The sequence below is a fragment of the Brucella pseudogrignonensis genome (genome assembly GCF_002252525.1).
In the GTDB taxonomy this organism is placed as follows: Bacteria; Pseudomonadota; Alphaproteobacteria; order Rhizobiales; family Rhizobiaceae; genus Brucella; species Brucella pseudogrignonensis.
In genome coordinates, this window is sequence record NZ_NNRM01000017.1 from 516,636 (window position 1) to 574,306 (window position 57,671).

The following is a 57,671-nucleotide window of genomic DNA, read 5'->3' on the forward strand; positions in this document are numbered from 1 at the left end:
GCGGTGCAGTTGGTAACTAAGCGCGGGCTCTTTCATATATTCACTAGCAAATGCGCTGTTGTCATATTTGAGGGCGCGCTGTAGGACTGCGACAAAATCTGGTTGTTGGCAGGGAGACCCTCATGCAGATCATCCATACGATTGAAGACTTGCGCTTTGCGCTTGGCGCAGCCCGCAAGAGCGGTAAATCTATCGGCCTCGTGCCAACGATGGGCTATCTGCACAAAGGGCATCTCGAACTTGTTCGCCGCTCGCGTGAGGACAATGACGTCACCGTCGTTTCGATCTTCGTCAATCCGCTGCAATTTGGTGCCAACGAAGACCTCGACAAATATCCGCGTGATCTGGAACGCGATGCAAATCTACTCCGCAATGCGGATGTCGATTTCCTCTTCGCGCCTGCCGTATCGGATATGTATCCGCGCCCGATGCAGACTTTGGTTGATGTGCCAGCACTTGGTAACCAGATGGAAGGCGAGGCGCGTCCCGGCCATTTTGCGGGTGTCGCGACCGTTGTAAGCAAGCTTTTCAACATCGTTGGGTCTGACGCCGCTTACTTCGGGGAGAAGGATTTTCAGCAGCTCGTTATCATCCGCCGCATGGTGGACGATATGGCAATCCCGGTACGGGTCGTTGGTGTTGAGACGGTGCGTGAGGACGATGGGCTCGCTTGTTCATCGCGCAATGTTTATCTGACAGCTGAGCAGCGCGCCGCGGCAATCATCGTGCCAAAAGCGCTGGATGAAGCCGAGCGACTTTACGGTTCGGGCGTAGATGATCCTGAAGCATTGGAAGTAGCTATTCGAGCATTTATTGCGTCAGAACCGTTGGCGACGGTGGAAGTGTTGGCGCTTCGCGATCCGCAGACGCTAGAGCGCCTTGAGACTGTTCAGGGGAGGCCGCTTCTCGTCGCTCTATTTGTACGTTTTGGAAACACAAAGCTGCTCGATAATCGCGTGATTGCACTTGCCGCACAGGAAAAGGCAGCCTGATATGAGTGTCACCGTTAAAAAGAAGCGCCTTTCGCCGAAGGCAGTTCAAGCAATGAAGGGCGTGCGCCCGATTGTCAGCCTTACGGCCTATACGACGCCGATTGCCCGGCTGCTCGATCCGCATTGCGATCTTCTTTTGGTGGGCGATTCCGTTGGCATGGTCCTCTACGGCATGGATTCGACGCTTGCCGTTACGCTCGATATGATGATTGCGCACGGAAAAGCAGTGATGCGTGGTGTTGAACATGCCTGTGTAACAGTCGACCTGCCATTTGGCACCTATCAGGAATCCAAAGAGCAGGCCTTCCGCAATGCGGCCCGCATCATGCAGGAAACCGGCTGTGACGGCGTGAAGCTTGAGGGCGGCGAGGAAATGGCTGAGACGGTTGAATTCCTCGTCAAGCGTGGCATTCCGGTCTTCGGTCATGTCGGGCTGATGCCGCAGCAGGTCAACACGGTTGGTGGTTTCCGCTCACTCGGTCGCGATGATGAAGAGGCCAACCGCATCCGCCGTGATGCGCAGGCCATTGCAGAAGCTGGTGCGTTCGCGCTGGTCATTGAAGGCACGGTTGAGCCATTGGCGCGCGAAATCACGCAGACCCTGTTAATTCCGACGATTGGCATCGGTGCATCGCCTGCCTGTGACGGTCAGATTCTTGTTTCAGATGACATGCTCGGGCTGTTTCAGGATTTTACGCCGCGTTTCGTCAAACGCTTCACGGAGCTTGCACCGCAGGTGTCGGATGCTGCCAAAGCCTATGCGGAAGAAGTGCGCACCCGGTCATTTCCGGGACCGGAGCATGTGTTTGGTGTCAAGAAGTGACTAAGCTTACGATCTGACTGCTTTTAAAAATAGATCCTGAACGCCGCGAACCATTTCATCGCGCTCTGTGATGTTTGAGCGGATGATAAAATCATCAACAGCGCCATGCAGCGCATGAAACAGCAGCGTTGCCAGCAAGCGTGTGTTTTCAATTGACCAAGCACCCGCTATCTTGCCTTCGCTCAACAGCTGATCAAGCCGGATGATTGCCGGGTTTTCCTGCATCACATGGCGCATAGGCGGGTGAAAGTCATGAAAAACCAGATCATGCAGTCGATAGTTGTCCAGATAGCTCGCAATGCCTGTGCTGGCCCATACTGTGAGACGAGTGGTCCAGTCATTGGCTGGAACACTGTTCATTTCGCTATCAAGCCGCTCGCAATAAAAGGCAATGAAGCGCTCGCGTAATGCCACAAGGATATCGTCCTTGCTGCGAAAATGCAGGTAGAATGTACCCTTGGCGACATCGGCCTTGCGCACAATCTCGTCGACGCTGGTAGCTACGAACCCCTTTTCCAGAAAGATCGTTTCAGCAGCCGACATAAGCTCGCTGCGGCGAATTTCCGCCGGTTTGGTGCGGGACTTGGTCTTGGCTGCTGGCAAATCCTTCACTCCGGTTTTCAGGCTGCTTCCAGTTTTGCGCGGATTGCAGCTTTGTCAAAAGCAAGCTGGTTGGGTCGAACAACCCGTTCATCAAGCCAGTGCAAGGCGGCATCGATATTTGAGAATGTACCGGCTGGCACGCGGAACAGCTTTTCCGCATCCATGCGGCTTGCTTCCTCATACACGGATTCAGGCACAATGCTAATCATGCCCATGACCTGATGGCGGATGCGTTCGGCATTCTGTTGAAACCATTGCTTGATTTCACGCGCTGCACCGTCTGGATGCTGAAGTGCTTCCGTGTCGAGAAACCGCCGGATCGCAATGAAGGGCTTTCCTTCATCCAGCCATGCGTTCCAGCTATCGAAGAATGCGCGCAGCTCTTCAATGGATGATGGGCCTTTGGCGAGCGTGACGATATAGGGCCACTGTTCGGTATCGTGAAACATAGGATCTCGCTTTTGCTGCGGCCTTCGAGTGTCGGTTTAAGCGGCATCCAGAAATCTGCGTTGCACGTCTGGAGGCAGCTGAAACCAGCCGCAAGCACTCATGTCTCGTGGTTATTGGGGCTGACAACCTGAAAGACCTGCACGCACACATTAGCCCGTCTCTCAGGTCGCCAATTTCACTGACTGATAGTCAGTCATTTAAAACCTACATGAAAATATGAATAAAGCAATCATGTTTCTTAAAAGAAGCTGATGCGACCAGCTGGCAGAGAAGGCGGCCACGTAAAATCCAAATGAAAGGCCCGCCCGCAACTCGCAGGCAGGCCTCCCGTGTTTTAGATCACTGGTCGCAAACGTTACTCTGCCAATAGCGATAAAGCGCTTCCACATCGCCATTTGTCAGCGTCTGCATCGCGCCTTTCAGTTGATGGTCAGTCCAGTCCCACCATTGCATTTCCAGAAGCATACTGACGCTGTTCTCATCGAAACGCGAGCGGATGGTGCGGGCAGGGTTGCCGCCAACAATCGCATAGGGTTCAACATCACGCGTCACAAGGGCACGGGTGCCAATAATTGCGCCATGGCCGATTTTCACGCCCGGCATGATGATCGCTTCAGAGCCAATCCAGACATCATTGCCGATGACCGTATCGCCCGATGGGGCATAACCATTCGCGCTGCCTGCGAATATGTCCACTTCTGACATGAAGAAGAATGGGAAGGTGCTGATCCAGTCGTGTCGGTGGCCCTGATTGCCCGCCATGATGAAGGCTGCACCTGATCCGATTGAGCAGAAGCTGCCAATGATCAGCTTGTCGGCACCTTCATCGGGCAGGAGAAAGCGGGCGCAGTCGTCGAAGCTATGGCCATGGTAATAGCCGGAATAATAGCTATAGCGCCCGATAATGATGTTTGGATTTGTGACCTGTTTGTCGAGAGTGATGCCCTTGAATGGGCTTTCAAAGTAATTTTTCATGAGAATACTCACTGCATGAGTGCCGGTCTCAAGCGCATCCCGAAAAATGGGAACCGGTTTTCGGAATAGGATGCGCGTGAAACGAAAGGCTCGGCATTTATCCGCCTGCAAATATGCAAACGAAAACCCCGCAAGAAACCAGAGGTTTGCTTGCGTTCATGCTCCTGGTGATTGATTGCTCAAATCACGGGAGCGCGATGCAGGGGGTACTCGAACATTTTATCATGGTGACAAGCATAGCGCCCATCACGGCGAAAGCCAAGCAGGCAACGAATTAGTTCCGCTTCTCCAGATTCTTTTCAAAGAATGTTGCGATTTCAGCATTCATGCGCTGGTGCAGTGCGGTTCTCACAATACCGGGATTATCAATGCAGAACCCGGCAACGAGTTTTGTAAGTTCTTCCGAGCATGGCGCGAGGAAGGTGAAGTGCCCTGCCTTTTCAATGACTTGCAACTGTGCCTTTGGCAGTTCAGGCGCAAGCGCCATGGCATTTTCTTGCGGCGATAATTCTCCATCCTGATCACCCACATAGATGAGTGTCGGTGCTGTGACTGACTTGAGAGTCTCGGCCCCGAAGATAACGCTCAGTGGTGCCATCAGGACATAAGCGCTGATGCGCGGGTCGGCTTGTGGGGCGAGGTCAGGGCGGTCATTTCTGATCTTACCCTCTGCCTCGCAGACGCTATGATCATCTGGTCGTTTTGCGCAGTAAGCTTCAAATCGTGACAGGTCCGGCTTAGCACCTGCAAGGATGAGGCCGGTTGTGCCGCCTGCCGAAAAGCCGGCGAAACCGATGCGGTCCTTGTCGATATGGGGGGCGAGTGCAGCTTCGTCTAAAGCTGCCGTCAATGCTGCTGAAATCTGCATCGGGCGGCCATAGGTCGAACTGACGGTACCCAATCGGCTTGGGTCTTTAAAGTTGTCGCCGGGATGAGTCACACTCACAACGATGTAGCCATTGCGGGCAAGCGATGCGCCCAGATCGTGATGCCCCCACATGCTGCCCATATTGCCATGCGACAGCAGGATCAGAGGAAAGCGGCCTTCTGCCATCGGTGCAGTGGGTGACGCCTGAACCTGATAAGGCCCAATTTTCGTAGCTTCCGTCTTTGCTGCACTGGGATAGAAGACGACTGCTTCCATGGGACGGCTATCGACCGGATCGACTACGGCAAGTTTCTTGAGACCGCTGCCATTGAAACTCTCGGCATTCGCCACGGATACGAGGCATAAAATCGCGGTGACGAGGGCGAATAATCTCAGAAGCATTTCAAAGCACTCCCAATGGCAAATGACGCGTAGTCTGTAAATTCGAATTATAAATAACAAAAAGGGAGGCATGAGCCTCCCTTTCTATCTTTATGCGGCGCGTTTTACTTTTCCACGAAAGCTTTTTCGATCACGAAATGACCGGCTTCGCTCTGGCTGCCTTCTTCAAGGCCGAGACCTTCCAGAATGACGCGCATATCCGCCAGCATTTCCGGGCTGCCACAAAGCATCATGCGGTCGTCTTGCTCGGAGAATTTCGGAAGGCCGAGATCTTCAAAAATCTTCCCGGAGCTGATGAGGTCAGTGAGGCGACCCTTGTTGCGGAATTCTTCACGCGTCACGGTTGGGTAATAGATCAGCTTTTCACGCACCATTTCGCCGAGGAATTCGTCTTCCGGCAATTCCTTGGTGATCAGATCAGCATAGGCCAGTTCGTTCACTTCGCGCACGCCGTGCACGAGGATGATTTTCTTATAGCGCTCATAGGCTTCGAGATCGCGGATGATCGACAGGAATGGCGCAAGGCCTGTACCCGTCGAAAGCAGCCACAGATTGTCACCTGGAATGAGATTGTCGTAAAGCAGAGTGCCGACCGGCTTTTTGCCGACGATCAGCTTGTCGCCTTCTTTAAGATGCTGCAGGCGCGAGGTCAGTGGACCATCCTGCACCTTGATCGAGAAAAATTCGAGCTGTTCATCATAGACGCTGGAAGCAATCGAATAGGCGCGCAGCAACGGTTTGCCGTTCACTTCAAGGCCGATCATGATGAACTGGCCGCTCTGGAAGCGGAGGCCTTGATCGCGCGTGGTGCGGAATGAAAACAGCCTGTCGGTCCAGTGGTGAACGTCAAGAACGGTTTCCTGATAAAAATTGCTGCTCATTGTCGGAACTGTCTCTGTTTCGCTTTTCACGGTATTCGCTTCAAATGAAGCAAACGTCTTTCATCGCAATCAAGGGGATCGCGTCTGGCTGCCTTCAGGGTGGCTTCCGCGGAGGTCGTGATTTGCCGGTATGCTGCACCATGCCCGGCCGACGATTACGGAAATCGGAATAATGCTTCTATGTCCCGACATCAAGAGTTAATCAGGTTGAATGCGTCGCGCAATTAAATCGAATCCAAACGCAGTCTCAAGGAATGGTGTTCCAATCGTGAATACTTCCGAAGCATGGTATGCTCCGGAAGCGGCATTTTCGGTTTCAGCGCATGTCTCGGAAAAGTGGGAACCTGTTTTCCGATAACGACATGCGTGAAAAGGAGAAGATAGAGCGAGCATAAAGGGCTCAATTAATAGCGACCCGCTCTATTTTGAACTGCGAACCAGTGCTATCGCTGCAAAGAGCGCAATGCTCGACATGGCTGCAAAACCGATAAACAGCCAGAGGGCGGCATTCGATATACCTGCAAAGCCACCGGGGTTACTGAGCCCCGCCAGATTGGCAATCATCCCTGCAAGCGCTGCACCCATAGCTGTGGTGAAAAGCTGTACCGTAGTCAGGGATGCCGAAGCCAGATTCTGGTCCGCTGCTTCCGCACGTTTGAAAACGCGGGTGAGCAGGTGCGGCCATGTCATGCCGACGCCAAAGCCTATGATTGCCATGGCAAGGCAGATTGGCAGCAGGCTGGTCCAATGTCCCTCGCTGCCCGGCGGAACCAGAATTGCAAGTGTTACCATACCTGCAATTCCCATGATGGGCGCTGCAAGGATAACCCGGTTAACGCTTTTGCCCGTTACGCCGGATGAGCCGATAGAGCCAAGTGTCCAGCTGCCGCCCATGAGTGCTGCAAGATAACCGGCAACCAGCGGCGACTGATTGTGCAGAACCTGGAAAAACAGCGGCACGAAGACTTCCGAACTCGTGACTGATCCCCCGAGAAAACCCATTGTGAGGTAAAGCGCGCCAAGGCGGCTCAGGCTGAATGTGCCTTTAGGCAGAATCCGCTTTGTCGACTTGTGCTCGACCATAACAAGCAGCATAAGCACGGCAAATGCGATGGCTACACCTGCAATATTCCAGACGGCACTTGGTGAAATGCTTGCGGCCGAAATGATCAGAACAGCTGTCGTCAACAAGATCAGCTGCGGCCATGCAAGCCTATCTTTGTTTTCACTATCGCCCGCACGTTTTGGCAGGATGAGTGTCGCCATGAGGGCAAAAATGCCAATCACCGGCACAAGCGACCAGAAGGCGGCACGCCAGACACCGAGTTCTGCAAAGATGCCACCAATTGCCGGGCCAACCAGTGTTGCCACACCCCACATGCCGGAAACCAGCGCAATGGCGCGTGGCCAGAGCGGTTCGTCAAAGACGATTCGGATCATGGCATAGGAGAGCGCCAGCATCATTCCGCCGCCAAGGCCCTGCACGACACGGCCTGCAAGCATGGCTGGCATAGAAGGCGCAAGGCCGCAGGCCAAGGTTCCTGCCGCAAAAATCACCGCTGCAACCAGGTAGGCATTGCGTGGGCCTGCCTGAGACAGAAGTTTCGGGACAAGCGCTGAGCCAAGAATAGACGCTGTAACGAACAGCGCAGTGTTCCAGGCATAATAATCCATGCCGCCAATATCGGCGACCACGGTTGGCAATATGGTTGTGGCAATGAAAACATTGATGGCGTGAAGCGCTACGCCACCGACGAGCGTTAGCGAACGGATCGCATTCTTGCCCGCGAACAATTCTCCCCAGCCTGCGGTAGCCCCTGCTGTTACAGTGGCGGCTGGATTTTCGGTCTGCATTTCTTTCCCTGGTCCTATCCCGCATTTCAGAGGCGGGTTAATGCCCGCTGTCCGCACGCGTTGGCGACCTTATAAAATGCTTTTTCAAACTTCGGAATGGGGAGTGAAGTAAAACAACGCCAATAAAAATCAAAAGGGGTTCAATTTAAGATGAAAAGCCCTATATGAAGCACAGAATTCAAAATCCGCCGCTGCGTTGGAGAAATTTTTCTCAAAACGTCTGTGGCGGATTTGTGTTTCTGTCACAAGGTTCCTATAAGCCTCTCCAAAGCGGCTTTTATAGTGCATCCCGAAAAGTGTGAAACGGTTTTCGGATAAGATGCGCGCCAGAGCAAATAACGTGCCCGCCAGCCAGCTGGACAGGCCATCTCCCCTAACTGACGACCCGGAACGACCATGATCCAGACGCCTTATTATCTGATCGACAAGACCAAGTTGAAGCGCAACATGGAAAAAGTTGCCTATGTGCGCGAGAAGTCCGGCGCGAAAGCCCTGCTGGCGCTCAAGTGCTTTGCTACATGGTCGGTGTTTGATCTGATGAGCGAATATATGGATGGTACGACGTCATCCTCGCTCAATGAGGTGCGTCTTGGCCATGAGCGATTTGGCGGCGAAACCCATGCCTATAGCGTGGCCTATGCCGATCATGAGATCGACGAAGTCATTAGCCATGCTGACAAGATCATCTTCAATTCGATTGGCCAGCTCGAACGCTTCGCTGATAAGGCTGCGCATATCAAGCGCGGCCTGCGTCTTAATCCCGGCATTTCGTCTTCAAGCTTTGACCTCGCCGATCCGGCGCGTCCCTTCAGCCGTCTTGGCGAATGGGATGTGGCGAAGGTCGAAAAGGTCATGGACCGCGTCACCGGCTTCATGATCCATAACAATTGCGAAAACTCCGATTTCGGTCTTTTCGACAAGATGCTGACCGACATCGAAGAAAAGTTTGGCTCGCTTCTCGATCGCGTTGAATGGGTTAGCCTTGGCGGCGGTATCCACTTCACCGGCGACGATTATCCGGTCGATGAATTCTGCGCACGCCTGGAGGCGTTCTCGGAAAAGTTCGGCGTACAGGTTTATCTGGAGCCGGGCGAAGCCTCGATCACCAAGACCACGACGCTGGAAGTGACGGTTCTCGATACGCTTTATAACGGCAAGAACCTCGCAATCGTAGATAGCTCGATTGAAGCGCATATGCTCGATCTGCTCATTTATCGTGAAAAGGCGAAAATGGCGCCAAATAACGGCGAGCACAGCTACATGATCTGTGGCAAGTCCTGCCTTGCTGGCGATATTTTCGGCGAGTTCACTTTCGATAAGCCGATTGCCATTGGCGACCGCCTCTCATTTGAAGATGCGGCCGGTTATACCATGGTCAAAAAGAACTGGTTTAATGGCGTGAAAATGCCAGCCATTGCCGTGCGCGAACTTGATGGCACGGTCAAATTAGTCCGCGAATTTGATTATGCGGATTTTGAAGGGTCGCTTTCTTAAAGATCCTTTTGCGGTCCTCAGACTGCGAAAAACTCATGTGTTCCGGGTGAGAAGGCAATCGGGACGGTTAACAGATGGCGGGTAACCGCTGGAAGAGGAAGCATCGACAGAAAATGAAGAAGAACGTTCTCATTATCGGCGCCGGGGGCGTGGCACAGGTTGTTGCACATAAATGTGCTCAAAACTCTGACATATTGGGCGATATCCATATTGCGTCCCGCACGGTTGAGAAATGCCGCAAGATTATCGATAGCGTGCATGAAAAGAAGAGCCTCAAGACTGAGGTGAAACTGGAAGCGCATGCTTTGGACGCGCTGGATATTGAAGCCACCAAGGCTCTGATCCAGAAGACAGGCGTTCAGATCGTCATCAATGTTGGCTCGGCCTTCCTCAATATGTCGGTCCTTCGCGCCTGTATCGATACGGGCGTGGCTTACATGGATACCGCGATCCATGAAGATCCGAAGAAGATCTGCGAGACCCCACCGTGGTATGGCAACTACGAATGGAAGAATTTGCAGGAATGCGAAGAGAAAGGCATCACCGCAATTCTCGGCATCGGCTTTGATCCAGGCGTGGTCAATGCCTATGCACGTCTGGCTGCTGACGATTATCTCGATGAAGTCAAATCCATCGACATCGTTGACATCAATGCCGGTTCGCATGGCCGCTGGTTCTCGACCAACTTCGACCCTGAAATCAACTTCCGCGAATTCACCGGCACAGTCTATTCATGGCAAGGCGGTCAGTGGCAGTCGAACAAGATGTTCGAAGTCGGCCAGACTTTCGATCTGCCTGTCGTCGGCCCAAGCAAGGCCTATATGACCGGCCATGATGAAGTGCACTCGCTGTCCAAGAACTACCCGAACGCCGATGTGCGTTTCTGGATGGGCTTTGGCGATCACTATATCAACGTCTTCACGGTGCTCAACAATCTCGGCCTTCTGTCCGAACAGCCGGTCAAGACCGCTGAAGGTCTGGAAGTCGTGCCGCTCAAGGTGGTCAAGGCCGTTCTGCCTGATCCATCGTCGCTTGCACCGGATTACACCGGCAAGACCTGCATTGGCGATTTCGTCAAGGGCACCAAGGACGGCAAAGAGAAGGAAGTCTTCATCTATAACGTTGCCGACCATAAGGAAGCCTATAACGAAGTGGGTAGCCAAGGCATTTCCTACACTGCTGGTGTTCCGCCGGTCGCAGCCGCAATCCTGATCGCTTCGGGCGAATGGGACGTGAAGAAGATGGTCAATGTCGAAGAGCTTAATCCAAAGCCTTTCCTCCACATCCTGAACCAGATCGGCCTGCCATCGCGCATTAAGGATGAAGACGGCGACCGCGCTCTCGACTTTGCGTAAGTCTGAATACAATGAAAAAAGAAAACCCCGCTTTAGCGGGGTTTTTTGTTTGTTGGACAAGTGGTGCAAGGTGATTGAGGTTTTCGTCTTGTCAGCGCGTAAATATCAGTCGTCTCGGGGCCATGTATCGGAAAGTCGATAACCGCCCGGAAAAGGATCACTCGGATCAAGCATAAGTTGCGAAGTCCCCGTCACCCATGCGCGACCGGAAATGATCGGGCTGATGGCGGGCTTGCCCGCAAGGTCTACAGCCTTATCAAGTCGACAATGAAACTCCGTTCCAAGTACAGATTTGCCGATAAATCTTTCACCGACTTTCATCTGGCCCTTAGCGTGTAGTATGGCCATGCGCGCTGAACAGCCAGTGCCAGTTGGCGAACGGTCGAGCTTGGCCGGGCGGATCGCCACGGTGTTGACGCCGGTGAGTACGTCGCCATCGCGTGTCACTGGTTCAGTGATCTGGCAGAATGAAATGTGGTTCCAGTCTTTCTCAGGATGGCGGAAACCAAGTTGTTCATTGGCGGCTTTGGTGATCTTCACGCCGATCTCGGCCAGTTCACGCGCCTGACCCGGCTCAATCTTCATGCCGATATGCGTCGCATCGACAATGACGAAACTGTCACCGCCATAAGCAGTATCGACGGTAATTGTGCCAAGTCCTTCAACTTCCAATGAAGCATCCAGACGATCTGCAAAGGACGGCACGTTGCGGACACTGATGCGCTCGGCCTTGCCGTTGCGACATTCCGCCTCCACTTCAATGATTCCGCCGGGCGCTTCCAGCACCATGCGGGTTATCGGTTCCTGCATCGGGATGATGCCGCTATCCAGCAGAACAGTGGAGACGCAGATCGAGTTGGAACCCGACATTGGCGGGGTATCAGCGGGTTCCATGATGATGAACCCCATCTGCGCGCGCGGATCTTTGGGTGGGACCAGCAGATTGATATGGCGAAACACGCCGCCACGCGGCTCGTTCAACACGAAGTTGCGCAAGGTCTCGTCGCTGGCAATGAAACGCGACTGCTCCCACACGGTATCGCCAGGAGGAGGAGCCACGCCACCGACAATAACATCACCGACTTCACCTTCTGCATGACAACCAACAATGTGGATGACTTTGGTACTACGCATGGCTTTCCTCGCAAATTCGCATCGCCACTATTGGTAAATCACGCGGCGTCGCGGTCAACTGAAATACGGACGGAAAAATGCCGTTTTGCGACATGTTGGAAATCGATTTCCACGCATGTCAGCAGTTGAGAATTTACTTCCCAAGGTGTGTTGCTTCTTTGTGCAAGTCTGATATCCATTGTGCTCCAATTTTGTGCAAATCGATGCGCAGCCCGCTTGGCTCCGGATCAGTTTCTGGAACATACACAACGTTCCCAATAGAAATTGAACAATCCGAAAAGTTGGGGCGAAGTCGCTTTTAGCGATGAACGCTCTTAGCCGGCATGGGGCGATCGATATTCGTATCACGATGCTAAATTCCTCAGATTGACATGGTCTCTGACGTCATGGCGCGTGTTCTGGCTATGGATTGTCTGGCGGATTGACGGCCCCGGACAGTTCGGGGAGTAACTTGTGACCAATACAGTTGATGCGGGCTTTCGCGAGCCACAATTGAACAGCGTGCAGCGCTGGACCCGGGAAATGTCGACAGCCCTTAAACTGGGCTGGCCGCTGATTCTAACCAATCTTTCGCAAGCGGCATTGACGGCAACTGATGTGATTTTCATCGGGCGATTGGGCAAGGATACGCTTGCCTCGGCGCTGCTTGCGACCAGTTTCTACCATACGCTGATGATCTTCTCGATGGGGCTTGTCTCGGCTGTAATGCCGATGATCGCCATCGCGCTCGGCAAGAATCGGCATTCGGTGCGCGATGTTCGCCGTACCGTGCGTCAGGGCATGTGGTCAGCGATCATCATCTCTGTCCCAATCTGGATTGTGCTCTGGCATTGCGAGGAGATTTTCCTCTTCCTAGGTCAGCAGCCGGATATTGCGGCACGCTCAACGGATTTCATGCACACGCTGCAATGGGCGCTGCTGCCATATCTCTTCTACATCGTGCTGCGCTCGTTCTTTGCGGCGATGGAAAAGCCGATGTGGACGCTGCTGGTTGCCGCTGCTGCCATCGGGTTCAACGCGCTGGCGGGCTGGACATTGATTTTCGGCCATTTTGGCTTCCCGCGTATGGAACTGCATGGTGCGGGTATCGCCACCACGCTGTCGAGCATCATGATGTTCCTTGGCATGGCCATTATCACCGTGCGCCATCACCGTTTTCGTCGCTATCGCCTGTTCGGTCGCTTCTGGCGTCCGGACTGGCCACGCCTGATTGAGCTATGGCGCATCGGTTTCCCAATGGCGCTGACCTTCGTATTTGAAACCTCGATCTTTTATGCAGCCGTCGTCATGATGGGCTATATCGGGCCGACAGCCATGGCAGCCCATGCGGTTGCCATTCAGGTGGCATCGCTCAGCTTCATGGTGCCACTTGGATTTGGTCAGGTAGCAACCGTGCGTGTTGGTCGTGCTTATGGTCGTGGTGATCCGCAGGCCGTGGCCTATGCAGGTTGGAGCGCCTATGCGCTTGGCGTCGGCTTTATGGCGATCATGGGCCTGCTGATGATTCTCATCCCGCGCCTGTTTATCGGCGTATTTCTCAACCTTAAGGACCCGGAAAACTTCGCCGTTATCGAACTCGCGGTCACGTTCCTGGCGCTTGCTGCACTGTTTCAGATTGTCGATGGCGCGCAGGCGGTTGCAGCGGGCATGTTGCGTGGTCTGCGTGACACGCGTGTTCCGATGTATCTGGCGCTGGTCGGATATTGGGGTGTGGGCCTACCGTTGGGCGCGCTGCTGGCATTCCAGTTCAAGCTTGGCGGTGCGGGTGTCTGGCTTGGTCTGGCAGCAGGGCTTGCTATTGTTTCGGTGCTGATGACCATGCGCTGGCGTCGATCGCTCAAGCGCATAGGTGCGGTTTAAGGACTGAACCCGAGCCTATTATATTATTCCTTAAACTTGAATCAGTTTGGGGTAAAATTATGCTGTAAATATAACGTGTTAGAGCACCGTGCGCCCAAAAGGACACACTGTGCCCTATTGCGCATCAAGGGTGCGCAAAAAAAGCCGTACGGTGGAAGCCGTACGGCGTGATCTTTGATGCTGCGGATATCGTTATGTATCCGCTAAAATCAAATGCCCCCTATTATTTCGTAAGTGCAATAATACGGTCGAGCGCTGCACCATAGCCTTTCAATGAAATTTTGAAAGCGACAGCCTGGCTTGGGCTGAGTGCAGTCGCGCTGACGTTCAAATTTGTGCCAGCCTTGAGCGAGGCGACCTGCTTGGCATCAAAACTAACTGGCGCCAGACAGCCCTGCGGCAAGCACGTTGAAAAAGTCAAATGCGGGCCATCAACTTCGTCGATCTTGAGAGTGGAACCTTTTGCGAGATCAAGGCCAAATGGCATCAGAATGACACCTTCGACTTTGCCGCCGTTCACATTGCGCAACTCGACCGTCAGGACGCGCTGACCGGTCTGTGTGCTGCTTTGATCCTGGCGGACTGCGCAAACTGTGTTGTCTTTTGCAGACTGGCAGGAAACTGTCCAATCCTCATAGGTTTCCTGCAAAGTGCTGGCCCCACCAGGGAGAGGTGCAGCAATAGCGGGAAGGCTCGAGATTACGGCAAAGCCTATTGTGAGACCGATTTGGCGATAGATTTTCATAAATAGATTCTCTGTTAATGGGCATTTTTTAAAAGGTTTTAACTCGAAATCAAACCTTTCCGATGCCAGTGTACATGACGTTAATTCTTTTACAATAGAAATATATTTGCAGAATAATAAATATAAGTAAATTATGAAATATGAATTATCTAAAAACATTAATTAATATATACTGGTGAATACTTAATTCATCGGGAGTGATGGCTTTTTATGAATACGGTGTGAGCATCAATGTAATTGGTGAATCTCAATATTTTAAAATCAATGCCATTAATTTATAGGCAACAAGTCGTATGTAGCAACATATAGGGTGTGCTATTTTTGATAAAAATTGCTATATTTCAATGTAATTCTAAATAGTGTTTAAATTAACACACAATATTCGATAATTTTGAAATTGTAAAAGTTGCAATTGAGATTGTTGAGTTTTCTATTCTATCAGTCATTTGCATTAATTAACTTAAATTTGCTGGAGGCATTTTCAAAATGACTATTAAGGGACTTCTTCTCGGGTCAGTGGCAACTATCGCGGTGGGAACTGCTGCTGCGAATGCAGCTGATGCCGTTGTGGCTCCCGAGCCAGAACACGTAGAATATGTACGCGTATGCGATGCTTATGGAGCAGGCTACTTCTACATCCCGGGAACTGAGACTTGCCTGCGCGTATCTGGTTATGTCCGCTATGATCTGACCGGCGGTGATGATGTTTACGGTCGCGGATTTACAGATCGTGACGGTGCTGCGATTGGTGGCAAAGACTACGAGCGTAAGACCTGGGATAATAAAGCCCGCTTCACGCTGCGCCTTTCGACTGCTTCTGAAACCGAGCTGGGAACTCTCAAGACCTATGCTGAAACGCGATATGATTGGGGTAATGGCACGCCCGGTACGTCCGGTGAACTGCGTTACGGCTATATCGAGCTTGGAGGTCTCCGCGTAGGTCTCGACGAATCTGCATTCGTTACCTTTCCGGGTTATCTCGGCAATGTCATCAACGACGACGTCATCCTTGCAGGTGGCTATCGCACAGGTTTGATCAGCTACACATTCAATGCTGGTAACGGCTTCTCGGCAATTCTGTCGCTTGAACAGGGCAACAACGTCGATACCGATGGCAAGTATGGTTATAACGGCGCCATCAAGGATTATACGCCTCATGTCGTTGGCGGCCTGAAGTATGAGCAGGGTTGGGGTAAGATTGCTGCAGTCGCAGCTTATGACGCCCGCAATGAAGAATGGGCTGGCAAGGCTCGCGCTGATTTAAACATCACCGATCAGTTCTCGATCTGGGCTATGGGCGGATATAAGTCCAACAAGGACCAATACATGAACGTAACAGATGGTTCGGGCAATGTTCTCGGACAGGTTCGTGCGATCAGCAGCTTCTACGGTACTTGGGGTGGTGATTGGGCCGTTTGGGGCGGTGCATCCTTCAAGGCAACCGAACAGGCAACCCTCAATGCGCAGGCTGCATATGATGGCAGCAGCACATTTGCAGCAACCGCAAATGTTGCCTACGAGCTGGTTCCTGGCTTTACTGTTACACCAGAAGTTTCCTACACCAAGTGGCAGGATGACAAGTCTTACCTGAAAGGCAAGGATGCTTGGCAGGGTATGGTTCGCTTCCAGCGCTCGTTCTAATACAAAGCATGGCCGCCACATATTGTGGCGGCCATACTTATTTTTGAATTAATACATTAATACTTATCCGTTTTCATATATCTATGAAAAAATACATGTAATTTTGAATTTAATATTCGATCAACTACATCACGAGATGCCATTGGATAGCGTAGAAGGACTGCGCTGTTTTAAATTCTGATCTCCAGTCGGAAAATGGCTGCGGCGGGCTTAACTATAATGTTAGGCCCGCCGCTTTTATTTGCGCTGTTATCGCGACAGCTTCATATGACGATTGACGTCCTTGTAAAGCAGATAGCGGAATTTGCCTGGCCCGCCAGCATAGCAAGCCTGCGGGCAGAAGGCGCGCAGCCACATGAAATCGCCCGCTTCTACTTCCACCCAATCTTGATTGAGGCGATAGACGGCTTTGCCTTCCAGCACATAAAGCCCGTGTTCCATGACATGGGTTTCGGCAAAGGGAATGACGCCGCCCGGCTCGAATGTCACGACTGTCACATGCATGTCGTGGCGCAGATCGTTTGGATCGACAAAGCGCGTTGTCGCCCATGCTCCATTGGTGTCAGGCATCGGCGTTGGTGCAATGGTCTTCTCGTTGAGGAAAAGCGGCTCCGGCACGTCAAGGCCCTCGACCTTTTCATAAGCCTTGCGCACCCAATGGAAGCGCGCGACGGCGCTTGAATTGTTGCGAAGCGTCCAGCCGCTCTTTGGCGGCAGATAGGCATAGCCGCCTTCTGTCAGCACATGATCCTGGCTGTCAAGCGTGACGGTGATTTCGCCTTCGACAACGAACAACACACCCTGTGCGCCGTCATCAAGCTCTGTGCGGTCACTGCCACCGCCGGGCTGCACCTCCATAATATACTGCGAGAAGGTCTCGGCAAAACCCGATAGTGGGCGGGCGATGATCCATAGCCGTGTCTTGTCCCAGAAGGGCAGGAAGCTTGTGACGATATCGCTGAATGTGCCTTTTGGAATAACCGCATAGGCTTCGGTGAACATCGCGCGATCAGTCAGAATTTGCGTCTGTGGCGGCAGGCCACCGGTCGGTGCGTAATAATTACGGCTCATTGTTGCCTCTGATCAATACAGTGTTTCGGGAAGAATATCTTTGAGCCGCAGCAGCGCGATGCGCTCGACCTGTTCGGACGCCGTTTCCAGCTCCGCCTGCTTGCTGTTTTCGACGCGCCGTTTGAAAGCATCGAGAATCTCATGGCGGTTGCGGCCCTTGACAGCGATGATGAACGGAAAGCCGAATTTCTGCGTATAGGTGTCGTTGAGTTCGGTGAATGTCTTGCGCTCATCATCTGTCAAAGCATCAAGACCGGCAGATGCCTGCTCAGATGTGGATTCCGGTGTCAGACGCTTCGCCGCCGCAAGCTTTCCCGCAAGATCGGGGTGGGCACGCAGCACACCGAGCTTTTCATCGTCTGATGCAGCGCGGAATGCGCGGACCAGAACCGTATGAAGACCGGATGCAGAATCGGCCAGTTCCGTCAGGCCGGTGTCGTAGGCTCGTTCGGCAATCCATGGCGAGTGCTCGAAAATCCCGCCATAGCGTGCAACAAAATCCGCCTTGCTGGCCTTGGATGGCACAACATCGATTTGTTTCGGTTTGTGATGTTCGTGCCAGTGACGCGCAATATCGACGCGCTTGGCAACCCACACCTTGTCATGGCTCTGTACGTAATCAAGGAAGCGTTCAAGTGCTGCCACACGACCTGGACGCCCGACCAGACGGCAATGCAGGCCAATCGACATCATCTTTGGCGCGCCTTCTGCACCCTCGCGATAAAGCACGTCGAATGTGTCTTTGAGGTAGGTGTAGAACTGATCGCCGGAGTTAAAGCCCTGTGGCGTGGCAAAGCGCATGTCATTGGTGTCGAGCGTATAAGGCACGATCAGATGCGGACCCTTTGGCCCCTTAACCCAATAAGGCAGTTCATCGGCATAGGAATCGGCTGAATAGAGGAAGCCGCCTTCCTCCATCACCAGCTTCAGCGTGTTATCCGAAGGCTTGCCCTGATAGATGCCGAGTGGGCGCGAGCCGGTAATCTCCGTGTGCAGACGTACCGCTTCGCGAATATGTTCGCGTTCTATCTCTTCGGGTACATCCTTATATTCCCACCAGCGCAGGCCGTGGCTGGCAATTTCCCAGTCGGCTTCCTTCATGGCGCTGATGGCCTCGGGATTGCGCTCCATGGCAAGGGTCACGCCATAGACAGTCACTGGCATGTTGCGTCGCGTAAACGCGCGCCACAAACGCCAGAAGCCTGAGCGGGCGCCATATTCGTAAATGGACTCCATATTGAGGTTGCGCTGGCCGTTCCATGCCTGCGCGCCGACGATTTCCGAAAGCAGGCATTCGGACGCCGGATCGCCATCGAGGATGCAGCTTTCGCCGCCTTCCTCATAATTGACGACAAACTGCACCGCTATATTGGCCCCACCCGGCCATTGTGGGTCTGGAGTGTTGCGGCCATAGCCAACCAGATTGCGCGGATAACTCATATGGAATTCCCTCGGTTTTTGTCTGTTTTGCCTATGATAATAAAGATTTACGCGGACCATTCCCCCTCAAAATTTTGAAAGACATCCAACGATTATCATCTTTCCCAAGACAGGACTTAGGTAAATACTCACAATCGGGAACAAGTGTGGTTCGCAATGGCTTGAATGTCGCGCGAAATAAACCACATAAAAACAAGTGCTTGCAATGGTTCTAACGGTGATGCCGGAAGAATCGTGCAGGCGGCAGGAGTACAAATGGGAAGCCAAGCAAGCGGTCAGGGCCGGTTAACGACGCATGTCCTTGATACGGTCAGTGGTAAACCAGCCGCAAATCTGCGCATCGAATTACGCCGCATCGAGAATCAGCAGGCAGAGATTCTGCGCGAAATCCGCACCAATGCTGATGGTCGCTGTGATGCGCCGCTGCTTGCGGGCGATGCGCTACATTCTGGTTCATATGAGCTGCTTTTCCATGTCGGCGAATATTTCGGCAAAAGCGATGATGCGATCCCGTTTCTGGATGTGGTGCCGCTACGCTTTGGTGTTTCCGACGAAAAGGCGCATTATCATGTGCCGCTTCTGGTTTCGCCATTTTCCTATTCAACCTATCGCGGGAGCTGAGCGATATGGGTCAAGCAGTCAGACATAATATCCGCTTTCTGCTGAACGGCGAGACAGTTGAGCTCGACCGCGTTTCGCCGACAGAAACCTTGCTCGATTATCTGCGTCTTTCCTGCAAACTGCGCGGCAGCAAGGAAGGCTGCGGCGAGGGCGATTGTGGTGCTTGCACGGTGCTGGTCGGCAAGATCGTTGGTGACGAACTCGTCTATGAAAGCGTGAATGCCTGCATCCGCTTCGTGGGCTCGCTGGACAGTTGTCATGTCGTCACCATCGAGCATTTGCGCGGCTGCGACGGTGGTTTGCATCCGGTGCAGAAGGCGATGATCGATTTTCACGGCTCGCAATGCGGCTTCTGTACGCCGGGCTTCGTCATGTCGCTTTATGGTCTGTGGATGCGCAATCCAAAGCCTGCAGATGCTCAGATTGAAAAGGCGCTGCAAGGCAATCTTTGCCGCTGCACCGGCTACGAAGCGATCATGCGTGCAGCGCGTGTGATTTCTGACTACGGTACTTTGATGGACGATCCGCTTGCTGTTGAGCGTGCGCATGTCATCAGCCAGTTGACGGAATTGCGTGATGGCGCGCGGGTTGAAGTGGGTAGTGGTAAGGATCGTCTGGTCGTGCCTGCCGATCTTGATGATTTTGCCACTGTTTATGCAGCCGAAGCCAAGGCAACAATCGTTGCCGGTTCAACCGATGTCGGCCTTTGGGTTACCAAGATGATGCGCGATATTTCGCCGGTGATCTTTATTGGGCATCTCAATGAACTGCGCACAATGAGCGAAGAAGATGGCGTCATCACCATTGGTGCAGGCGTCACCTATACGGAAGCCTTTTCGTTTTTGGCAAAGCGTATTCCAACGCTGGGAAGCCTCATCAACCGCATTGGTGGTGAACAGGTACGCAATATGGGCACTATCGGCGGCAACATCGCCAATGGTTCGCCGATTGGCGACACGCCGCCGCCATTGATCGCGCTTGATGCAAAGCTGACGCTTCGCAAGGGAACAGAACGCCGCACCATTCCTCTGCAAGAGTTCTTCATCGCCTATGGCAAGCAGGATCGTCAGCACGGCGAGTTTGTGGAAGCCGTGCATGTGCCGGTGCCGCTTGAAGGCAGTCAGTTTGCCATTCACAAGATTTCCAAACGGTTTGAAGAGGATATCACGGCCACGCTCGGTGCCTTCCATCTGACGCTCGATACACAAGGCAAAGTCGCATCTATCCGCATTGCCTATGGCGGTATGGCCGCAACGCCCAAGCGGGCATCCAATGTGGAAGCAGCGCTGATGGGTAAACCTTGGAATGAGGAGAGCGTTGAAGCCGCACTCGAAGCCTATGGTCTCGACTATCAGCCTCTAAGCGATATGCGCGCTACAGCCGATTATCGTTTGCTGGTTGCGAAGAATTTGCTCCGCCGCTTCTATGCTGAAACGCAAGGCGAAAGCGAACCTTTGCGTAAGCCAAACGTTGAAGCTGCATAAGGAGGGTGACATGAACAAGCATCCTGCAAACGCAATCAAAGCAGCCCGTATTAAGGGCGGTGTTGCGACCGATCAGCGCCATGATTCAGCCCACAAGCATGTCACAGGCGAAGCGGTCTATATCGACGATATTCCGGAACCTGAAGGCACGCTGCATATCGGCGTCGGCTTCTCGACGGTCGCCCATGCCAAGATCATTGCTACGGACCTGTCTGCCGTGCGCGCTGCTCCCGGTGTGGTCGACGTGCTGACCTATAAGGATGTGCCGGGCGAAAACGATGTTTCGCCATCTGGTATGCATGACGATCCGATCTTCGCGGTTGATAATGTTCAGTTCCACGGTCAGCCGATTTTTGCGGTTGTTGCCCGCACGCGTGATCAGGCGCGCCGCGCAGCCCGTCTTGCCAAGGTCGAATATGAAGAAATGCCGGGCCTGTTCTCGATTTCCGGTCTCGATGGTTACAAGGACAAGCTGGTTTTTACCCCGCTGACGCTCAATCGTGGTGATGCTCGCAAAGCCATTGATGACGCACCGCGCAAGGTCAAAGCGCGTATGAAAGTCGGTGGGCAGGATCACTTCTACCTTGAAGGGCAGGCCTCGCTCGCAATCCCCGGCGAAGATGACGATGTGACCATCTATTGCTCCACACAAGGCCCAAGTGAAACGCAGCATCTGGTCGCCCATGCGCTGGGTGTGCCGAGCCATTCGGTGACGGTTGAAGTGCGCCGTATGGGCGGCGGCTTCGGTGGCAAGGAAACACAGGCCAATCAATGGGCAGCCATTGCTGCAATCGCAGCCAAGAAGCACAAGCGCGCCGTTAAAGTTCGTCTTGATCGTGATGAGGATATGACCTCGACCGGCAAGCGGCATGATTTCATGATCGATTATGAAGTCGGTTTCGACGATGAGGGCAATATCCTCGGTGTCGATTATATGTTCGCACTGAATGCGGGTTTCTCTGCCGACCTATCCGGTCCGGTCGGCGATCGCGCGCTGTTTCATTGCGACAATGCCTATTTCTTCCCTGCCGTTCATGCGCAGTCCGCACCGCTTTATACCAATACCGTTTCCAACACGGCATTCCGTGGTTTCGGTGGTCCGCAAGGCATGGTGGGGGCCGAGCGCGTGATCGAGGAAGTGGCTTTTGCTGTCGGCAAAGACCCGCTCGAAATCCGCAAGCTCAATTTCTACGATGCCATGGGCACCGAAGGTGGCACGCGCAATGTGACGCCCTATCACCAGAAGGTGGAAGACTGCATCATCCAGCGTATCGTTTCCGAGCTTGAGGAAAGTGCGGACTACGCGAAGCGCCGCGAGGCAATCCGCGAATTCAACGCCAAAAGCCGCTACGTCAAACGCGGCATGTCACTGACGCCAGTGAAATTCGGCATCTCCTTCACCAAGACGGAATCCAATCAGGCTGGCGCGCTGGTGCATGTCTATAATGACGGCTCGGTGCATATGAACCATGGCGGCACGGAGATGGGGCAGGGGCTTCATCTGAAAGTGGCGCAGGTTGTAGCCGAAGAGTTTCAGATCGATCTTGATCGCGTGAAGATCACCGCGACAACGACCGCGAAAGTTCCAAACACAGCGCCTACGGCGGCATCGTCCGGTGCTGACTTGAACGGTATGGCCGCACAGGATGCGGCGCGTCAGATCAAGAAGCGCCTTCTTCATTTTGCAGCCCAGCAATATCAGGTGCCGGAAGATCAAGTCGTGTTTCTCCCGAACCGTATTCGGGTGGGCAATCAGGAGATCAGCTTCAACGATCTGGTGAAGCAGGCCTATATCGGGCGCGTGCAACTTTCAGCATCGGGTCATTACAAGACACCGAAAATCCACTGGGATCGCGCCAAAGGTAAAGGCCACGCTTTTTACTATTACGCCTATGGCGCGGCTTGCTCGGAAGTTTCCGTTGATACGCTCACCGGCGAATATGTGGTGGAACGCACTGATATTCTTCATGATACCGGGCGATCTCTCAATCGCGTCATCGATCTCGGCCAGATTGAAGGCGGTTTCGTGCAGGGCATGGGCTGGCTGACTACGGAAGAGCTTGTCTGGGACGACAAAGGCCGACTGCGTACACATGCACCGTCAACCTACAAGATCCCGCTGGCATCAGATCGTCCGAAGATTTTCAATGTGGCGCTGACCGACTGGTCGGAGGCTTACGAGCCAACGATCCACCGCTCCAAGGCCGTGGGTGAACCGCCGCTGCCGCATGGCATGTCTGTGCTTTATGCGCTGTCGGACGCGGTTGCCAGCGTTGCAGACCACAAAATCAGTCCGCGCCTTGATGCGCCAGCAACGCCCGAGCGCGTGCTGATGGCTATCGAGCGTTTACGAAGTCAGAAAGGCTGATGCGATGCTGGGCAGGCGGGACGACATAAGGGCGTTTCTCAATAAACGGCCCGACAGTGTTCTGATCGAAGTCACTGATGTGAAAGGTTCTGCGCCGCGTGATGCAGGTGCCTGGATGCTTGTCGCCCGAGACATGATTTTCCGCACTATCGGCGGTGGCCAGCTCGAATATATGGCGATTGACCACGCCCGCAAAATCCTGGCTGGCGGTAGAGATTCCCCGATGGATGTACCTCTTGGCCCCGAAATTGGCCAATGCTGCGGTGGCCGTGTAGGCCTGAGCTTCCGGCGGGTTAACCGAGGACTGGCTGAGGATCTTGTTGCCAAAGTTGATGCCGAAATCGCCACCCGCCCGCATATCTATGTCTTTGGTGCGGGCCATGTGGGCGATGCTTTGGCCTATTCGCTATCGCTGACACCTGTACGGGTTATTCTGGTGGATACGCGTGAAGCGGAGCTTATGGCAGTGGATGCTCCCGGCGTCGAAACCTGTCTTGCGGCTATGCCTGAACAGGTCGTGCGATCGGCACCGCCCGGCAGCGCCTTCATCGTGCTGACCCATGACCATGCGCTTGATTTCTTGATCGTGGCGGAAGCCTTGCAGCGCGACGATGCTCTTTATGTTGGCATGATTGGCTCGAAGTCCAAAAAAGCCACTTTCAAAAACTGGTTGAAACGTGAAATCGGTAGCGATGATTTATTTGAAAATCTCGTCTGTCCGGTTGGCGGCTCAGTCGTGAAAGACAAGCGCCCGGAAGTCATTGCCGCATTGGCTGCGGCAGAAGTTTTAACCGCTGTGCTCGTTTCCAGTAAAGTTTTACAGCCCGCCTAATTCAATTGATCAGGCGGGCGTTATTTACAGTATTTCCAGCAAAAGTGCGAAGCGGTTGTGTGTTGGATAATGCGATAAAAGCAAAGAGTAGAGCGACCTTTGTGCGCCCAAAAGGGCGCACGGCGCTTTAAGCCAGTGCTTCGCGGATCAAGCGCTGGCAGCGTTCCGTCATGAAATCGATGATCAGACGGACCTTCGGGTCCTGAAACCGCTTGTGCGGATAGATCGCAGCAAGCTGAATCGACGCTGGCGGCGTGCTCTCAAGAATTGGCACAAGCCTCCCATCGCGGATATATTCCTTCACCTCAAACAGCGGTTTGTTGATGATTCCGCGTCCACCAAGCGCCCATTGCGTCAATACGTCGCCATCATCGGAGTCATAAGGACCAGTGACTTCGAACTTACGCAGACCTTCCGGCGTTTGCAGCGACCAGTAAAACTCTTTGGAGCCGGGAAACCGCAGCAGAAGGCAATCATATTTGTCGCCCAAAAGCTCTTCCGGCGACTGTGGCGTGCCATGCTTTTCCAGATATTCAGGTGCAGCACAGATCACACGTTCGCAGTTAAGAATACCGCGCATCCGCAAGTTGGAATTTTCCAGAACGCCTAATTTGAAAGCAACATCAACGCTTTCGCTCATGATATCGATCTCATGGTCAGATAGTCGCAGGCGCACTTCGATGTCCGGATATTTGTCGTGAAACTCCGGAATTCCCGATGCGATAAGCCTCCGACCCAGTCCCAGAGGTGCTGTAATGCGAATCGAACCTTTGGGATTCTTGGCAAGTTCGGCGACGGCTGCTTCGGCTTCATCCACTGCTTCGAGGATCTTTAAAGCACCATCATAAAATATGCGGCCATGCTCGGTTGGCGTCAGTTTGCGTGTCGTTCTGTTGAAGAGACGCACACCAAGATGCTTCTCCAACTCCTTGATTCGATTACTTGCAACAGCTGGCGAAGCACGCTGGTCACGGCCTGCTGCTGATAAATTCCCCAATTCGACAACGCGCACAAAAACGCGCAGATTATCAAGATAAGACATGCGTCCCCTCCACGATTGTCTAGATTTTTTTGAAAGTGATGGTCGTGTTGTGACGTTCCCATTGGTGCAAAGCTTTGGCACATAATAAAGTAACGAACAATGGGGCCGCCGCATTGGGCCAAAAATCAATAATGGATTTTTGGAAAACATGATGCGGCAACAAAACAAGACAGAGTGTCCTTTATGCGTCCTTCTGGACGCGACGCGCTCTGAGAATGGGAGTACCGGATGTATGATCTTGCCGTGGCCTGGGACTGGCTGGGCTTCGCAGTGCGGTGGCTACACGTCATCACCGCGATTGCGTGGATCGGCTCGTCTTTCTATTTCATCGCGCTGGACTTAGGACTTCGTCAGCGTCCGGGCTTGCCCGTCGGCGCTTATGGCGAAGAATGGCAGGTCCATGGTGGTGGCTTCTATCATATCCAGAAATATCTGGTTGCCCCCGCCGAGATGCCAGAGCATCTGACATGGTTCAAATGGGAATCCTACGCCACATGGCTGTCGGGCTTCACTTTGCTCTGCATCGTCTATTATGCGGGCGCCGATCTCTATCTGGTCGATCCGAATGTGCTCGATGTATCGGCACCGACGGCAATCGCCATTTCGATCGCTTCGCTGGCGTTTGGCTGGATCGCCTATAACACCATCTGCAAGCTGATGCTCGGCAAGAGCGATACGCTTCTGATGGTCATTCTCTACTGCATTCTGGTGGTGATGGCCTGGGGCTATACGCATCTGTTTACGGGTCGTGCAGCTTTCCTGCATCTGGGAGCTTTTACCGCGACAATCATGTCTGCCAACGTGTTCATGGTCATCATTCCGAACCAGAAAATCGTGGTGGCCGATCTGATTGCCGGTCGCAAGCCAGATCCGAAATACGGCAAGATCGCCAAGCAGCGCTCAACGCATAACAACTATCTGACGCTGCCGGTTCTGTTCTTGATGCTGTCGAACCACTATCCGCTGGCCTTCGGAACCGAATTCAACTGGATCATCGCATCGCTGGTGTTCCTGATGGGTGTCACGATCCGCCACTGGTTCAACACCCAGCACGCTCGCAAGGGTAGCCCGACTTGGACATGGCTGGTGACGGTTATCCTGTTCATCATCATCATGTGGCTGTCGACCGTGCCGAAAATTCTGACCGGAGAGCCGGAAGAACAAAAGGTTTCATCGCTACAGCAGACTTTCATCTCAGACCCGCACTTTGAAAAAGTGCGGGATACTGTTCTGGGACGTTGTGCGATGTGCCACGCCAAAGAGCCAGGTTGGGAAGGCATCATCGTGCCGCCAAAAGGTGTGGTTCTTGAAACAGATAAAGATATCGCGGCCCATGCGCGCGAAATCTATTTGCAGGCCGGTCGTTCCCATGCCATGCCGCCTGCCAACGTCACCGGGGTAAGTAATGAGGAGCGCAAGCTGCTCGCTTCCTGGTATGAATCCGCGACTTCTGGAGCAAAATAACAATGACCAAACTTCTCATCCGTGGCCGCGTGCTGACTTTTCGTGACGAACCGCAGAGTCTGGATGATGCTCAATCCTATCAATATATCGAAGACGGTGCCGTGCTTGTCGAAAATGGCCGCATTGCGCGCCTGGGCGACTATGCTGATGTGAGCGCTGAAGCAGGCCATGACGTGCAAGTTGCCGACCATCGCCCGCATCTTATTCTGCCGGGTTTCATCGATACACACATCCATTATCCGCAGACACAGGTTGTCGCGTCCTATGCGGCCAATCTCCTTGAATGGCTCAACACCTATACATTCGTGGCAGAGCAGAAATTCGCCGATGAGCAGCACGCGGAATTTATCGCTGAGCGCTTTCTGGACGAATTGATCCGCCATGGAACCACCACGGCTGTCGCTTATTGCTCGGTACACCCGCAGAGCGTTGATGCCTATTTCCGCGCGTCGCAGCATCGCAATATGCGTATGCTTGGCGGTAAGGTGATGATGGATCGCAATGCGCCGCCAGCACTCTGTGATACAGCTCAATCGGGATATGATGACAGCAAGCATCTGATCGCCCGCTGGCATGGCAAAGATCGCCTTGATTATGTGATCACGCCGCGTTTTGCGATTACCTCGACGCCTGAACAGCTGGAAGCCAGTCAGGTTCTGGCACGCGAGCATCCTGAATGCTTCATCCAGACACATCTTTCGGAAAATCACGAAGAGATTGAGTTCACAAAATCGCTTTACCCGGATGCGTCTGATTATCTTGGCATCTATGAGCATTATGGTTTGCTGGGCAGCAAGACCTTGTTGGGCCATTCCATCCATCTAGAAGAGCGCGAAGTGAAGGTGATGGCAGAGACCGGCTCGATTGCCGTTTTCTGCCCGACGTCGAACCTGTTTCTGGGTTCCGGGCTTTTCGATCGCGACCGCCTGAAAGCATCGGGCGTGCGTATGTCAGTTGCCACTGATGTCGGCGGCGGCACAAGCTTCTCGATGCTGCGCACGATGGACGAGGGCTACAAGGTACTGCAATTGCGTGGAAGCCGCCTCAACCCGTTCCAGTCATTCTACATGATGACGCTCGGCAACGCCCGCGCACTATCGATGGAAGACAAGATCGGCACGCTCGACGAGGGCACGGAAGCCGATATTGTGGTGCTGGATTCAGCTGCCACCTCGCCGATGCGCCTGCGCATGGCAGCAGGGGCCACGCTTGAGCAGGAATTGTTCCTGCTGCAAACGGTTGGCGATGATCGCGCGATTGTCGAGACCTATGTTGCAGGCAAGCCGTTGAAATCGGAACTCGGCTAAAAAATCTCTGGAGGAGGGAGGGGGAGGGCCCGCGGCGGAGAAATCTGCTGCGGGTTCTTCTGCTTTTACAACTCTTCCGGTCGCTTGCCACCCATGGTGCGGGTCAGCTCATCGGCTGTCGAGCGGATCAGTGGACCGAGTTCGTCAAGCTTTTGTCGGGGCAGGCGCACCGCAGGTCCGGAGACAGAGATGCCAGCAATCGCTTCGCCATATTCGTTGAAAATGGGCGCCGCGATGCAGCACATGCCGAGCGTATGTTCTTCGTCGTCAATCGACCAGCCGCGCGTGCGGGTTGCCTGAATATCTTTCAGCAATGCGTGTAAGGTGTTGAGCGTGCGCTGCGTGAAATGTTCAAGCGTTCTTCCAGAGAGCGTGCGCGCTATTTCCGTATCCGACCATGTGGACAGAACTGCCTTGCCGATACCCGAGGCGTGGATTGGACCGCGACGACCTGGGCGGAAGAAGGCGCGCATCGGCGCATGGCTTTCGATCTGCGAAATGAACACGACGTCACCGCCGTCCTCAATGCCGATATTTGCGGTTTCGCCGCTCGTTTCCATCAATGATTTAAGATAGGGCCGCGCCAGCGTGCCGAGCTTGCGGAAGCGGCGAAAAGCGTTGCCAATCTCGAAAGCCTTGACGCCAATGGTCCAGTCGCCGGTTTCTACATCATGCGAAACCATGCCGTGATTGGCGAGCGATGAGAGAAGCCGATGAACGGTCGAAGGAGCCATGCCACTGGCGTCGGCGAGGTCGGTTAATGTCGAGCCGTCATTCTCGGCAATGAGCGCCAGAAGCCTGAGACTGCGATCTAAAACCTGAACGGATGAGGGCGCGGCATTCTCCGCTGCCTTGCGGCCGCGCTTTGCTTTTGCCTGTTCCATGTGCCGCCTCCGATTCCCTGTTCTTTCATCACTACCCCATGATCGTAATCTCGGGAAGTGTGCGGTGATTATCTCCATTCCGTTGAAAATCTTTATTTCCATATAATGGTATGCATTTCCATTTTTTGGATATAGCTTTTAATTATGGATTAGCTTTCCGCTGGAGGAGATTAACATGGCCAAAATGCGTGCAGTCGATGCAGCCGTACTTGTGCTGGAAAAAGAAGGGATCAATTGCGCATTCGGTGTGCCGGGCGCTGCGATCAACCCATTTTATTCTGCCATGAAGGCACGGGGTTCTATCCGTCACATTCTGGCGCGTCATGTTGAAGGCGCTTCGCACATGGCGGAAGGCTACACCCGCGCAAAGCATGGCAATATTGGCCTGTGCATCGGTACGTCCGGCCCGGCTGGTACAGACATGATTACCGGCCTTTATTCGGCCTCTGCCGATTCAATTCCAATCCTCTGCGTTACAGGCCAAGCCCCCCGCGCGCGCCTCGACAAAGAGGACTTTCAGGCAGTCGATATTGCCAAGATCGCGGCCCCCGTTACCAAATGGGCGGTCACGGTTATGGAGCCAGCACTGGTGCCTTTTGTTTTCCAGAAGGCTTTTCATATCATGAAGTCGGGTCGTCCCGGCCCGGTGTTGATCGATCTGCCGATCGATGTCCAGCTCGCCGAAATCGAGTTTGACATCGATACTTATCAGCCGATGGAAGCATATAAGCCCTCAGCCACCCGCGCCCAGGCCGAAAAGGCCATCGCGATGTTGAACGACGCGGAACATCCGTTAATCGTTGCAGGTGGCGGTATCATCAACGCCGATGCTTCCGATCTTCTGGTTGAATTTGCTGAAATCACCGGCATTCCGGTTATCCCGACCCTGATGGGCTGGGGCGTCATCCCTGATGATCACCGCCTGATGGCGGGCATGTGCGGTCTTCAAACCTCGCATCGCTACGGCAATGCAACGCTACTGGCCTCCGACATGGTGATCGGCATCGGAAACCGCTGGGCAAACCGTCATACCGGCAATGTCGATACCTATAAAAAAGATCGCAAATTTATCCATGTCGACATTGAACCAACCCAGATCGGCCGCGTTTTCGCACCGGATTTCGGGATTGTTTCGGATGCTGGCAAAGCCCTGAAACTGCTGCTGGATGTCGCCACCGAATGGAAAACCGCAGGCAAACTGCGCGACTGGTCTGGCTGGGCGCAGGAATGTGCTGAGCGCAAGAAAACCATGCTACGCAAAACGCATTTCGATCAGACACCATTGAAGCCGCAGCGTGTTTATGAGGAAATGAACAAGGCATTTGGCCGTGACACTTGCTATGTTACGACCATTGGTTTGAGCCAGATTGCCGGCGCGCAGTTCCTGCATGTTTATCGCCCGCGCAACTGGATCAATTGCGGTCAGGCAGGCCCATTGGGCTGGACATTGCCAGCTGCACTTGGGGTTCGCGCGGCCGATCCTGATCGTCCGATTGTTGCCCTGTCCGGCGATTATGACTTCCAGTTCATGATTGAGGAACTGGCGGTCGGCGCACAGCACAAGCTGCCTTACATTCATGTCGTCGTGAATAATTCCTATCTCGGTCTGATCCGTCAGGCGCAGCGCGGCTTTAATATGGATTTCGAGGTCAGTCTTGCATTCGATAACATTAATGCATCGGGTGATGCGGAAAAGGGTTACGGCGTCGATCATGTAGCGGTTGCCGAAGGCCTCGGCTGTAAGGCGATCCGCGTTCGAAGCCCGAACCAGTTCGCGGAAGGGTTCGAACAGGCAAAGGCGCTGATGGAAGAACATCAGGTGCCGGTCGTTCTCGAGTTCATCCTTGAGCGTGTCACCAATATTTCCATGGGCGCCGATATCGATCAGGTGGTCGAGTTCGAAGAACTGGCCGAGCGTGGCGAAGATGCGCCAACGGCGATTGCCATGCTGCTGGATTAAAAATGAGCAATTGCAGGAAAACTGTGAAGCGGTTTTCCCTTCGCAATTGCGTAGAAAAATAGAGGAGGCGGAAATGCCAAGATTTGCAGCCAATCTCACCATGCTTTTCAACGAAGTGCCGTTTATGGATCGGTTCGCTCTCGCCGCCAAAGCCGGTTTCACAGGGGTGGAATATCTCTTCCCCTATGACTTCAACCGCCATGAGCTGAAAGCTGCACTCGCCAAGCACAATTTGGCACAGGTGCTGCACAATCTGCCTGCGGGTAATTGGGGTGGCGGCGAGCGCGGTATCGCGGTTCTGCCGGATCGTATCGATGAATTCCGCCGCGGCGTCGCCGACGCGATTGACTATGCGACAGCACTTAACTGTTCGCAGGTCAATTGCCTTGCAGGCATTGCCCCCCAAGGTGTTGACCCGGATGTGTTGCGCGCAACCTTCGTCAGCAATCTCAGGCTTGCTGCAAAGGAACTTGGCAAGCACGGCATTCGCCTGCTGATCGAGCCGATCAATCACTATGATATTCCGGGCTTTTATCTCAATACGGTCGAACAGGCGGTGTCGATCATCGATGAGGTGGGCAGCAACAATCTGTTCATTCAATATGATCTTTATCACCAGCAGCGCACGCGCGGCGAACTGATTGCCACTTATGAACGCTACAAGCCGCTGATTGCCCACGTTCAGCTAGCCGATAATCCGGGCCGCAACGAACCGGGCACCGGCGAAATCAACTATCCATATGTGTTCGAAGCGTTGAAAAATGCTGGCTACAAGAGCTGGATCGGTTGCGAATATAAGCCAAAGACAACCACCGAGGAAGGACTTGGCTGGTTCAAACAGGATGAAGCCGAACGGCTTACCGCATAGGGGGAACGGTTATGACAAATATTGGTTTTATCGGGCTTGGCATCATGGGCAAGCCAATGGCGCAGCATTTGCAAAATGCAGGCCATCAGCTCTTTACTTCGAAGCACACGCAACCGCCGCACAAGGATTTGCTCGATGCAGGGCTGAGCGTTCTTGAAACGCCAAAGGCAGTCGCAGCCGAATGCGAGACAATCATTCTCATGTTGCCGGATACGCCACAGGTAGCGGACGTTCTGTTCAGCGAAAATGGTGTTGCCGAAGGTTTGGGCAAAGGCAAGACGCTCATCGATATGAGTTCGATTTCGCCGATTGAAACCAAGGAGTTTGCAAAGAAAGTCCGCGCAACCGGTGCCGAATATATCGATGCGCCTGTGTCTGGCGGCGAGGTTGGTGCGAAAAATGCCAGCCTTTCCATCATGGCAGGCGGTGCGCAGGATGCTTTTGACAAGGCGCTGCCACTGTTGAAACTCATGGGCAAAAATATCACGCTGGTAGGTGATTGCGGCGATGGCCAGACAACCAAGGTCGCCAATCAGATAATTGTCGCGCTCAATATTGAAGCCGTAGCCGAAGCGCTGGTCTTCGCGTCCAAAGCGGGGGCTGATCCAGCCAAGGTGCGCGAGGCACTGATGGGTGGATTCGCGTCATCGCGCATTCTGGAGGTGCATGGCGAACGCATGATCAAGCGCACATTCGATCCGGGTTTCCGAATTTCGCTGCACCAGAAGGATTTGAACCTTGCATTGCAGGGCGCAAAGGCTCTCGGCGTTTCGCTTCCAAACACCGCAACCGCACAGGAATTGTTCAATTCCTGTGCGGCACACGGCGATGATGGTCTCGATCATTCGGGACTGGTGCGCGCGCTGGAGCGCATGGCGAACCATGATGTTGCCTAGTCCCCAAGTTTGATTTCTCTGGAGGGGAGAGGGTGGAGCTGGTTATCTGGAGGGAGATGGCCGGCTCCATTGCTTTTATATGCGCAGCACGAAATAGTGCTGATTATCGCTTTCTTACGCGCATCTTATCCGAAAACCGTTTCACACTTTTCGGGATGCGCTCTAAAAACAATAATCAATACCGGGAATCTCATGACTGCTATCACCGATCCGAAGAAGTTTCTGACCAGTCTGTTCGATGCAGCGGTTGCGGCTGCTGATCCCGAACTGGTTATTCGCGCCAATCTGCCTGCCAAGCCCAAGGGCCGGACGATTGTGATTGGTGCAGGCAAGGGCTCGGCACAGATGGCAGCCGCTTTCGAGCGCGCATGGGCGGAGCGGCATGAGGGCGAGGACGCACCAATCGAAGGCATTGTCGTCACGCGCTATGGCTATGGCGCACCTTGCAAAACCATCGAGATCATTGAAGCATCGCACCCGGTGCCGGATGATGCCGGGCTTGCGGCCTCAAAACGGCTGTTCGATGCTGTGTCCAACCTCACCGAAGATGATCTTGTTGTGGCGCTTATTTCTGGTGGAGGCTCGGCTTTGCTGCCATCGCCGCCTGAAGGTCTGACACTTGCCGACGAGATTGCTGTCAACAAAGCTTTGCTTGCCTCTGGTGCGCCGATATCAGCCATGAATGCGGTGCGAAAACATCTGTCGACCATTAAAGGCGGGAGGCTGGCAGCGCATGCACATCCGGCAAAAGTCTTCTCGCTGGTGGTTTCCGATATTCCCGGCGACAATCCTGCCTTTGTCGCTTCAGGCCCAACCGTGCCTGATGCAACATCTCGCGATGATGCGCTCAAAATCATCGAACGTTACAAGCTTGAACTTCCCGATGCCGTGCTCACGCATATCAAAAGCGAGAAGGCTCATGCACCAAAGCCCGATGATAAAATCTTTGCCGATAACGAAGTGCGGGTGATTGCGTCCGCTGCTGTTTCGCTGGAAGCAGCCGTAAAGGAAGCCGAGCGTCATGGGGTCGAGGCGGTAATCCTGTCCGATTCAATGGAAGGTGAAGCACGCGAAGTAGCGCATGTTCATGCAGCAATCGCGCGCGAAGTGGCGGATCGTGATCGCCCATTCAAAAAACCGATTGTGCTGCTTTCCGGTGGTGAGACCACCGTGACCATCCGCGCCAAAGGCGGCAAGGGTGGCCGCAACAGCGAGTTTCTGCTGGCTTTTGCGCTCGATATTGATGGTTATGCGAATATTCACGCACTGGCGGCTGATACCGACGGCATCGATGGTTCGGAAGACAATGCCGGCGCGTTTGCAGATGGGAAAACGGTTTCGCGGCTGCAAAAGACTGGCGAAGATGGCGCGGCACGGCTTAACGCCAATGATGCATGGAGCGCATTTGACGCTATCGGTGATCTGTTCGTGCCGGGGCCAACCGGCACCAATGTAAATGATCTCCGCGCTATTCTGATAACGGGCTAGCGCTCAAGCAAAAGGGGGAGGGGGCGTTAAGTTATAACGACTCAGAATCCGTAATCGGGATTCTGTTATAACGATTCCTCCTTCTTTCCGGGAAAGCGGTCATCATCGATTAAAATGCGGTTGGCGGCGCCGTCGAGGTCTTCATACTGACCGTTTTTCAATGACCATAGAAAGCCTGCAAGGCCCAGAACACCCAGGCCAAGCGCAATAGGAATAAGGAAAAGCAGTCCGCTCATTTGTGCGCTTCCTTGAGAACAACAGCAGGTGCGACAGTGGTCTGCGCCTGCTGTTTTTGTTTTCCGGCCCTCAGCCGCATGGCGTTGCTGACAACCACAATAGAGGACAGCGACATCGAAAGTGCTGCCACCAATGGTGTCACATAACCAAAAATCGCAATCGGCACAGCAATGATATTATAGCCGATGGAAAGTGCAAAGTTCTGGCTGATTAACCGGCCTGCTTCTTTTGACACGGCAAAAGCCAGCGGCACGGCAGCGAGGCTTTCGCGCAGGAATACGAAATCGGCAGCGTTACGGCCAATATCCGCAGCGGTTGCCGGCGCCATTGAAACATGCGCTGCGACAAGGGCGGGGGCGTCATTAAGACCGTCACCGACCATCAGCACTTTACGACCATTGCTGGTCAGTTCCTGCACAAGCTGTGACTTGTCCGCAGGCAGCACTTCGCCGCGATAGGTATCGACACCAAGATAACCGGCAAGCTTTTTCACTGCAGGCAATTTATCGCCGGAAATGATTTCCAGCTTCAAGCCATTGCGTTTCAGCGCGCCGATGGCGCTCGCTGCATCTTCGCGCGGCTGATCTTCAAAGCGGAAAGTTTGAACCAGCTTGCCATCGATGGAGAGGCAGGTTTCTGGACCATCGGAAGCAGCAGCATTTGCATCGCTGTCCGCCCATTCGCGCTTGCCAAGCCGATAGATTGTGCCGTTCAGTTCGGCTTCAATACCAGCGCCCGGAATTTCCTCAATTCGGGTGAAGGCGGTCATTGGCTTTGCGCCTGAAAACAGCGCAAGCGCTCGCGAAAGCGGATGGCGCGAATAAAGAGAAAGCTCAGACGCGATCTCGAGATTGTTCGGGTTGATTGCATCAAGATCGATCAGGCGGGCCTGACCAAGTGTTAGCGTACCGGTTTTGTCGAATACGGCGGTATCGATCTCGGCCATACGTTCCATGGCAGAGCCGTCCTTGATCATGATGCCGTTTTCAAACAGGCGACGGGCTGCCACCACCTGAACGATTGGCACCGCAAGCGCCAGTGCACAGGGGCAGGTGATGATGAGCGTGCAGATCGCAATATAGATCGAGCGATACCAGTCGCCGCCGGTATAGATCATCCAACCGACAAAGGCCGCAAAAGCAATCGTATGCACCATCGGCACATAAAGTTCCGAGGCCCGGTCAGCGAGACGGCGATAAAAAGCGCGGCCACCTTCAGCGACATCCATCAGACGCACCATTTCAGCAAGGAAGGAATCCTTGGCTTCAGCGGTTGCGCGAATGACGAGCGGGGCGGAGAGGTTCATGGTTCCCGCACGAATATCCGAGCCGGGACCGACTGGAACCGCATCGCTTTCGCCTGATGCAATCGCGCAATCAAGCTCTGAACGGCCGTCTTCGACTTTTGCATCAACAGGCACACGTTCGCCAGCGGCAAGGATGATCCGCTGACCTATGCGGATTTCATTGACCGGTAGATAGTTGCGTTCGTCATTATCGCCAATCACCACGGCACCACGCGGGCTTAACTGGGCAAGACCTCGCACGGCGGAGCGTGCGCGTGCGCGCATCAGGTAATCGAGCGTGCGGCCAATCAGCAGGAAGAACAACAGCGAGACAGAAGCGTCGAAATAAGCGTGCTGACCATGGTTCATCGTCTCATAAACGCTCATGCCGAAGGCAAGCGAAATGGCGAGCGCAATCGGCACATCCATGTTCACGCGACGGGTGCGCAGCGCATTCCAGGCGGAAACATAGAAAATCCGGCCCGAATAAATCAGCGTCGGCAGTGCGATCAGGCCGGAAATCCAGTGAAACATATCGCGGGTGGCGGCATCCGCACCCGACCAGACCGCAACCGACAACAGCATCACATTGCTCGACGCAAAGGCTGCAACACCAAGCGCGATTAACAGCCGCGTAAAGGTCGGATCCTTGTCCTGCACCATATCGAAAATATGCGCTTCATAACCGAGACGGCGCAGCGGATCGACCACATCAGGCGGTGTCTCTCCATCCTTCCAGCGAATGGTGACACGACGCGCTGTCAGGTTGACGCGGACATAGGCAACACCGCTGATTTTGCCGAGCGTATCTTCGATCGTCTTGATGCAAAGGCCGCAGTGAACACCGGGAACCGAGAGATCGAGCTGGCGCAAACCATCGCCGAGCGCACGACTTGCAACCTGCATTTCATCCGGCGAAACGGCCTGAATGACGGTGGCTATCTGTGCATTTTCAACGCAGCAACTCATAAGATCCTCCCGTCCTTCACCAGAACACGGATGATGTGGCGATAAGGGTCGTCGAGGCCGTAATCTTTACTGGCGTCGGCATTGACTTCCATGATCCACGCGCCTTCGCCAAGCTCAAGCGGTGCGGTCAGAACACCTTCTTCCGCAACAGTGAGAGAGACTTTGGTGTCATGCACATCGCCGACCGGGCGTTTGAAGTCGACGGTGCCGCCGGTCAAAGTAACGGCCTTGCCTTCACGGTCGGTCAGGCGCCATGTAAATACACCTTCTGCGAAGGTCGGCTGTGACTGCCATTGAAGCGCCGCCTGTTCTTTGCCGGTCTCGGCTTTGTCGTTGAACTCCTGACTTGCGACATAGGTGTTCTTGACAACAAGTCCGCTCCAGCTGCTGACGGCCTTGTAAGCCATCGTGACGTTGACGGCGATAATGACGCCGAAGAATGCAACCATGATGCCCAGCATGTGCCATCCGGTGAATGCGCCTGAAGTCTTCGTTTTCACTGACATTATCTGCCCTCCGGAGCCATGAAGGTTGCTTTGTAGCGCGCGTGTTCTGCGCCGTCCGCATCACGCACTTCGATTTCGTAATCCTTGCGGTTCTCGGTGATTGCGCTATGCGGCATGGTCACGAAAACGCGCAGAGTTTTCAGGCGATCCGGTTCGACCGGAACATCGTAATTGCCATCGGCATCGGGTGTCTCGTCCTGAACCGTGATTTCCGCCCCCGGCAAACCTTCGATCGAAAGCCGGAAAGTACGCGGAACCGGGATCATGTTGAGCAGCTTGACCGTATAACCGTTACGGATCGAACCATCGGACAACAACACATATTGCGGCGTCCGGTCGTGCAGCACATTGATGCCGATCCGCTGACGCATGGAAAGCGAGATCACCAGCGTCAGGCCGATAAGCGCCCAGACAATGAAATAGAAGATACTGCGCGGGCGCAGCACTTTCTTCCAGGAAAGCTTCTGCACCTTATCCGAGAACGTATTCGGTGCTTTGTAGACGCGGGCAGGGTCAATGGTTGCAGTGCCGTCATTTGTGGCAAGCGCCATATTGAAATTGTAATCAGCAAGCGTCGCATAGGAAATGAGGCCGCGTTCCTTGCCAACCTTGTCCATCACACTGTCGCAGGCATCGATGCAAAGCGCACAGGTGATGCATTCAAGCTGTTGCCCGTCGCGAATATCGATACCCATAGGGCAGGCGGCAACGCAGGCGTTGCAATCCACGCAATCGCCCACGGTTTCGCCCGCAGCAATTGCCTTCTTGGAATGGCGTGAACGTGGTTCACCGCGCCAGTCATTGTAGGTGACGGTGAGCGAATTCTCATCGAGCATTGCTGCCTGAATACGTGGCCAGGGGCACATATAGGTGCAGACCTGTTCGCGCATCAGACCGCCAAAAATATAAGTCGTAGCGGTGAGGATCGCGACGGTCATATAGGCGACGGGCGCGGCATGGCCGGTCACAAAATCCATCAGCAGCGTTGGCGCATCGGCAAAATAGAAGATCCACGCACCACCCGTCAGAACGCCGATCAGCAGCCAGACCGCGTGTTTGGTCACGCGCTTCCAGACCTTGTCGAAGCTCCATGGGGCCTTATCGAGCTTCATGCGTGCATTGCGGTCGCCTTCGATGGCGCGCTCGACAACCAGATAGAGATCAACCCAGACGGTCTGCGGGCAGGTATAGCCGCACCATGCGCGGCCCGCGACAGAGGTGACAAGAAACAGACCAAGGCCCGCCATGATAAGCAGGCCCGCCACGTAGTAGAATTCCTGTGGCCAGATTTCGATGAAGAAGAAATAGAAACGGCGGTTGGCAAGATCGATCAAGACCGCCTGATCCGGTGCATAAGGCCCGCGATCCCAGCGCAGCCAAGGCGTCAGATAGTAGATCCCCAATGTGATGAGCATGACGAGCCACTTGAAGCGCCGGAACTGACCCTGAACGCGCTTCGGAAATATTTTCACCCGCGCCGCATAAAGCGACTGGCGGATCTTGGGGGAATTGACTGCCTGAACGTCTATCCGTTCGACATCATCTGACATTTGCCTTGCTCCTGAAGCATGATGCCGGACAGACAGAAGCTGGCTTGCCGGTCATATCACGCTTGCAATGATTGAGAGCGGGGTGGTTATTCGCCGTCCGTTCTGATGCATTTCCAGTTCGGCTGGCCCTGCTTTTCCGTCTAAGCGGGGCCAGTTACTTTTATTCACGCACATCCCGAAAACCGGTTCCGACTTTTCGGGGTGTGCTTGTGTGTTATTCGCCACCACCAAGCGAGTGGACGAAGATTGCGAGCTGTTTAACCGTCGCATCACCAAGGCGCGCTTCCCAGGCAGGCATTACGCCATGCTTTGGATGAGAGACCTGGCGGGCAATGGCGTCTTCACCAGAACCATAGAACCAGATCGCGTCGGTGAGGTTTGGTGCGCCGAACTCGCGCATACCCTTGGCATCGCCGCCATGACAGACCGCACAGTTTTCGCTGAAGACCTTCTGGCCTTCTGGAATCATAGCGGGATCATGGGGTGTACCGGAAAGGCTGACCACATAGGCTGCCACTTCACGCACCTGCTGTGGTTCGAGAACATCAGCAAAAGCAGGCATCTCGGAAACACGGGTTTCACTGTCGTCAGGCGAGCGAACACCATGACGAATGGTCGTCAGAATGTCGTCAACCGAGCCGCCCCACAGCCAATCGTCATCGTTCAGGTTCGGATAGCCGGGTGCTCCCTGCGCACCAGAGCCATGGCACTGTACGCAATTGACGCGGAACGCTGCAGCGCCGCCTGCAATCGCATATTGGCGCAGATTTTCATCCGCCAGAATCTCATGCACATCCTTGGCCTTGATCTGGTCGATGATACCCTGACGACCGGCAGCAATCTCTGCGTTTTCTTTCCAGAAATCGCCGCGGCTCGACCAACCGATCAAGCCAGCCGTTGAGTTGGAAATCAGCGGCCATGCCGGATAAGCGATCACATAGGCAAGAGCCCAGACAATCGTTGCGTAGAAGGTCCACAGCCACCAGCGTGGCATTGGATTGTCAAGTTCCCTGATACCGTCCCATTCATGGCCGGTGGTCTCAACGCCACTGACTTCATCAATCTGTTTGTCAGTCATTTTTCTCGTCCTTGAATGGAATTTCTTTCGCTTCATCAGCCTTCTTTTTGCTTCCCGGACGGAAGGCAAAAAGAATGACAAAGACAAAGAAGAGAGCCATGGCAAGCAGGCCCCAGCTATCGGCGAAAGTGCGTAGGGTATTGTAATCCATCGCTAAATCTCCGCTTTATCTTGCTTTGGGGGACTGATCGTAGGTCGAGAAGTCAACGAGGGTGCCGAGCATCTGCAGATAGGCGATCAGCGCGTCCATCTCCGAAATGACCTGCGGGTTGCCGTCAAAATCGCCAAGGCGTGCCTTGGGATAACGACCCTCGATGCCCGACGTATCGGCGTTTGGATCGGCCTGTGCCTGAAGGTCAGCCAGCGCGTTGTCGACCATCTCCTGCGTGTACGGAACGCCGACCGCCACATTGGCCTTCAGATTGGCTGCAATATTGTTGGCATCAAGCGGACGGTCCTTCAGGAAGGCATAGCTTGGCATGACCGATTCCGGCACCACGTCACGCGGGCGGATAAGGTGCTGTACGTGCCATTCATTGGAATAACGACCGCCAACGCGCGCAAGGTCAGGCCCTGTGCGTTTTGAGCCCCACTGGAACGAATGGTCGTACATGGATTCAGCCGCCAGAGAGTAATGGCCGTAGCGCTCCACTTCATCGCGGAACGGACGGATCATCTGACTGTGGCAGAGGTAGCAGCCTTCACGCACATAGATGTCGCGGCCCGCGAGTTCCAACGGTGAATAGGGACGCATCCCTTCCACCTTCTCGATAGTATTTTCGAGATAGAACAGCGGTGCGATTTCAACGATGCCACCGACCGTTACCACGGCAAGCGAAGCAATCAGCAGCAGCGTTGCATTTCTCTCCAGCTTGGAGTGTTTTTTGAGGATAGACATAAATCACACTCCTTATTCGGCTGGCTGCATTGTGGCGCCAGCAGCAGGCCGGGCACCGCCCATAGGGGCTTCTTTGCGCAGGTTGCCGCGAATGGTCTGGTAGACGTTCCATGCCATGACCAGTCCACCGGCGAGGTAAAGCAGACCGCCTGCAGTACGGATCACGTAGTAAGGGAACATGGCGAGCACGGTTTCGGCGAAGGAATAGACGAGGAAACCCTGATCGTCGTATTCGCGCCACATCAGACCCTGCTGGATACCTGCAACCCACATGGCGGCGGCGTAGAGCACGATGCCAAGTGTTGCGAGCCAGAAGTGCCAGTTGACCATGCGGATCGAGTAGAGGCGTTCACGGTCCCACAGCTTTGGTGTGAGGTAGTAAACGGCTGCAAAGGTAATCATGCCGTTCCAGCCCAGCGCACCCGCATGAACGTGACCAATGGTCCAGTCAGTGTAGTGGGAGAGCGAGTTGACTGCCTTGATCGACAGCATCGGACCCTCAAAGGTCGCCATGCCGTAGAAGGCAATAGCTGCAACCATCAGACGGATGATCGGGTCGGTACGAACCTTGTCCCATGCGCCAGAAAGCGTCATCAGACCGTTGATCATGCCACCCCACGAAGGCATCCAGAGCATGATCGAGAACACCATGCCGAGCGTCTGTGCCCAATCGGGAACAGCGGTATAATGAAGATGGTGTGGGCCAGCCCAGATGTAGAGGAAGATGATCGACCAGAAGTGCACGATCGACAGGCGGTAGGAATAAACCGGACGCTCTGCCTGCTTGGGCACGAAGTAATACATCATCGCAAGGAATGGCACGGTCAGGAAGAACGCAACCGCATTATGGCCATACCACCACTGGGTCACGGCATCCTGCACGCCTGCGAAAGCCGAATAGCTCTTCACGCCGAGGAACGATACCGGGATCGCCAGATTATTGATGATGTGCAACATGGCGATTGTGATGATGAAGGACAGGTAGAACCAGTTTGCCACATAGATATGCGGCTCTTTGCGCTTCAATACCGTGCCGAGGAAGACGACGAGATAGGCGACCCAGACGATGGTGAGCCAGATATCGACATACCATTCCGGTTCAGCATATTCGCGGCTCTGGGTAATCCCAAGCAGATAGCCGGTTGCAGCCATCACGATGAAAAGCTGATATCCCCAGAACACGAACCAGGCCAGATCACCACCGATCAGGCGCGCGCGACAGGTGCGCTGCACGACATAGAACGACGAAGCGATCAGGATATTGCCGCCGAATGCAAAAACAACCGCTGAAGTGTGCAGCGGGCGCAGACGACCGAAGTTCAGATAGGGTTCAAAGTTGAGATCGGGGAAGGCAAGCTGGGCTGCGATAACCACACCGACCAGAAAGCCAACCACACCCCAGAAGACCGTTGCGATCACGCCGTAGCGGATCGGTCCGTCCATATAGGTGGACTGATCGACCTTCTTTGGCGCAAGGCCGTAATCGGCATTGCGCATCAGCAAGATGGTGAAGATGGCGAGTGTAGCGAACAGAATCCACATATGGGTTCTGAACAACTCATCATGAGAAAATCCGGCCAGAAGCACAGCAAAAAGTGCTCCCAGACCAGACAGGACTGTTCCAGCGGCGTAGTTCATTTAATCCCCTCGCAGCGCAAGTCAGAAGCTGTCTGAGTAACGACAGCTATAGCGATGCCTTTCTATCGGCTCTCTACGAGAGGGTGTCATTGATCTAAATCAAAGAGCTCTAATCGGACCTGCGACGAATTGGGAGTTTTCCGGGAAATCAGGCGATGTCAGTTTCCGGCACCAGATGGATCAGAACGTCCACTTTGCTGATCTTGTAGCCAGCAGGCGGAGCGGGCAGCGGGCCAATGCCGATATCGTCTGTTGCAATGTCGATGATCTGGTCTTCGTCGTGGATGTAGAAATGTGCGTGGTCGCCAGTATCCGTATCGAAATAGGTACGTTCGCCATGCAGGCTTATCTTGCGGACAAGGCCCGCATCGGAAAATTGATTGAGCGTGTTGTAAACCGTTGCAACGGATAGCTTCTCGCCCAGCAGTAATGCTTCTTCATTCAGCATATCCGGGGTCACGTGCCGGTGTTTCTCCGTGAAAAGCATACATCCTAACGCAATACGCTGACGGGTCGGGCGTAACCCGGCCCGTCTTAAAATCGCTTTGACTGCTGTTGTCTGCTGCTTGGCCCATTCCTTGTCAGAACGAGGGACGGTTTCTGGCAAGAGCTGCGCGGCTTTAGGCCCAGATCGAGGATTAAACAGCATGAACAGTCTCGGCTTCTTTAATCAAAAGCTATGTCTGAAATCTGAATGAATATTCTGACCTTAATTGCAAATGATTTGCAGTTGCATAATACGCCGAAAGCCTGACCCGTCAACCTACACAGGCGGGAATTTATGTCGCAGCCTGAGCAGGGATGATGAGGAGGGCGCGCAAGCCACCTTCAGAACGATTATGAAGCTGCACTTCACCGCCCATACGCGTTGCCGCCATCTTCACGATGGCCAGACCCAGACCGCTGCCATTTTCGCTTCTATTGGCACCGCGATAAAAGCGCTCGGTCACATAAGCCATGTCTTCCGGCGGAATGCCGGGGCCATCATCTTCGACAGTGAAAACAACCTGATCATCAGCCTTTTCGAGACTGCATCGCACAGACCCGCCTTGAGGCGAATGATTGACGGCATTCTCGATCAGATTACGCATGGCAAGTGTGAAGAGATGCGGATATTGCATCGTCACAAGCGGCAGATTGCCGGGCAGCTCGATCTTCACGCCCCGATGTGCGGCAAGCATACGCATGTCGGTCGAGATCGAAACAAGCAGCTGACAGGCTGGCTCCGGCGATGGTGGCTCCATTTCATCACCAGTCTCAAGGGCTGCAAGGTCCAGCAGCTGATTGACGAGACGGCTGGTGCGATCAACACCCGATGCAATTTGGCGTACTGCATTGAGGCGCATGGCGTCGTCTTTGGCACCCTCGGCGATCTGTGCCTGTGTCTTGAGGCCTGCAAGCGGCGTCTTCAATTCGTGCGCTGCAAAGATCGCAAAATTGCGCTCGCGCTCGCGGGCTTCTTCCACACGATGGAACAGATCATTCAAAGCCGAAACCACCGGGCTGATTTCGGACGGCAACTTCTCTTCCGAAAGCGGTCGCAAATCCCGCGCATCGCGTTTGGATAAAGTGCCGGCGAGACTGCTCAACGGATCAAGCCCGCGCCGGACGCAAAGCCAGATCAGGATAGCAAGAATTGGAAGCAGGAGCAGGGCAGGCAGCACCACACCCGTCACCACGTTTTGCACAAGCCGCTCTCGCACTGATAGGCTGTCGCCCACCATCACACGCAGCCCGAGCTTTGTATTTTCAACCGCAAACACCCGCCAGCGGTCCCCAGCAACAACTGTATCTGAAAAGCCATTGGCCACATCGGTCAGGCGTTCACCCGGTGCGCTTTCGGACCGTCCAACAAGTCTGCCGTCGATTGCCCAGATCTGGCAGAAAAGCTGGCGATCATAATGGGGAAAATCATCCATCGGCTTGAGTGAAAGCTGTCCGCCGTCGCCATCGGGATTAACCTCAACGCGCCGCTCGATCAAAAGCGAATTGACCATACGAGCCGCTTCCATGAGGCGCGCATCCAGCACTTTTTCAAGTCGCGATTGGGTACTCACATGAATCCAGATAACGGCGAACAACCAGACAAGACAGGTGATGCCGATCAATATACCGGTCAGGCGACTGCGAATGGAGTTCATGCTTGCTCCCTCGCAAGCCGGTAGCCGACACCGCGCACTGTCTCGATGAAGCCTGAACCAAGCTTGGATCGCAGATGATGGATATGCACCTCGACCGCGTTGCTTTCGACTTCTTCCTGCCAGCCATAAAGCGCTTCTTCAAGCGATGACTTGGAGATTGTCGCCGTTGGACGTTCCATTAAACTACGCAATATCGAAAACTCACGGCGGGTCAGGCGGAGCGGCTCACCCTTGTACTGCACCGACATTTCAGCCGGATCGAGTTCCACGCCCTGCCATTCAAGCGTGCTACTTGCGCGCCCTGTGCCGCGCCGAGCAATGGCACGCACACGCGCTGCGAGTTCATGGAGATCAAACGGCTTGCCAACATAGTCGTCAGCGCCTGCATCAAGTCCTGCGATACGTTCCGGTACCTGATCGCGGGCGGTCAGCAACAGAACTGGCGTATCATCGCGGGCCTGTCGCATGGACTTCAGAATGTCGAGACCAGAGCCATCCGGCAGCATCAGATCAAGCACAACCGCGTTGTAATTCTGGGCAGCAAGGGCGGCCTCTGCATCTCCACAGTTTGCAACGGCATCCACGGTGAATCCGGCTAATCCCAGACCCACGGAAAGTCCGTCGAGCAGGATTGCATCGTCTTCAACCACCAGAATGCGCATGTGTCTTCCTGTTTCCGCCTTGTTTCATCTGTAAGCGGCTTCTCGCTTTGCCAGCTTAAGGCTGCCTTAAGGTGACGACAGCATTTGCTTTTTACAACCTAAACTATTTTGCACGAATCAAATTACCCGGAATAACCCGAATGCGCTTTTTCGCGATACTTGCTGCTTTTCTTATGTTTGCTCTTTCACCTGCGCTGGCTGCAAACCCGCTGCCGGTCGATGATGCTTTTCGTCTAAGTGTTGTGAAGGATGGCGACAACCAGCTCCTGCTTAACTGGCAGATTTCCGACGGTTATTATCTCTATCGCGATCATATCGAAGCCAAAGATGCGAAAGGCGCAGCGCTCACCGTTGATACGCAACCGGGTATCGCCAAGGATGATCCGAATTTCGGACGGCTAGAAGTTTATTACACGCGAGCAAGTGCCAGTGTTCCGGCGGGTAGCGAACCCATTCAGCTGACCTATCAGGGGTGTCAGGAAGACGGTATCTGCTATCGGCCTGAAACCCGCACGATTGATCCCGTAACGCTCGCCGTCAGCTCTCAGATGGGCAAAGCGTTTACGAACGGCTCCGTGTTCACCGCCGCATCAACTCCCGCGGCTGAGAGCAAAGCTTTCGCGCTCGCCCCCGAAAAAGGCATGATCGAAAATCTTCTTGATCAGGGCGGTTCGGCACTGGTGATTGCAGCTTTCCTTGCTTTCGGTGTGCTGCTGGCCTTCACGCCTTGCGTGTTTCCAATCTACCCGATTGTCGCAGGAACGCTGGCGCGGGAAGGCGAAAAACTGACGGCGAAACGCGGCTTCGTGCTTTCCAGTACTTATGTGTTCAGCCTTGCGCTCGGGTTTGCTGTCGTCGGTGCAATTGCTGGCTGGTCGGGCCAGAATTTGCAAATGGTGCTGCAATCCAAATGGATGGCGCTTGCACTGGCTGGCATCTTCACACTGCTTGCTCTGTCAATGTTCGGCCTGTTCCAGTTACAGCTCCCATCCTCATGGGTCAGTGCAATCTCGGCTAAAACCGGCCAACGCACCGGTTCCAAGCGCTCTGCTGCAATCCTCGGCTTTTCCTCGGTGCTGATTGTCGGCCCCTGCGTGACTGCACCTCTTGCTGGTGCGCTGCTCTATATCGCACAGACGGCCAACGTAGCACTCGGAGCCAGCGCGCTCTTCGCGCTTGGCATCGGTAAAGGTCTGCCGTTGATTGCTTTTGCGACGCTGGGTGCTGGCACCTTGCCGCGTGCAGGCGCGTGGATGGAGGCGGTCAAGCAGGTATTCGGCTTTGGTTTTCTCGCAACCGCGATTTTCATGGCTGCACCCTTGCTGCCATCGGGCGTGGATATGGTTTTATGGGCTTTGCTGCTGTTTGGTGTGGCGAGCTTCGCTTTCCTCAAAATCCCGGATCGCAGCGTGGTTGCGCGCACGATTGGTACTGCCGCCTTCGTTTATGGCGTTATTCTGATGCTCGGCGTTGCTTCCGGTGGTCGCGATCCATTGCAACCGCTGGCGGCATTGGTTAACCGTGACGTTAACCATAATTTGGCCGAGCTTCGATTCGCGCCGGTTGAAACGGTTTCTGCCCTTCAGGAAAAGCTGGATGCGGCGCGCGGCGATCAGCCGACGCTGGTCTATTTCACGGCAGATTGGTGCGTCAGCTGTTCCACTGTGGAGCGGCGCGTCCTGCCGGATGCAGGCGTGAAGAAAGCGCTGGGCGGATATCAGCTTATCAAGGCCGATGTCTCGGACCTGAATGCGGGCAATGCCGATCTCATGGCAAAGCTCAAAGTTGCAGGCCCGCCGACCATGGTTTTCTTCAACAATGCCAGCAAGGAACCTGAAGGTACACGCTTGGTTGGCGACGTTTCGTCGGCAACAATTGAACGTTCGGTCGGACTCATTAACGCCGGCCAGAAGCAAGGCTTTTAGGATTGATCATGGCTCGGGGACATTGGGGTTGGGGAAATTGACGACATATAATCAAATTGCAAAGGCAGCGCCGTCTCTGGCGCGGCTGATATTGATTGGCCTTATGCCTTTGGCAGTTGCGGCCTGTACTACGACATCCGACAGGCCTGTCGTTGTTAACATGCCCGAACCAGCGGTCGTCGCACCTGAGCCAGTGGCTGTTGCACCTGTCGTTGAGCCTCTACCGGAGCCGGAAGTTCAGACGGCAAAGAGCGAATATGAAGTGATGTACGGTGCTGTCACCGACGGCGGCAATCACATTGCAGCACTCGATCTCAGTAAGATTGCCGAACGCAATCTTCGCAAGCAGGTCGATTATCAGACCAGCCACCCGGTCGGCACAATCATTGTCGATCCCTATACGCGCTATCTTTATCTCGTGCAGCCCGGTGGCAAGGCCATGCGCTATTCCGTTGGCGTGGGCCGTGCTGGCCTGACCTTCAGCGGCGAGGCGCAGGTTGCTTACAAGGCGCAATGGCCACGCTGGACACCAACGCAGAATATGATCAAGCGCAATCCTGATCATTATGCGAAATACGCCAATGGTCTGGAAGGCGGCATTCGCAATCCGCTCGGCGCGCGTGCGCTCTATCTTTATCGCGATGGCAAAGACACGCTTTATCGCATCCATGGCACCAACGAACCCTGGTCAATCGGCAAGGCTGCTTCGTCGGGCTGTATCCGTCTTTTCAATCAGGACATTCTCGATCTTCATAAACGCGTATCCAGTGGAAGCCGCGTTGTGGTCCTGAGCAAGACTCAATCTGCACAAGGAGAAAGCTGATGATGAACCGCCGCCAGATGCTCGCTACAACTGTAGCCGGTGCCGCAACGATTGCCATTTCTGGCGGCGAGAGCTTCGCCCAGCGTGTGCCGACAGTGGCCGATGTCCTTTATGACAAGGAAATCCCGGTCCTTGGTAATCCTAACGGCAACGTCACCATTGTGGAATATTTCGACTATCAGTGCCCTTACTGCAAAAAGGGCCATGCTGAGCTGATGCGCGTTGTCGAGAAAGACGGCAATGTGCGTCTGGTGCTCAAAGACTGGATCATTTTCGGTGACAATTCGGCCTATCCGGCGCGTCTGGTGCTGGCGGCAGAAAAGTCGGGAAATTACGTCAAGGCTATGGAAGCCATGATGCTGACGCCCGGTCGTCTGACCAAAGATCAGACCGATGCAGCCTTGAAGAAGGGTGGCCTTGATCCGAAGAAGCTTGAGGCCGATTACAAGGCGGATGCTGCGCGGATCGACGGCATTCTTGCGCGCAACATGGAGCAGGGCGAAGCGTTCAATTTTGGCGGTACGCCGTCCTTCGTTATCGGCACCCGGCTTTACGGAGGCGTGATGAACGAGCGGAGCCTGATCGACGCGATCAAGGAAGCGCGGAAGGCTTAAAGCGGTCGCAAAATTTGAAAGCAAGCAGCGGAGTGTTGTCAGTCTTGTTAAGCGTTAGCTTTCCTTCATAGTAAGAAGGATAACGGACATGAACCTGATGACACGCACGCTGACAAGCAACAATGACACTGATGAAAGCCGCTGGCTAAAAGTGCTGGCGCGCGACAAGGCATCAGATGGCGAATTCGTTTACGCTGTACGCACGACGGGCGTTTATTGCCGTCCATCGTGCCCGTCGCGGCGTGGCAAACGCGAAAATGTTCAGTTCTTTATGGTGGCCGAAGATGCAGAGCGGGCTGGCTTTCGCCCTTGTATGCGATGCAAGCCGCATGTCGATGTAACGCTTGATGCACAAAACAGTGCGCGCTATGCCGATATGGTTTCCGCCGCTTGCCGCTTCATCGAGAATGCCGATGAAGTTCCCGCGCTGGAAGACATTGCGCGTGCTGCAGGGGCAAGTCCGGCTCATTTCCATCGCATTTTCAAAAGCTTCACAGGTCTCACGCCTAAAGCCTATGCTGATGCGCATCGTGCAGAGAAAATGCGCGCCGCCCTTAAATCCAGTGATAGCCGCGTGACGGATGCAATTTACGAAGCGGGTTACAATTCTTCCAGCCGCTTCTATGAGGCCTCAGATAAGATACTCGGCATGAAACCAAAGGCCTTTAAGTCTGGCGGCGAAAACGAAACCATCCGCTTTGCCATCGGACAATCCACACTTGGCGCCGTTCTGGTAGCGGAAAGCGGCAAGGGGGTCTGCGCCATTCTGATGGGCGATGATCCGCAGGAGCTGATTATCGATCTGGAAAAGCGGTTTCCGAAAGCGCAGCTCGTCGGTGCTGATCGCGACTTCGAGGATCACATTGCTCAGGTGATCGGCTTTGTTGAAAACCCCGGCATCGGATTCGATCTGCCTCTTGATTTAAGAGGCACAGCTTTCCAGCAGCGTGTCTGGCAAGCCTTGCGCGAAATCCCGCTTGGCAAAACTGTAAGCTATAGCGAACTCGCCGAGAGGATCGGTTCGCCAAAATCCACCAGAGCTGTGGCGCAGGCATGTGGTGCCAACAAGATCGCCGTTGCGGTGCCCTGCCATCGCGTTGTGCGCAATGATGGTGGCTTGTCCGGTTATCGCTGGGGCGTTGAACGCAAGCGGGATCTGATCGAAAGAGAGCGCCAGTCATGAAAGAGAAACTGGCCTCTTACGACTGGCAGAAAATTGCAGATGAGCTGGATCAATTCGGCACCGCAACATTGGACCAGCTCTTTTCCAAAGATCAATGCAGTGAGATCGTCGGTCTTTATGATGCGTCCGATGCCTTTCGCTCGACGATTTCCATGGCAAGACATGGTTTTGGGCGTGGTGAGTACAAGTATTTCGCCAACCCGCTGCCTGAAATCATCGGGGCATCCCGCAAGGAATTGTATGGACGGTTAAGTCCGATAGCCAATCGCTGGAGCGAACGTTTGAGAAGCGGGATGGAATATCCAGCGAACCATGATGAGTATCTCGCAATGTGTCACGCTGCCGGGCAAACGCGCCCAACGCCACTGATCCTGCAATATGTCGAGGGTGATTATAATTGCCTGCATCAGGATCTTTACGGCGATCTGGCTTTTCCGCTTCAGGTGGCCGTGCTGTTGTCGCAGCCGGGCGAGGATTTTATGGGCGGTGAATTTGTGCTCACAGAACAGCGTCCGCGTATGCAAAGTAGGGCCGAAGTTGTGCCTTTAAGGCGGGGAGATGCTGTGATTTTTGCGGTAAACGACAGGCCAATTTGTGGTACGCGTGGCGATTATAAGGCGAAAATGCGGCACGGCGTCAGTCGTTTGCGCTCCGGCAAGCGTCATACACTGGGCATTATATTTCATGATGCACGATAAGGGGTTGCAACGTTTCAGTTGATGGCTTTTGATCGCAGCACAAGATCAAAGGAGTCGGAAATGAGCGTGACCATCTACGGTATCAAAGCCTGTGACACCATGAAGAAGGCACGCAGCTGGCTTGACGATCATGGCATTGATTATGCCTTTCACGATTACAAGAAGGAAGGCTTGGACGCTGCAACAATCGACCGCTTTCTCAAGGACATAGAATGGGAAAAGCTGCTCAATCGTGCGGGTACAACCTTCCGCAAGCTACCCGAAGAAGAGCGTCAGAATGTTGACGCTGAAAAGGCCCGGGCTCTGATGCTGGCGCAGCCTTCCATGGTCAAGCGGCCTGTTCTCGAAAAAGATGGAAAGTTGACCGTCGGCTTCAAGCCCGATCAATACCAGACGTTTTTCCAAGCTTGAGCATTGCTGTCGCTGCCATAGATTGACTGGTTCAAACTGACAGTTAGCAGGGCACTCAATCCATGCATAAGCGGATAGACAAGGTTCTTCAGCAATGGTCGGTCAGTTGGCGCGATGCGCTGATTGCCTCTATTGGTGGCGCGGTGGCTTGGCTTATCTGTCAGTGGATGCTCGGCCAGCCGCGCCCCGTATTTGCAATGGTTACGGCCGTTATCTGCCTCGCGCCCAATCTCCCCAATCACGGAAAACAGGCGATTGGCGTCATTACCGGCGTGACGACCGGCGTTGTGGTTGGCGAGCTTTCCCTGCTACTTCCGGAAACGATCCCGGTCCTGCATATGAGCGTTGTCACCTGCATTGCTATGGTGCTTGCAACAACCTTTGGTCTGGCCCCGGCAATCGCCATTCAGTCGGGCGTTTCCGCAATTCTGGTCCTGGCTATGGGACCGCAGGTTGCCGGTATGACGCGCCTCATCGATGTTCTCGTGGGTGCGGGTGTCGGGCTCCTTTTCAGTCAGATACTGGCGACACCCGATCCGGTAAGGCTCATCGACAGGGCAGTGCGAGGGCTGGTCGACAATATCCTGAAAGGCCTGAAACAGTCCGCGATTGCGCTTGAAAAACAGGATGTAGTCCACGCACAAAGCGCCATCAACCAGTTCACGCAAGCACAACGCGCGGTCAATGCTCTGGGTGATGGCATAGCGCTCGCGCGATCCAATGCGCGCTGGTCGTTGCGTGGAAGGCTCGTCGCGCGCGAAGTCAGTGAAATGGCGGGCCGCTATGATCGTCGCGGCATCCGGCTTTATGCATCGGCACTGTTGTTTGGTGAAGCACTTGGCAATGCCCTGCGCAAAAAGGAAGCCTCGCCGCCGGAATGGATTGCACAGTCATTGCAATCGGTTATCCATAATTGCAATCTGGATGAAGGTGAGACGCCGGAACGCTTGCCTCCGGTGCCGCAGGATATTGATTTCAGCTGGCGTGATACGGCTTTCCGCCTGCAGTCCGTGAATGAAACGCTGTTACATTTTCTGCATTCGGCCCAGCCTGACAGTGTGCCTGTACGGCCGCCGAAGCCAAATGCAGATGTGTCAACGGTATGACTTCCGCATTTAGCCATAATCCAACCAGATTGAAGCAGGTTCAAATGCCGGAAAGTTGAACTGAATTCGAGTGATTGATCCCATCAGAAAAATTCAATTGTATGCGTTCGCGCGAAGCGTATTTTCCCCGCCATGAATAAGACACTCCCCCAGACCTATCCGCACCAGATTGCACTCCGCTATGCCTTTGGCGGTTTCCTCGCCATGATTACGGCGATGGGTATTGGTCGCTTCATTTATACGCCAATTCTTCCCGGCATGATGTCAGATGTGGGCTTTAATGCCGCTGATGCGGGGTTCATCGCATCGGCCAACTATGTTGGCTATCTGCTTGGAGCCGTTGTTGGGGGCTATGGCTGGTCTGCGGGGATTGAACGCTTGAGCGTGATTGTGGGGCTGATTATCAGTGCCGTTCTTTGCGCGCTCATGGCGGTGGTCGATGGTGTATGGCTGTTCTCAATCATTCGCTTTGCGGCAGGTTTTATCAGTGCTGTCACCATGATCCTCGCAACTGCAATCGTGCTGAGCCATATTACGGCTGCAGAGCGGGCAGGGCTCGGTGCACTGCACTTCGGCGGTGTTGGGGCAGGCATTGCACTGTCTGCGGTCCTGGTGGCGGTCATTCGACTGTCAGGTCTCGGCTGGAAAGCAGACTGGATTGGCGCTGCTGTTTTGAGCGTGATCATGGCCGTTTTTGTGGCCTATCTCGTTAAGGAAGGGCCGGTTGGCGGCACGAATGGGAAGCGTGAACCGGCTTTGCCAAACAGCTTCGCTTTCAACGCAATTGCACTGGCCTATGGCATTTTCGGCTTTGGCTATGTGATCACGGCGACATTTATCATTGCCATCGTACGATCCAATGACGGCGGGCCGCTGATGGAAGCGGCGGTCTGGGTCATAACCGGATTATGTGCGGCGCCGTCAATCTGGCTTTGGTCGCCTGCCATCAGAAAGTTCGGGTTGTTCTCCGCCTTTGCACTCACTGCCATATTGGAAGCGATTGGCGTTGCAGCAAGTGTGGTGTTGCCCGCACCTTTTGGCCCGCTGATTGGTGGTGCATTGCTGGGTTTGACGTTTATGGCGCTGACCGCCTTCGGTCTTCAGGCTGCGCGCGTTCTTGCACCGCATTCGCCAAAGCGCGCGCTGGGGCGCATGACAGTCTGCTTCAGTCTAGGCCAGATTGCAGGGCCACTGGTTGCCGGCTTCATGGCGCAACATTCCGGCTCGTTTACCCTGCCAAGTCTGATCGCCGCTTTTGCATTGATTGTCACGGCTGTCATAGGTCTTGCTGCGGGCAAAGCTGCCAAGTAACCGGAAACCTTACAAAAATTTAACTGGTAAAGAATGGGGGAGAGGCATTTCATAAATGCAGAATTGCATTTTTGGATTTCCCCCGATGTTCGTATCGTTTTTTCCGCGCCCCAAACTGTTTTTTTCGTCAGCACTTCTCTGGACACTTCTGGCTGTGATTGGCTGGTATGATGGGGGAAGCAATCTTGGACGATTCATAGGCCTGCCGCCCGCAGCAGCAGATGCGGCGCCAATCATCGGCGCGAGTGTCTTCTGGTCCGCACCATTTTTGTGGTTCTACATTTATTTCGCAGTCGCTGTGTTTGCGTTCTATGCTTTCTGGAGCGCATTCTCACCGCATCGCTGGCAGCGCTGGTCTGTCCTTGGTTCAGCATTGATCCTGTTTACGACCTATTTCGGCGTTCAGGTCAGTGTCGCGATCAATGCCTGGTATGGACCTTTCTACGATATGGTGCAGAAAGGGCTGAGCACACCGGGCGCCGTTTCCGCTGCCGATTTCTATTGGGGTGCAGTGGATTTTGCCGGGATCGCTTTTCTTGCCATCACAGTCGGCGTGGTCAGCTTGTTCTTTGTCAGCCATTATATCTTCCGCTGGCGAACGGCTATGAATGATTATTACATGCTGCACTGGCAGAAGCTGCGCCATATCGAAGGTGCTGCGCAGCGTGTGCAGGAAGATACGATGCGCTTTTCTTCCACGTTGGAACAGCTAGGCGTCAGCCTTGTAAAGTCGATCATGACGCTGATTGCCTTCTTACCGGTGCTGTTCACTTTCTCCGAAAAGGTCAGCGAACTTCCAATAGTTGGCGTAATTCCTCATGCGCTGGTCTGGGCCGCAATCGTTTGGGCAATCTTTGGAACCGGCTTTCTCGCGCTTGTTGGTATCAAGTTACCCGGGCTGGAGTTCAACAATCAGCGGGTGGAAGCAGCCTATCGTAAGGAACTGGTTTATGGCGAAGATCATGCCGATCGCGCTGAGCCTGTTACAATGCGCGAGCTTTTCACAAACGTTCGCCACAACTATTTCCGGCTTTATTTCCACTATGTCTATTTCAACGTGGCGCGTATTTTCTATCTGCAGGCGGACAATATTTTTCCGCTTCTGCTGTTAATACCGTCAATTGTTGCAGGTAAGCTGACGCTCGGTTTGATGAGCCAGATTTCCAATGTGTTCGATCAGGTACGCGGCTCTTTCCAGTATCTCGTCAATTCGTGGACGACGATTATTGAGCTTCTGTCGATCTATAAGCGTCTGCGCAGCTTTGAAGCTGCTATCGATGGCGGTCCGCTACCTGTTCTGGATCAGGAAAATCTGGGGCTGTCGGCATGAGGCCGACAGCAAAAAGTCGTTCTATGATCTGTTTTGAACAGCGTGGTTGTTAGGCATATCGATGCTGTTGAGATAGTCATTATAGGTCGTGCATTTTACATCCGGCTTGTTGCAGACTTCAGAAACGAGACGTTCCATGGCCCGCCAGTAGGCGCCATCATTCATCAGTACGAAATGAAAGCCGAGCTGTAGAGGAATGCGTTCGCCATCATATTGCTTGTCGAATGCCGTGCGGAAAGCCTTATAGGCGCGGTCTTCAAATTCGGCTGATTGAGCGGGTGCTTCCTTGCCCTTGGAATGTCGGACGTAGAGATTGTAATCCATGCCAACAATAAGCCGCTGCGATGGTCCTTCCGGGATCAGCGGCAAGCCAAAAGACGCGAACTGGCCGGTTATCTGCGGCAGCTCCGGTCCGCGGGTGATGGACGATGCCTGATAGCGAAAACCATTGGCTTTCAATGCATCCTGAACGGGCTTGGATGCGGCAAGATAGGGTGCGCGGAAGCCGTTTATGCCATTGTGGGCTAGCTCCTGCCAGCCCTCGGGTTCGCCTTCAATGCCGTTATTCTTGTAAGCATCGGCAGTGATGCGACGGAATTCCTTGATTTCCTTGTCCCAGTCAGCGGTTGACCAGTCGGTGCCGTCAAAGTGTCCGCAGCCGTGACTTGCGATTTCGTTGCCCTCAAGATGCGCCTGCCAGATATTGCCAAGACGAGCCACAACCTCGTCGTGACTGAGTGCAAAGCCGACATTGGATGCACCAGCACGTTTATGTGGGGGCTGATAGTCGCGCCGGTCTTTCTTGGTCATCAGAAAGACGCAGGAGAGAAAATAGGTGAAATGCGCGTTGTTGTTTTTCGCCAGTTCCCGCGAGCGCGTCCAGAGCTTGTTATCGTGCGCGCCATCAAACGAAATCAGCACATATTGCGGCTTCGTTGTTTGGGCGATTGTGGGGCTTGCAGCAAGTGCGGAAGCAATAAGCACGGCGGGAGTGATGAGGCGCATGGGGGAATGAACGCAATCTGACTGGAAAAGTTGCCTGTTAGTCACAAAATATGGCGAAGCTCAGACAGAAATGCATATTGTTTCTATGACAGGTCTTACATATGGCGCGAATTCCGACTAAAAGCGCCAGAACATACAAATTAAGATCAACGAATTTTCGAGCGCGGCTCCACAAGTGCTGCACTCCAATAAAAACGGCAGGTCCATGGCAGACGACAGTTTCATTCGCGAGGTAAACGAGGAACTCCGTTCGGAACGGGCAAAACAGGTTTGGAAAAACTTCGGCCCACTGCTGATCGGCGGTGCGGTTGCGGTTGTTATCGGCACTGCTGCCTGGGTTGGTTATCAGCACTGGACCGATAGCAAAGCTTCTGCTTCCGGTGACAAGTTCCTGGCAGCACTTGATCTCGCCGCTTCCGGCAAGAACGATGAAGCCATTGCAGCGCTCGATGATCTGGAAAAGACCGGTTACGGTTCTTATCCGGTTCTGGCACGTATGCGTGCGGCCTCTGTTCAGGCTGCAAAGGGTGACGCGGCTGCAGCGGTTGCCGCATTTGACGCGGTCGCTGCAGATAATGCAGTGCCGTCACCGATGCGCGATGTCGCTCGCTTGCGCGCAGCCTATCTGCTCGTTGATTCTGGTTCTTATGATGATGTCGCAAAGCGCGTTGAAACGCTTTCGGCAGATGGCAATCCAATGCGTTCCGGCGCGCGTGAAGCGCTGGGCCTTGCTGCTTGGAAGGCAGAGCGTTTCGACGATGCTGCCAAGCTCTATCAGCAGATTGCAAATGACAATCTGGCGCCGGCAAATATCCGCCAGCGCGCCAATACAATGCTTGATCTCATGCGCGGCGCTGGCGTTACTGTGCCAGAAGCTCAACAGGGCTAATCCGCGTTTATCTTCGGAGTAATACGAACCTATGGGTTTCACTCTCGCCATCGTCGGGCGTCCCAATGTCGGCAAGTCCACACTGTTTAATCGCCTCGTCGGCCGCAAGCTGGCGCTGGTCGATGACTTGCCGGGCGTTACGCGCGACCGGCGCATCCATGATGCAAAGCTTTACGATCTGAAGTTTCAGGTGATCGATACGGCTGGCCTTGAAGAAGCTGCAAACGATAGTCTGGAAGCGCGTATGCGCGCGCAGACCGAAGCGGCCATTCAGGAAGCCGACGCGATCCTGTTTGTGATCGATGCTAAAGCTGGCATTACACCAACCGATGCGACTTTCGCTGAAGTTGTACGTCGTTCAGGCCGTCCGGTCGTTCTGGTTGCCAACAAGTCGGAAGCTCGCGGCGCGCAGTCGGGTCTTTATGATGCTTTCCAGCTTGGTCTTGGTGAGCCTTGCCCGATTTCTGCTGAACATGGTCAGGGTATGCCTGATCTTCGCGATGCTATCGTCGAACTTCTGGGTGAAGAGCGCGTCTTTGCCGATGAGAAGGAAGAGGAAGCTGCTGACGAAGTCTTTACACCAAAGGCTGTTGGCGAGCTGATCGGCGACGATATTGAAGACCCGGATGAAGAAGAAATTCCGGCTTACGACGCTACCAAGCCTCTGCGCATTGCCATTGTCGGACGTCCAAATGCGGGCAAGTCCACGATGATCAACACGATGCTCGGCGAAGACCGTCTTCTGACCGGTCCGGAAGCTGGCATCACACGCGATTCTATTTCGGTTGATTGGGAATGGCGTGGCCGTAAGATCAAGCTTTACGACACGGCTGGTTTGCGCCGCAAATCGCGTGTTCAGGAAAAGCTTGAAAAGCTTTCGGTCGCCGATGGCCTGCGTGCTATCCGCTTTGCCGAAGTGGTTATCATCGTTCTCGATGCGACGATTCCGTTTGAAAAGCAGGATCTGCAGATCGCCGATCTTATTATCCGCGAAGGCCGCGCGCCTATCATCGCGTTTAACAAGTGGGATTTGATCGAAGACCGCCAGATGGTTCTGGCCGATCTTTACGAAAAGACTGCGCGTCTGCTTCCGCAGGTGCGTGGTATTCGCGCTGTGCCGATTTCCGGTGAGCGCGGTCAGGGCCTCGACAAGCTTATGGAAAACCTTGTCGCTACCCACGAAATCTGGAACCGTCGTATTTCGACAGGTCGCCTCAATCGCTGGCTTACTGGCGTTATTGCGCATCAGCCACCTCCGGCTGTTTCTGGTCGTCGCCTGAAGGTCAAGTATATGACGCAGGTGAAGACCCGCCCTCCGGGCTTCGTTGTGAACTGCTCGCGCCCGGATGCAATGCCACAATCCTACGTGCGCTATCTGGTAAATGGCTTGCGTGAGACATTCGAAATGCCCGGCGTGCCGATCCGCTTGTCACTGACAACATCGGAAAATCCGTTTGCCGGTCGCGCAAAGAAGAAGAGATAAGCAAAAGCCCGGTCGCAAAACCGGGCTTTTATTTTAGCTGCGCTTACGGGTAGCAAGCCCTGCTGATGCGATGCCAAGCACGCATAGAATCGCAATGCCAAGTGAAACATTGGTTGCGGCGTTAAGC

General features: G+C 54.1%; 53 protein-coding genes (2 of these 53 cut by a window edge). 28 read left to right on the top strand and 25 right to left on the bottom strand.

The features are described from left to right. From CEV34_RS09020 to panB, 3 genes are all read left to right on the top strand, one after another. A protein-coding gene (locus tag CEV34_RS09020) for an alpha/beta hydrolase (RefSeq protein WP_007873537.1) crosses the window boundary here: on the top strand, positions 1–20 show its end. Its footprint begins 1,222 nt before the window's first position; 20 of the gene's 1,242 nt are visible here — the last part of the coding sequence; its start codon lies beyond the left edge, outside the window; it ends in the stop codon at positions 18–20. Between the two features lie 102 nt (positions 21–122). Further along, positions 123–992 (top strand): pantoate--beta-alanine ligase, encoded by an 870-nt coding sequence (gene panC, locus CEV34_RS09025; protein WP_007873538.1) that lies wholly within the window; start codon positions 123–125, stop codon positions 990–992. Between the two features lies 1 nt (position 993). Beyond that, a complete protein-coding gene (gene panB, locus CEV34_RS09030) occupies positions 994–1,815 on the top strand; it encodes a 3-methyl-2-oxobutanoate hydroxymethyltransferase (RefSeq protein ID WP_007873539.1) in 822 nt (273 codons plus the stop codon). Positions 1,816–1,821: 6 nt separating this feature from the next. On the opposite strand, the gene CEV34_RS09035 is transcribed toward panB, so the two are convergent. From CEV34_RS09035 to CEV34_RS09060, 6 genes are all read right to left on the bottom strand, one after another. Next, positions 1,822–2,427: a TetR/AcrR family transcriptional regulator gene (locus CEV34_RS09035; RefSeq protein ID WP_007873540.1), complete on the bottom strand. Its 606-nt coding sequence runs from the start codon at positions 2,425–2,427 to the stop codon at positions 1,822–1,824. Between the two features lie 8 nt (positions 2,428–2,435). Continuing rightward, positions 2,436–2,867: a hypothetical protein gene (locus CEV34_RS09040; RefSeq protein ID WP_007873541.1), complete on the bottom strand. Its 432-nt coding sequence runs from the start codon at positions 2,865–2,867 to the stop codon at positions 2,436–2,438. Positions 2,868–3,207: 340 nt separating this feature from the next. After that, positions 3,208–3,843 (bottom strand): type B chloramphenicol O-acetyltransferase, encoded by a 636-nt coding sequence (gene catB, locus CEV34_RS09045; protein WP_007873542.1) that lies wholly within the window; start codon positions 3,841–3,843, stop codon positions 3,208–3,210. A gap of 274 nt (positions 3,844–4,117) precedes the next feature. After that, on the bottom strand, positions 4,118–5,113 hold the full coding sequence (locus CEV34_RS09050; protein ID WP_007873544.1) for an alpha/beta hydrolase family protein: 996 nt from the start codon (positions 5,111–5,113) through the stop codon (positions 4,118–4,120). 104 nt (positions 5,114–5,217) lie between these two features. Next, positions 5,218–5,994 (bottom strand): ferredoxin--NADP reductase, encoded by a 777-nt coding sequence (locus CEV34_RS09055; RefSeq protein ID WP_007873545.1) that lies wholly within the window; start codon positions 5,992–5,994, stop codon positions 5,218–5,220. A 420-nt stretch (positions 5,995–6,414) separates the two neighbouring features. Further along, entirely contained in the window at positions 6,415–7,848 is a 1,434-nt protein-coding gene (locus tag CEV34_RS09060) for an MFS transporter (protein WP_007873546.1), read from the bottom strand. Between the two features lie 396 nt (positions 7,849–8,244). On the opposite strand from CEV34_RS09060, the gene nspC reads away from it, so the two are divergent. Together nspC and CEV34_RS09070 are read left to right on the top strand one after the other, a co-directional pair. Next, positions 8,245–9,342, top strand: a complete 1,098-nt coding sequence (nspC, locus tag CEV34_RS09065) for a carboxynorspermidine decarboxylase (protein ID WP_007873547.1) — start codon at positions 8,245–8,247, stop codon at positions 9,340–9,342. Between the two features lie 113 nt (positions 9,343–9,455). After that, positions 9,456–10,697 carry a saccharopine dehydrogenase family protein gene (locus CEV34_RS09070; RefSeq protein ID WP_007873548.1) on the top strand — a complete coding sequence of 414 codons (1,242 nt, stop codon included), beginning with the start codon at positions 9,456–9,458 and terminating at the stop codon, positions 10,695–10,697. Between the two features lie 105 nt (positions 10,698–10,802). On the opposite strand, the gene CEV34_RS09075 is transcribed toward CEV34_RS09070, so the two are convergent. Continuing rightward, entirely contained in the window at positions 10,803–11,831 is a 1,029-nt protein-coding gene (locus CEV34_RS09075; RefSeq protein WP_007873549.1) for a trans-3-hydroxy-L-proline dehydratase, read from the bottom strand. A gap of 453 nt (positions 11,832–12,284) precedes the next feature. On the opposite strand from CEV34_RS09075, the gene CEV34_RS09080 reads away from it, so the two are divergent. Continuing rightward, positions 12,285–13,691, top strand: coding sequence for an MATE family efflux transporter (locus tag CEV34_RS09080; RefSeq protein WP_007873550.1), 1,407 nt, complete (start codon positions 12,285–12,287; stop codon positions 13,689–13,691). Positions 13,692–13,914: 223 nt separating this feature from the next. Here CEV34_RS09080 and CEV34_RS09085 read toward each other — a convergent pair whose 3' ends face one another. After that, positions 13,915–14,436, bottom strand: coding sequence for an invasion associated locus B family protein (locus tag CEV34_RS09085; protein WP_007873551.1), 522 nt, complete (start codon positions 14,434–14,436; stop codon positions 13,915–13,917). Positions 14,437–14,922: 486 nt separating this feature from the next. Between CEV34_RS09085 and CEV34_RS09090 the strand changes: the two genes are divergently transcribed. Continuing rightward, complete coding sequence (locus CEV34_RS09090; protein WP_007873555.1) at positions 14,923–16,077, top strand: porin; 1,155 nt, start codon at positions 14,923–14,925, stop codon at positions 16,075–16,077. A gap of 249 nt (positions 16,078–16,326) precedes the next feature. Here CEV34_RS09090 and CEV34_RS09095 read toward each other — a convergent pair whose 3' ends face one another. Both CEV34_RS09095 and puuE read right to left on the bottom strand, forming a co-directional pair. Next, positions 16,327–17,148, bottom strand: coding sequence for a bifunctional allantoicase/(S)-ureidoglycine aminohydrolase (locus tag CEV34_RS09095; protein ID WP_007873557.1), 822 nt, complete (start codon positions 17,146–17,148; stop codon positions 16,327–16,329). Between the two features lie 12 nt (positions 17,149–17,160). Next, positions 17,161–18,588: an allantoinase PuuE gene (gene puuE / locus CEV34_RS09100; RefSeq protein WP_007873562.1), complete on the bottom strand. Its 1,428-nt coding sequence runs from the start codon at positions 18,586–18,588 to the stop codon at positions 17,161–17,163. A 255-nt stretch (positions 18,589–18,843) separates the two neighbouring features. On the opposite strand from puuE, the gene uraH reads away from it, so the two are divergent. From uraH to xdhC, 4 genes are read left to right on the top strand one after another with little or no spacing between them, the layout of a single operon-like run. Beyond that, entirely contained in the window at positions 18,844–19,209 is a 366-nt protein-coding gene (gene uraH, locus CEV34_RS09105) for a hydroxyisourate hydrolase (RefSeq protein WP_007873565.1), read from the top strand. Positions 19,210–19,214: 5 nt separating this feature from the next. Then, positions 19,215–20,693, top strand: coding sequence for a xanthine dehydrogenase small subunit (gene xdhA, locus CEV34_RS09110; protein WP_007873567.1), 1,479 nt, complete (start codon positions 19,215–19,217; stop codon positions 20,691–20,693). Between the two features lie 10 nt (positions 20,694–20,703). Beyond that, on the top strand, positions 20,704–23,061 hold the full coding sequence (xdhB, locus tag CEV34_RS09115; RefSeq protein WP_094543525.1) for a xanthine dehydrogenase molybdopterin binding subunit: 2,358 nt from the start codon (positions 20,704–20,706) through the stop codon (positions 23,059–23,061). Positions 23,062–23,065: 4 nt separating this feature from the next. Then, positions 23,066–23,893 (top strand): xanthine dehydrogenase accessory protein XdhC, encoded by an 828-nt coding sequence (xdhC, locus tag CEV34_RS09120; RefSeq protein WP_007873571.1) that lies wholly within the window; start codon positions 23,066–23,068, stop codon positions 23,891–23,893. Between the two features lie 127 nt (positions 23,894–24,020). Here the strand turns inward: xdhC and CEV34_RS09125 are convergent, their stop codons facing one another. Next, a complete protein-coding gene (locus CEV34_RS09125) occupies positions 24,021–24,935 on the bottom strand; it encodes a LysR family transcriptional regulator (protein WP_007873581.1) in 915 nt (304 codons plus the stop codon). 228 nt (positions 24,936–25,163) lie between these two features. Between CEV34_RS09125 and CEV34_RS09130 the strand changes: the two genes are divergently transcribed. Both CEV34_RS09130 and guaD read left to right on the top strand, forming a co-directional pair. After that, positions 25,164–26,399, top strand: coding sequence for a urate hydroxylase PuuD (locus tag CEV34_RS09130; RefSeq protein WP_007873587.1), 1,236 nt, complete (start codon positions 25,164–25,166; stop codon positions 26,397–26,399). Positions 26,400–26,401: 2 nt separating this feature from the next. Beyond that, positions 26,402–27,706, top strand: coding sequence for a guanine deaminase (guaD, locus tag CEV34_RS09135; protein WP_007873589.1), 1,305 nt, complete (start codon positions 26,402–26,404; stop codon positions 27,704–27,706). Between the two features lie 65 nt (positions 27,707–27,771). Here guaD and CEV34_RS09140 read toward each other — a convergent pair whose 3' ends face one another. Beyond that, entirely contained in the window at positions 27,772–28,590 is an 819-nt protein-coding gene (locus CEV34_RS09140; protein WP_007873591.1) for an IclR family transcriptional regulator, read from the bottom strand. A 175-nt stretch (positions 28,591–28,765) separates the two neighbouring features. Here CEV34_RS09140 and gcl point away from each other — a divergent pair, with 175 nt between their 5' ends. The 4 genes from gcl to CEV34_RS09160 all read left to right on the top strand — a co-directional run bounded on the left by gcl (position 28,766) and on the right by CEV34_RS09160 (position 33,802). Next, a complete protein-coding gene (gene gcl, locus CEV34_RS09145; RefSeq protein WP_094543526.1) occupies positions 28,766–30,550 on the top strand; it encodes a glyoxylate carboligase in 1,785 nt (594 codons plus the stop codon). A gap of 73 nt (positions 30,551–30,623) precedes the next feature. Beyond that, positions 30,624–31,418, top strand: a complete 795-nt coding sequence (hyi, locus tag CEV34_RS09150; protein WP_007873593.1) for a hydroxypyruvate isomerase — start codon at positions 30,624–30,626, stop codon at positions 31,416–31,418. A gap of 11 nt (positions 31,419–31,429) precedes the next feature. Then, a complete protein-coding gene (locus CEV34_RS09155) occupies positions 31,430–32,314 on the top strand; it encodes a 2-hydroxy-3-oxopropionate reductase (RefSeq protein WP_007873594.1) in 885 nt (294 codons plus the stop codon). 192 nt (positions 32,315–32,506) lie between these two features. Next, on the top strand, positions 32,507–33,802 hold the full coding sequence (locus tag CEV34_RS09160) for a glycerate kinase type-2 family protein (RefSeq protein ID WP_007873595.1): 1,296 nt from the start codon (positions 32,507–32,509) through the stop codon (positions 33,800–33,802). Between the two features lie 65 nt (positions 33,803–33,867). On the opposite strand, the gene ccoS is transcribed toward CEV34_RS09160, so the two are convergent. The 11 genes from ccoS to CEV34_RS09215 all read right to left on the bottom strand — a co-directional run bounded on the left by ccoS (position 33,868) and on the right by CEV34_RS09215 (position 44,766). Further along, positions 33,868–34,038 (bottom strand): cbb3-type cytochrome oxidase assembly protein CcoS, encoded by a 171-nt coding sequence (gene ccoS, locus CEV34_RS09165; protein WP_007873596.1) that lies wholly within the window; start codon positions 34,036–34,038, stop codon positions 33,868–33,870. After that, positions 34,035–36,293 (bottom strand): cation-translocating P-type ATPase, encoded by a 2,259-nt coding sequence (locus CEV34_RS09170; RefSeq protein ID WP_007873598.1) that lies wholly within the window; start codon positions 36,291–36,293, stop codon positions 34,035–34,037. Before CEV34_RS09170 ends, ccoS begins: the two co-directional genes overlap by 4 nt. Continuing rightward, positions 36,290–36,799: a FixH family protein gene (locus tag CEV34_RS09175; protein WP_007873600.1), complete on the bottom strand. Its 510-nt coding sequence runs from the start codon at positions 36,797–36,799 to the stop codon at positions 36,290–36,292. Before CEV34_RS09175 ends, CEV34_RS09170 begins: the two co-directional genes overlap by 4 nt. Then, a complete protein-coding gene (ccoG, locus tag CEV34_RS09180; protein ID WP_007873602.1) occupies positions 36,799–38,349 on the bottom strand; it encodes a cytochrome c oxidase accessory protein CcoG in 1,551 nt (516 codons plus the stop codon). Before ccoG ends, CEV34_RS09175 begins: the two co-directional genes overlap by 1 nt. A gap of 214 nt (positions 38,350–38,563) precedes the next feature. Continuing rightward, positions 38,564–39,427: a cytochrome-c oxidase, cbb3-type subunit III gene (gene ccoP / locus CEV34_RS09185; protein ID WP_007873603.1), complete on the bottom strand. Its 864-nt coding sequence runs from the start codon at positions 39,425–39,427 to the stop codon at positions 38,564–38,566. Beyond that, the gene (locus CEV34_RS09190; RefSeq protein WP_007873604.1) at positions 39,420–39,578 is read right to left on the bottom strand and encodes a CcoQ/FixQ family Cbb3-type cytochrome c oxidase assembly chaperone; all 159 of its coding nucleotides are present in this window, start codon (positions 39,576–39,578) and stop codon (positions 39,420–39,422) included. Before CEV34_RS09190 ends, ccoP begins: the two co-directional genes overlap by 8 nt. A gap of 15 nt (positions 39,579–39,593) precedes the next feature. Then, positions 39,594–40,325 carry a cytochrome-c oxidase, cbb3-type subunit II gene (ccoO, locus tag CEV34_RS09195; RefSeq protein WP_007873605.1) on the bottom strand — a complete coding sequence of 244 codons (732 nt, stop codon included), beginning with the start codon at positions 40,323–40,325 and terminating at the stop codon, positions 39,594–39,596. A gap of 12 nt (positions 40,326–40,337) precedes the next feature. After that, entirely contained in the window at positions 40,338–41,963 is a 1,626-nt protein-coding gene (gene ccoN / locus CEV34_RS09200; RefSeq protein ID WP_007873607.1) for a cytochrome-c oxidase, cbb3-type subunit I, read from the bottom strand. A 148-nt stretch (positions 41,964–42,111) separates the two neighbouring features. Next, positions 42,112–42,612 (bottom strand): iron response transcriptional regulator IrrA, encoded by a 501-nt coding sequence (gene irrA / locus CEV34_RS09205; RefSeq protein WP_083898622.1) that lies wholly within the window; start codon positions 42,610–42,612, stop codon positions 42,112–42,114. A gap of 130 nt (positions 42,613–42,742) precedes the next feature. Then, complete coding sequence (locus CEV34_RS09210; RefSeq protein WP_007873614.1) at positions 42,743–44,104, bottom strand: ATP-binding protein; 1,362 nt, start codon at positions 44,102–44,104, stop codon at positions 42,743–42,745. Beyond that, entirely contained in the window at positions 44,101–44,766 is a 666-nt protein-coding gene (locus CEV34_RS09215) for a response regulator (protein ID WP_007873615.1), read from the bottom strand. Before CEV34_RS09215 ends, CEV34_RS09210 begins: the two co-directional genes overlap by 4 nt. 140 nt (positions 44,767–44,906) lie before the next feature. Here CEV34_RS09215 and dsbD point away from each other — a divergent pair, with 140 nt between their 5' ends. The 9 genes from dsbD to sbmA all read left to right on the top strand — a co-directional run bounded on the left by dsbD (position 44,907) and on the right by sbmA (position 54,167). Continuing rightward, on the top strand, positions 44,907–46,691 hold the full coding sequence (gene dsbD / locus CEV34_RS09220) for a protein-disulfide reductase DsbD (RefSeq protein ID WP_007873616.1): 1,785 nt from the start codon (positions 44,907–44,909) through the stop codon (positions 46,689–46,691). Positions 46,692–46,728: 37 nt separating this feature from the next. Beyond that, entirely contained in the window at positions 46,729–47,514 is a 786-nt protein-coding gene (locus tag CEV34_RS09225; protein ID WP_007873618.1) for a L,D-transpeptidase, read from the top strand. Continuing rightward, complete coding sequence (locus CEV34_RS09230) at positions 47,514–48,128, top strand: DsbA family protein (RefSeq protein WP_007873619.1); 615 nt, start codon at positions 47,514–47,516, stop codon at positions 48,126–48,128. Before CEV34_RS09225 ends, CEV34_RS09230 begins: the two co-directional genes overlap by 1 nt. An 88-nt stretch (positions 48,129–48,216) precedes the next feature. Further along, on the top strand, positions 48,217–49,311 hold the full coding sequence (gene ada / locus CEV34_RS09235) for a bifunctional DNA-binding transcriptional regulator/O6-methylguanine-DNA methyltransferase Ada (RefSeq protein WP_007873620.1): 1,095 nt from the start codon (positions 48,217–48,219) through the stop codon (positions 49,309–49,311). Further along, positions 49,308–50,009, top strand: coding sequence for a 2OG-Fe(II) oxygenase (locus tag CEV34_RS09240; RefSeq protein WP_007873621.1), 702 nt, complete (start codon positions 49,308–49,310; stop codon positions 50,007–50,009). Before ada ends, CEV34_RS09240 begins: the two co-directional genes overlap by 4 nt. Positions 50,010–50,069: 60 nt before the next feature. Beyond that, on the top strand, positions 50,070–50,420 hold the full coding sequence (locus CEV34_RS09245) for an ArsC family reductase (RefSeq protein WP_007873622.1): 351 nt from the start codon (positions 50,070–50,072) through the stop codon (positions 50,418–50,420). A gap of 62 nt (positions 50,421–50,482) precedes the next feature. Beyond that, positions 50,483–51,526, top strand: a complete 1,044-nt coding sequence (locus tag CEV34_RS09250; protein WP_007873626.1) for an FUSC family protein — start codon at positions 50,483–50,485, stop codon at positions 51,524–51,526. A 132-nt stretch (positions 51,527–51,658) separates the two neighbouring features. Beyond that, positions 51,659–52,837, top strand: coding sequence for a YbfB/YjiJ family MFS transporter (locus CEV34_RS09255; RefSeq protein WP_007873628.1), 1,179 nt, complete (start codon positions 51,659–51,661; stop codon positions 52,835–52,837). An 85-nt stretch (positions 52,838–52,922) separates the two neighbouring features. Continuing rightward, a complete protein-coding gene (sbmA, locus tag CEV34_RS09260; RefSeq protein WP_039859523.1) occupies positions 52,923–54,167 on the top strand; it encodes a peptide antibiotic transporter SbmA in 1,245 nt (414 codons plus the stop codon). Positions 54,168–54,188: 21 nt separating this feature from the next. Here sbmA and CEV34_RS09265 read toward each other — a convergent pair whose 3' ends face one another. Next, positions 54,189–55,172 (bottom strand): polysaccharide deacetylase family protein, encoded by a 984-nt coding sequence (locus CEV34_RS09265; protein ID WP_007873633.1) that lies wholly within the window; start codon positions 55,170–55,172, stop codon positions 54,189–54,191. Between the two features lie 205 nt (positions 55,173–55,377). On the opposite strand from CEV34_RS09265, the gene CEV34_RS09270 reads away from it, so the two are divergent. Both CEV34_RS09270 and der read left to right on the top strand, forming a co-directional pair. Then, complete coding sequence (locus tag CEV34_RS09270) at positions 55,378–56,061, top strand: tetratricopeptide repeat protein (RefSeq protein ID WP_094543528.1); 684 nt, start codon at positions 55,378–55,380, stop codon at positions 56,059–56,061. 31 nt (positions 56,062–56,092) lie between these two features. Beyond that, a complete protein-coding gene (gene der / locus CEV34_RS09275) occupies positions 56,093–57,544 on the top strand; it encodes a ribosome biogenesis GTPase Der (RefSeq protein ID WP_007873635.1) in 1,452 nt (483 codons plus the stop codon). Between the two features lie 33 nt (positions 57,545–57,577). Here the strand turns inward: der and CEV34_RS09280 are convergent, their stop codons facing one another. Then, positions 57,578–57,671: the end of an MFS transporter gene (locus CEV34_RS09280; RefSeq protein ID WP_179253479.1), read on the bottom strand. Its footprint extends 1,316 nt past the window's final position; 94 of the gene's 1,410 nt are visible here — the last part of the coding sequence; the start codon falls outside the window, past its right edge; its stop codon occupies positions 57,578–57,580.

Coding starts and splice junctions, on each gene's coding strand:
- irrA (WP_083898622.1), bottom strand. CDS start 42,612: ATGCTGTTTAATCCTCGATCTGGGCCTAAAGCCGCGCAGCTCTTGCCA.
- der (WP_007873635.1), top strand. CDS start 56,093: ATGGGTTTCACTCTCGCCATCGTCGGGCGTCCCAATGTCGGCAAGTCC.
- CEV34_RS09265 (WP_007873633.1), bottom strand. CDS start 55,172: ATGCGCCTCATCACTCCCGCCGTGCTTATTGCTTCCGCACTTGCTGCA.
- puuE (WP_007873562.1), bottom strand. CDS start 18,588: ATGAGTTATCCGCGCAATCTGGTTGGCTATGGCCGCAACACTCCAGAC.
- ccoG (WP_007873602.1), bottom strand. CDS start 38,349: ATGTCAGATGATGTCGAACGGATAGACGTTCAGGCAGTCAATTCCCCC.
- CEV34_RS09130 (WP_007873587.1), top strand. CDS start 25,164: ATGTATGATCTTGCCGTGGCCTGGGACTGGCTGGGCTTCGCAGTGCGG.
- CEV34_RS09240 (WP_007873621.1), top strand. CDS start 49,308: ATGAAAGAGAAACTGGCCTCTTACGACTGGCAGAAAATTGCAGATGAG.
- dsbD (WP_007873616.1), top strand. CDS start 44,907: ATGCGCTTTTTCGCGATACTTGCTGCTTTTCTTATGTTTGCTCTTTCA.
- panC (WP_007873538.1), top strand. CDS start 123: ATGCAGATCATCCATACGATTGAAGACTTGCGCTTTGCGCTTGGCGCA.
- CEV34_RS09075 (WP_007873549.1), bottom strand. CDS start 11,831: ATGCGTAGTACCAAAGTCATCCACATTGTTGGTTGTCATGCAGAAGGT.
- CEV34_RS09160 (WP_007873595.1), top strand. CDS start 32,507: ATGACTGCTATCACCGATCCGAAGAAGTTTCTGACCAGTCTGTTCGAT.
- CEV34_RS09250 (WP_007873626.1), top strand. CDS start 50,483: ATGCATAAGCGGATAGACAAGGTTCTTCAGCAATGGTCGGTCAGTTGG.
- CEV34_RS09270 (WP_094543528.1), top strand. CDS start 55,378: ATGGCAGACGACAGTTTCATTCGCGAGGTAAACGAGGAACTCCGTTCG.
- CEV34_RS09055 (WP_007873545.1), bottom strand. CDS start 5,994: ATGAGCAGCAATTTTTATCAGGAAACCGTTCTTGACGTTCACCACTGG.
- panB (WP_007873539.1), top strand. CDS start 994: ATGAGTGTCACCGTTAAAAAGAAGCGCCTTTCGCCGAAGGCAGTTCAA.
- CEV34_RS09070 (WP_007873548.1), top strand. CDS start 9,456: ATGAAGAAGAACGTTCTCATTATCGGCGCCGGGGGCGTGGCACAGGTT.
- CEV34_RS09210 (WP_007873614.1), bottom strand. CDS start 44,104: ATGAACTCCATTCGCAGTCGCCTGACCGGTATATTGATCGGCATCACC.
- ccoP (WP_007873603.1), bottom strand. CDS start 39,427: ATGACTGACAAACAGATTGATGAAGTCAGTGGCGTTGAGACCACCGGC.
- CEV34_RS09245 (WP_007873622.1), top strand. CDS start 50,070: ATGAGCGTGACCATCTACGGTATCAAAGCCTGTGACACCATGAAGAAG.
- xdhC (WP_007873571.1), top strand. CDS start 23,066: ATGCTGGGCAGGCGGGACGACATAAGGGCGTTTCTCAATAAACGGCCC.
- CEV34_RS09255 (WP_007873628.1), top strand. CDS start 51,659: ATGAATAAGACACTCCCCCAGACCTATCCGCACCAGATTGCACTCCGC.
- catB (WP_007873542.1), bottom strand. CDS start 3,843: ATGAAAAATTACTTTGAAAGCCCATTCAAGGGCATCACTCTCGACAAA.
- ccoO (WP_007873605.1), bottom strand. CDS start 40,325: ATGTCTATCCTCAAAAAACACTCCAAGCTGGAGAGAAATGCAACGCTG.
- sbmA (WP_039859523.1), top strand. CDS start 52,923: ATGTTCGTATCGTTTTTTCCGCGCCCCAAACTGTTTTTTTCGTCAGCA.
- ccoN (WP_007873607.1), bottom strand. CDS start 41,963: ATGAACTACGCCGCTGGAACAGTCCTGTCTGGTCTGGGAGCACTTTTT.
- guaD (WP_007873589.1), top strand. CDS start 26,402: ATGACCAAACTTCTCATCCGTGGCCGCGTGCTGACTTTTCGTGACGAA.
- CEV34_RS09090 (WP_007873555.1), top strand. CDS start 14,923: ATGACTATTAAGGGACTTCTTCTCGGGTCAGTGGCAACTATCGCGGTG.
- CEV34_RS09050 (WP_007873544.1), bottom strand. CDS start 5,113: ATGCTTCTGAGATTATTCGCCCTCGTCACCGCGATTTTATGCCTCGTA.
- gcl (WP_094543526.1), top strand. CDS start 28,766: ATGGCCAAAATGCGTGCAGTCGATGCAGCCGTACTTGTGCTGGAAAAA.
- ccoS (WP_007873596.1), bottom strand. CDS start 34,038: ATGAGCGGACTGCTTTTCCTTATTCCTATTGCGCTTGGCCTGGGTGTT.
- nspC (WP_007873547.1), top strand. CDS start 8,245: ATGATCCAGACGCCTTATTATCTGATCGACAAGACCAAGTTGAAGCGC.
- CEV34_RS09175 (WP_007873600.1), bottom strand. CDS start 36,799: ATGTCAGTGAAAACGAAGACTTCAGGCGCATTCACCGGATGGCACATG.
- CEV34_RS09155 (WP_007873594.1), top strand. CDS start 31,430: ATGACAAATATTGGTTTTATCGGGCTTGGCATCATGGGCAAGCCAATG.
- CEV34_RS09085 (WP_007873551.1), bottom strand. CDS start 14,436: ATGAAAATCTATCGCCAAATCGGTCTCACAATAGGCTTTGCCGTAATC.
- CEV34_RS09170 (WP_007873598.1), bottom strand. CDS start 36,293: ATGAGTTGCTGCGTTGAAAATGCACAGATAGCCACCGTCATTCAGGCC.
- CEV34_RS09040 (WP_007873541.1), bottom strand. CDS start 2,867: ATGTTTCACGATACCGAACAGTGGCCCTATATCGTCACGCTCGCCAAA.
- CEV34_RS09230 (WP_007873619.1), top strand. CDS start 47,514: ATGATGAACCGCCGCCAGATGCTCGCTACAACTGTAGCCGGTGCCGCA.
- CEV34_RS09215 (WP_007873615.1), bottom strand. CDS start 44,766: ATGCGCATTCTGGTGGTTGAAGACGATGCAATCCTGCTCGACGGACTT.
- ada (WP_007873620.1), top strand. CDS start 48,217: ATGAACCTGATGACACGCACGCTGACAAGCAACAATGACACTGATGAA.
- xdhA (WP_007873567.1), top strand. CDS start 19,215: ATGGGTCAAGCAGTCAGACATAATATCCGCTTTCTGCTGAACGGCGAG.
- uraH (WP_007873565.1), top strand. CDS start 18,844: ATGGGAAGCCAAGCAAGCGGTCAGGGCCGGTTAACGACGCATGTCCTT.
- hyi (WP_007873593.1), top strand. CDS start 30,624: ATGCCAAGATTTGCAGCCAATCTCACCATGCTTTTCAACGAAGTGCCG.
- CEV34_RS09125 (WP_007873581.1), bottom strand. CDS start 24,935: ATGTCTTATCTTGATAATCTGCGCGTTTTTGTGCGCGTTGTCGAATTG.
- CEV34_RS09095 (WP_007873557.1), bottom strand. CDS start 17,148: ATGAGCCGTAATTATTACGCACCGACCGGTGGCCTGCCGCCACAGACG.
- CEV34_RS09140 (WP_007873591.1), bottom strand. CDS start 28,590: ATGGAACAGGCAAAAGCAAAGCGCGGCCGCAAGGCAGCGGAGAATGCC.
- CEV34_RS09060 (WP_007873546.1), bottom strand. CDS start 7,848: ATGCAGACCGAAAATCCAGCCGCCACTGTAACAGCAGGGGCTACCGCA.
- CEV34_RS09190 (WP_007873604.1), bottom strand. CDS start 39,578: ATGGATTACAATACCCTACGCACTTTCGCCGATAGCTGGGGCCTGCTT.
- xdhB (WP_094543525.1), top strand. CDS start 20,704: ATGAACAAGCATCCTGCAAACGCAATCAAAGCAGCCCGTATTAAGGGC.